The organism is Janthinobacterium sp. 64, from assembly GCF_002813325.1.
Taxonomy (GTDB): domain Bacteria; phylum Pseudomonadota; class Gammaproteobacteria; order Burkholderiales; family Burkholderiaceae_D; genus Janthinobacterium.
On record NZ_PHUG01000001.1, the window covers coordinates 4,914,466 to 4,972,136 of the forward strand.

At 61.6% G+C, this 57,671-nt stretch carries 38 protein-coding genes (1 of these 38 running past the window's edge); 28 read left to right on the forward strand and 10 right to left on the reverse strand.

What is annotated here, in order from left to right:
- From CLU91_RS21685 to gap, 3 genes are all read left to right on the forward strand, one after another.
- Positions 1–1,740 carry the 3' portion of a TonB-dependent receptor gene (locus tag CLU91_RS21685; protein WP_100875776.1) on the forward strand. 999 nt of this gene lie to the left of the window's left edge, so the window shows 1,740 of its 2,739 coding nt (coding positions 1,000–2,739); its start codon lies off the left edge, out of view; its stop codon occupies positions 1,738–1,740.
- 243 nt (positions 1,741–1,983) lie between these two features.
- Positions 1,984–3,981 carry a transketolase gene (tkt, locus tag CLU91_RS21690; protein WP_100875777.1) on the forward strand — a complete coding sequence of 666 codons (1,998 nt, stop codon included), beginning with the start codon at positions 1,984–1,986 and terminating at the stop codon, positions 3,979–3,981.
- A gap of 76 nt (positions 3,982–4,057) precedes the next feature.
- Positions 4,058–5,068 (forward strand): type I glyceraldehyde-3-phosphate dehydrogenase, encoded by a 1,011-nt coding sequence (gap, locus tag CLU91_RS21695; protein ID WP_071079192.1) that lies wholly within the window; start codon positions 4,058–4,060, stop codon positions 5,066–5,068.
- Positions 5,069–5,131: 63 nt separating this feature from the next.
- On the opposite strand, the gene CLU91_RS21700 is transcribed toward gap, so the two are convergent.
- The 3 genes from CLU91_RS21700 to glnE form a co-directional block, all read right to left on the reverse strand.
- Positions 5,132–5,896, reverse strand: a complete 765-nt coding sequence (locus CLU91_RS21700) for a YoaK family protein (protein ID WP_100875778.1) — start codon at positions 5,894–5,896, stop codon at positions 5,132–5,134.
- A 27-nt stretch (positions 5,897–5,923) separates the two neighbouring features.
- On the reverse strand, positions 5,924–6,400 hold the full coding sequence (locus CLU91_RS21705; protein ID WP_099760460.1) for a cache domain-containing protein: 477 nt from the start codon (positions 6,398–6,400) through the stop codon (positions 5,924–5,926).
- 99 nt (positions 6,401–6,499) lie between these two features.
- Positions 6,500–9,256 carry a bifunctional [glutamate--ammonia ligase]-adenylyl-L-tyrosine phosphorylase/[glutamate--ammonia-ligase] adenylyltransferase gene (glnE, locus tag CLU91_RS21710; protein WP_100875779.1) on the reverse strand — a complete coding sequence of 919 codons (2,757 nt, stop codon included), beginning with the start codon at positions 9,254–9,256 and terminating at the stop codon, positions 6,500–6,502.
- Between the two features lie 237 nt (positions 9,257–9,493).
- Here glnE and CLU91_RS21715 point away from each other — a divergent pair, with 237 nt between their 5' ends.
- From CLU91_RS21715 to tldD, 3 genes are read left to right on the forward strand one after another with little or no spacing between them, the layout of a single operon-like run.
- The gene (locus CLU91_RS21715) at positions 9,494–13,696 is read left to right on the forward strand and encodes a YhdP family protein (RefSeq protein WP_198521379.1); all 4,203 of its coding nucleotides are present in this window, start codon (positions 9,494–9,496) and stop codon (positions 13,694–13,696) included.
- Between the two features lie 30 nt (positions 13,697–13,726).
- Positions 13,727–14,527: a carbon-nitrogen hydrolase family protein gene (locus tag CLU91_RS21720; protein WP_100875780.1), complete on the forward strand. Its 801-nt coding sequence runs from the start codon at positions 13,727–13,729 to the stop codon at positions 14,525–14,527.
- Positions 14,528–14,548: 21 nt separating this feature from the next.
- Positions 14,549–16,009 (forward strand): metalloprotease TldD, encoded by a 1,461-nt coding sequence (gene tldD, locus CLU91_RS21725; protein ID WP_100875781.1) that lies wholly within the window; start codon positions 14,549–14,551, stop codon positions 16,007–16,009.
- Positions 16,010–16,062: 53 nt separating this feature from the next.
- Here the strand turns inward: tldD and CLU91_RS21730 are convergent, their stop codons facing one another.
- The gene (locus tag CLU91_RS21730; protein ID WP_100875782.1) at positions 16,063–18,918 is read right to left on the reverse strand and encodes a TonB-dependent receptor; all 2,856 of its coding nucleotides are present in this window, start codon (positions 18,916–18,918) and stop codon (positions 16,063–16,065) included.
- 504 nt (positions 18,919–19,422) lie between these two features.
- On the opposite strand from CLU91_RS21730, the gene aroG reads away from it, so the two are divergent.
- A complete protein-coding gene (gene aroG, locus CLU91_RS21735; protein ID WP_100876856.1) occupies positions 19,423–20,487 on the forward strand; it encodes a 3-deoxy-7-phosphoheptulonate synthase AroG in 1,065 nt (354 codons plus the stop codon).
- An 80-nt stretch (positions 20,488–20,567) separates the two neighbouring features.
- On the opposite strand, the gene CLU91_RS21740 is transcribed toward aroG, so the two are convergent.
- The 3 genes from CLU91_RS21740 to CLU91_RS21750 form a co-directional block, all read right to left on the reverse strand.
- Positions 20,568–23,414 (reverse strand): TonB-dependent receptor, encoded by a 2,847-nt coding sequence (locus CLU91_RS21740; RefSeq protein ID WP_100875783.1) that lies wholly within the window; start codon positions 23,412–23,414, stop codon positions 20,568–20,570.
- Between the two features lie 357 nt (positions 23,415–23,771).
- A complete protein-coding gene (locus CLU91_RS21745; protein ID WP_232730832.1) occupies positions 23,772–26,447 on the reverse strand; it encodes a TonB-dependent receptor in 2,676 nt (891 codons plus the stop codon).
- A 176-nt stretch (positions 26,448–26,623) separates the two neighbouring features.
- Positions 26,624–29,350 (reverse strand): TonB-dependent receptor, encoded by a 2,727-nt coding sequence (locus CLU91_RS21750; protein WP_232730833.1) that lies wholly within the window; start codon positions 29,348–29,350, stop codon positions 26,624–26,626.
- Between the two features lie 680 nt (positions 29,351–30,030).
- On the opposite strand from CLU91_RS21750, the gene CLU91_RS21755 reads away from it, so the two are divergent.
- The 21 genes from CLU91_RS21755 (at position 30,031) to CLU91_RS21855 (ending at position 55,983) form a co-directional block, all read left to right on the forward strand.
- Positions 30,031–31,860: an ABC transporter substrate-binding protein gene (locus tag CLU91_RS21755; RefSeq protein WP_232730834.1), complete on the forward strand. Its 1,830-nt coding sequence runs from the start codon at positions 30,031–30,033 to the stop codon at positions 31,858–31,860.
- Positions 31,861–31,888: 28 nt separating this feature from the next.
- Positions 31,889–32,827 carry an ABC transporter permease gene (locus tag CLU91_RS21760; RefSeq protein WP_100875785.1) on the forward strand — a complete coding sequence of 313 codons (939 nt, stop codon included), beginning with the start codon at positions 31,889–31,891 and terminating at the stop codon, positions 32,825–32,827.
- Positions 32,828–32,836: 9 nt separating this feature from the next.
- Positions 32,837–33,952, forward strand: a complete 1,116-nt coding sequence (locus tag CLU91_RS21765; protein ID WP_100875786.1) for an ABC transporter permease — start codon at positions 32,837–32,839, stop codon at positions 33,950–33,952.
- 9 nt (positions 33,953–33,961) lie between these two features.
- Positions 33,962–35,653, forward strand: coding sequence for an ABC transporter ATP-binding protein (locus CLU91_RS21770; RefSeq protein WP_100875787.1), 1,692 nt, complete (start codon positions 33,962–33,964; stop codon positions 35,651–35,653).
- 27 nt (positions 35,654–35,680) lie between these two features.
- On the forward strand, positions 35,681–36,643 hold the full coding sequence (locus CLU91_RS21775; protein ID WP_100875788.1) for a VTT domain-containing protein: 963 nt from the start codon (positions 35,681–35,683) through the stop codon (positions 36,641–36,643).
- A gap of 349 nt (positions 36,644–36,992) precedes the next feature.
- A complete protein-coding gene (locus tag CLU91_RS21780) occupies positions 36,993–38,012 on the forward strand; it encodes a glucokinase (RefSeq protein WP_100875789.1) in 1,020 nt (339 codons plus the stop codon).
- A gap of 411 nt (positions 38,013–38,423) precedes the next feature.
- Positions 38,424–39,218, forward strand: coding sequence for an SMC-Scp complex subunit ScpB (gene scpB, locus CLU91_RS21785; RefSeq protein WP_100875790.1), 795 nt, complete (start codon positions 38,424–38,426; stop codon positions 39,216–39,218).
- Complete coding sequence (gene rluB, locus CLU91_RS21790; protein WP_100875791.1) at positions 39,211–41,319, forward strand: 23S rRNA pseudouridine(2605) synthase RluB; 2,109 nt, start codon at positions 39,211–39,213, stop codon at positions 41,317–41,319. The genes scpB and rluB overlap by 8 nt, the downstream gene beginning before the upstream one ends.
- 342 nt (positions 41,320–41,661) lie before the next feature.
- Positions 41,662–42,150 carry a ribosome maturation factor RimP gene (rimP, locus tag CLU91_RS21795; RefSeq protein WP_071079329.1) on the forward strand — a complete coding sequence of 163 codons (489 nt, stop codon included), beginning with the start codon at positions 41,662–41,664 and terminating at the stop codon, positions 42,148–42,150.
- Complete coding sequence (gene nusA / locus CLU91_RS21800) at positions 42,147–43,712, forward strand: transcription termination factor NusA (RefSeq protein ID WP_100875792.1); 1,566 nt, start codon at positions 42,147–42,149, stop codon at positions 43,710–43,712. The genes rimP and nusA overlap by 4 nt, the downstream gene beginning before the upstream one ends.
- Before the next feature lie 46 nt (positions 43,713–43,758).
- The gene (gene infB, locus CLU91_RS21805; protein ID WP_100875793.1) at positions 43,759–46,617 is read left to right on the forward strand and encodes a translation initiation factor IF-2; all 2,859 of its coding nucleotides are present in this window, start codon (positions 43,759–43,761) and stop codon (positions 46,615–46,617) included.
- 114 nt (positions 46,618–46,731) lie between these two features.
- A complete protein-coding gene (rbfA, locus tag CLU91_RS21810) occupies positions 46,732–47,154 on the forward strand; it encodes a 30S ribosome-binding factor RbfA (protein ID WP_034782531.1) in 423 nt (140 codons plus the stop codon).
- A 2-nt stretch (positions 47,155–47,156) separates the two neighbouring features.
- Positions 47,157–48,092, forward strand: a complete 936-nt coding sequence (truB, locus tag CLU91_RS21815; RefSeq protein ID WP_100875794.1) for a tRNA pseudouridine(55) synthase TruB — start codon at positions 47,157–47,159, stop codon at positions 48,090–48,092.
- Positions 48,093–48,299: 207 nt separating this feature from the next.
- Positions 48,300–50,132, forward strand: coding sequence for a translational GTPase TypA (gene typA / locus CLU91_RS21820; RefSeq protein ID WP_100875795.1), 1,833 nt, complete (start codon positions 48,300–48,302; stop codon positions 50,130–50,132).
- Between the two features lie 119 nt (positions 50,133–50,251).
- Positions 50,252–51,247: a tRNA dihydrouridine(20/20a) synthase DusA gene (dusA, locus tag CLU91_RS21825; protein ID WP_100875796.1), complete on the forward strand. Its 996-nt coding sequence runs from the start codon at positions 50,252–50,254 to the stop codon at positions 51,245–51,247.
- Positions 51,247–51,711, forward strand: coding sequence for a hypothetical protein (locus CLU91_RS21830; protein WP_100875797.1), 465 nt, complete (start codon positions 51,247–51,249; stop codon positions 51,709–51,711). The genes dusA and CLU91_RS21830 overlap by 1 nt, the downstream gene beginning before the upstream one ends.
- A 518-nt stretch (positions 51,712–52,229) precedes the next feature.
- Entirely contained in the window at positions 52,230–53,987 is a 1,758-nt protein-coding gene (locus CLU91_RS21835; protein WP_232730835.1) for a methyl-accepting chemotaxis protein, read from the forward strand.
- The gene (locus CLU91_RS21840; protein ID WP_232730836.1) at positions 53,984–54,334 is read left to right on the forward strand and encodes an energy transducer TonB; all 351 of its coding nucleotides are present in this window, start codon (positions 53,984–53,986) and stop codon (positions 54,332–54,334) included. Before CLU91_RS21835 ends, CLU91_RS21840 begins: the two co-directional genes overlap by 4 nt.
- A 54-nt stretch (positions 54,335–54,388) precedes the next feature.
- Positions 54,389–54,715, forward strand: a complete 327-nt coding sequence (locus tag CLU91_RS21845; protein WP_096238310.1) for an energy transducer TonB — start codon at positions 54,389–54,391, stop codon at positions 54,713–54,715.
- A gap of 168 nt (positions 54,716–54,883) precedes the next feature.
- A complete protein-coding gene (locus tag CLU91_RS21850; protein WP_100875799.1) occupies positions 54,884–55,456 on the forward strand; it encodes a hypothetical protein in 573 nt (190 codons plus the stop codon).
- 143 nt (positions 55,457–55,599) lie between these two features.
- The gene (locus CLU91_RS21855) at positions 55,600–55,983 is read left to right on the forward strand and encodes a hypothetical protein (protein WP_100875800.1); all 384 of its coding nucleotides are present in this window, start codon (positions 55,600–55,602) and stop codon (positions 55,981–55,983) included.
- Positions 55,984–56,027: 44 nt separating this feature from the next.
- Here the strand turns inward: CLU91_RS21855 and CLU91_RS21860 are convergent, their stop codons facing one another.
- The 3 genes from CLU91_RS21860 to CLU91_RS21870 all read right to left on the reverse strand — a co-directional run bounded on the left by CLU91_RS21860 (position 56,028) and on the right by CLU91_RS21870 (position 57,657).
- Positions 56,028–56,234 (reverse strand): hypothetical protein, encoded by a 207-nt coding sequence (locus CLU91_RS21860; protein WP_157814757.1) that lies wholly within the window; start codon positions 56,232–56,234, stop codon positions 56,028–56,030.
- Positions 56,235–56,290: 56 nt separating this feature from the next.
- Positions 56,291–56,740, reverse strand: a complete 450-nt coding sequence (locus CLU91_RS21865) for a hypothetical protein (protein ID WP_100875802.1) — start codon at positions 56,738–56,740, stop codon at positions 56,291–56,293.
- A 257-nt stretch (positions 56,741–56,997) separates the two neighbouring features.
- Positions 56,998–57,657 (reverse strand): FxDxF family PEP-CTERM protein, encoded by a 660-nt coding sequence (locus CLU91_RS21870; protein WP_100876860.1) that lies wholly within the window; start codon positions 57,655–57,657, stop codon positions 56,998–57,000.
- Positions 57,658–57,671: the final 14 nt, after the last annotated feature.

Below are 57,671 nucleotides of genomic sequence, written 5' to 3' on the forward strand. Positions count from 1 at the left end.
TTCGCCAATCTGTTTTACAACCACTTCGACACGCGCATCCAAGGTTCGCCGGCCTGGATCCAAAATGCCGACCGCTCCAACGTGCTGCGTGTGGCGGCGGACAACCCCTTCAATACCTACGGCGTGCCGGTCACGATCCGTCGCCTCTTCCCTGCCGCCGAGGGCGGTACGGGCACCAATGTTGACACCACCTGGCTGGTCGGCGGCGCCACCGGCCGCGCTGCCAACTGGGATTGGACCGTGTCTGTGGGCCACAGCCAGGAGAAGGGCGAAACGCGCGTTTACGGCTCCTTCATGCACGATAAATTGCAGAGTTACCTGGAGCAGGGCAAGTTCAACCCCTTCGGCGGCAACCATAATTCGGAGCAGGTCATCAACGAACTGACGGCCGACCAGTACACCAAGACCAAGTCCTCGACGGACTTTGCCAAGGTGACTGCTTCCAGCGAATTTGGCCAACTGCCCGGCGGCAAGATCGGTGTGGCCGTCGGTGCCGAGTACAAACGCGAGAAGCTCAGCTACGATCCGTCGCAGGCTTGGCGCGATGGCGCGATCGGCATCTATTCGACCCTGCGCGGCATCGACGGCTCTGAGTCGCTCGGCGCCGTGTTCGGCGAGTTGGCCCTGCCGCTGCTGAAAAACCTGGAAGCGCAAGCGGCCGTCCGCTATGATCGCTACCAGTTGGCTGGCGGTACCACCAACCCGAAGATTGGCCTGCGCTGGACCGCCTTGCCGACCTTGATGTTCCGCACCAGCTACAGCACAGGTTTCCGCGCGCCGACGCTGTCGCAACGCTTTAACGAAGGCCGCGGCGGTTTCGTCGAGACCAAGGATCCGAAGCGTTGCATCGTGGGTGATGCGTATTTTGACACCGCTTGCAGCGGTTCGGCGCTGTCCCTGCTGTCCGGCACGAAGGACTTGAAGCCCGAAAAATCGAAGCAGTTCAACCTGGGCGTGGTCGCCGAACCGATCAAGAATCTGACGCTGGGTTTAACCTACTGGAATATCAAATGGAACGACCGGGTCGAGAATCTTGACAACGAAACCGTGTTGGCGGGCGAGGATGGTCAGTACAAGGACGCCGTCACGCGCTACGCCGTGACGGCGGAAGACCAGGAAAAGTATAACGCGCTGAGCGCCGCCCAGCGCGCGACGCTGGGTCCGTTGGTGGGTCGCCTGAAGCAGCTGCAGGTTGGCCTGATCAACCGCAGCAAGGTTGTCACCGATGGTTTGGATGTCGAAGCATCCTATACGCTGCGCACGGCCGGGATGGGGCGTTTCAAAGTGTTCGGCGAGGCGAGCTACACGCTGTCCTACAACCGCGTGCTGCTGCCTGACGATCCGGCGATCAATTGCGCCAACAACACGGCGTGCGAGGCCGGTGAATATGGCTATCCCAAGCTGCTGGCCAAGCTGGGTGTCAACTGGGACCGCGGTGCTTGGGCGGCGACGACGAGCGCCAACTTCACCTCGCATTACCACGTGGACCGGACACCGTCGGAGACGATCAACCTCTACTACGACGAATACGCGAGCGGCCTGATGATCCCGAGCGCGACCCTGGTCGACGCCTCGCTGTCCTACAGCGGCTTCAAGAACCTGGTGCTGCGCGGTGGCGTCAATAACGTGTTCGATCGTGCGCCAGCGTTCGATCCATCGTCGAACATCGGCTACGACATCGCCTACGGCAATCCGCGTGGCCGCTACATCTACATGTCGGCGTCGTACTCCTTCAAATGACGTGAGGGTAGACTGACGGGTGGGGCGGGCCGATTTGCGGCGCGCTCCGCAGCGGCGTACGTCGCGAAAAACCGGGCCTGGCCCGGTTTTTTTTCGCCCCTGCCGGGCGCAAGGGGCACAAGCTGCAGCGGCGGCGTTGCGCGGTTTGATTTTTCCCCTTGCTGGTCTGGTAAAATACATAGCTCTGACTGCGCCCAGCTGCGCTGCAAACGAATTCCAAACTCGCGACTGACCCACACCATCATGACAACTACGCTCCCGACTACCAAAATGGCCAATGCGATCCGCGCACTGGCAATGGACGCTGTACAAAAGGCCAACTCCGGCCATCCAGGCATGCCAATGGGCATGGCCGAGATCGCAGTTGCCCTGTGGAGTGGTCACTATCGCCACAATCCAGCGAATCCAAAATGGCAGAACCGCGACCGTTTCCTGTTGTCGAACGGCCACGGCTCCATGCTGCACTACGCACTGCTGCACCTGACCGGCTACGAGCTGTCGATGGACGATATCAAGGCCTTCCGCCAGATGCATTCGAAAACCCCGGGCCACCCGGAAGTCGATGTCACGCCAGGCGTGGAAACGACCACCGGCCCGCTGGGCCAGGGCATCGCCAACGCCGTCGGCATGGCCCTGTCGGAGCAATTGCTGGCCGCTGAATTCAATCAGCCTGGCCACGACATCGTCAACCACTATACCTACGCCTTCGTCGGTGATGGTTGCCTGATGGAAGGTATTTCGCACGAAGTGTGCGCGCTGGCCGGCACCCTGGGCCTGAATAAACTGATCGCACTGTACGACGACAACGGCATTTCCATCGACGGCAAAGTCGAAGGCTGGTTCACGGACGACACCCCGGCCCGCTTCGAAGCGTACGGCTGGAACGTCATCCGCGCCGTCGACGGTCACGATGTTGCCGCCGTGGCTGCCGCCATCGCCGCCGCCAAGACCGCCAGCAAGCCAACCCTGATCTGCTGCAAGACCATTATCGGCAAGGGTTCGCCTAACCTGCAAGGCGGCGACAAGGTCCACGGCGCCGCGCTGGGCGACAAGGAAATCGCTGCCGTGCGTGAATACATCGGCTGGGATGCCGCACCGTTCGAGATGCCGGCCGACGTGTACGCCGCCTGGGATGCGAAAGAGCAGGGCGCCCTGCTGGAAGCGGACTGGAACGAGCGCTTCGCCGCGTATGGCCGCGAATTCCCGCAGCAAGCTGCTGAACTGAGCCGCCGCATGCAGGGCGACTTGCCACAGGCATTCGAAGCGGCCCTGAGCGCCGCCATCGCTTCCTGCGTCGAGAAAAAAGAAAACATCGCCACCCGCAAGGCCAGCCAGAACGCCATCCAGGCGCTGGCGTCGTCGCTGCCGGAATTCCTCGGCGGCTCGGCCGACCTGACCGGTTCGAACCTGACCAACTGGAAAGAGTGCGTGGCCGTGCGTTCGGGCCAGCCTGGCAACCACATCAACTACGGCGTGCGCGAATTCGGCATGAGCGCCATCATGAACGGCATCACCTTGCACGGCGGCTACATTCCGTTCGGCGCCACGTTCCTGACGTTCTCCGACTACAGCCGCAATGCGCTGCGCATGGCCGCGCTGATGAAACTGCGTTCGATCTTCGTGTTTACCCACGATTCGATCGGTCTGGGCGAAGACGGCCCGACGCACCAATCGGTCGAGCACGTCTCGTCGATGCGTTTGATCCCGAACCTGGACAACTGGCGTCCATGCGATACCGTCGAGTCGGCTGCTGCCTGGGGTGCCGCCGTGCGCCGCAAGGATGGCCCGTCGACCCTGATCTTCTCGCGCCAGAACCTGCCATATCAAGAACGTAGCGCCGAGCAGATCGAGAACATCTACCGCGGCGGCTATGTGCTGAACGACGTGGCCGACGCCAAGGCGATCCTGATCGCCACCGGTTCCGAAGTGGAACTGGCCGTCGCCGCCGCCGGCGCGCTGGCGGCCGAAGGCATCAATGTGCGCGTGGTATCGATGCCGTCGACCGACGTGTATGACCGCCAGGACGCTGCCTACAAGGCCAGCGTATTGACCCGCGGCGTGCCGCGCGTGGCCATCGAAGCGGGCGTGACCAGCTTCTGGTACAAATACGTGGGCCTGGAAGGCGCCGTGGTCGGTATCGACACGTTTGGCGAATCGGCTCCGGCTGGCGTGCTGTTCAAGCACTTCGGCTTCACGGTCGAGAACGTCGTCGCCAAGGTCAAGGCCGTTATCGCCGGCTAATATTGATTTTTAACGGTCCTGGCGATGTGCTCGCCGGGGGCGTGCATGTACCTTCTTTTTTAATCAGGAGCAGAGTATGACGATCAAAGTTGCAATCAATGGCTACGGCCGCATCGGCCGTAATGTGTTGCGCGCTTTCTACGAAGGCGGCAAGAAACAGGACATCCAGATCGTTGCCATCAACGACCTGGGCGATGCCAAATCGAACGCCCACCTGACCCGCTACGACACCGCGCACGGCAAGTTCCCGGGCACGGTTACCGTCGAAGGCGACAACATGATCGTCAATGGCGATCCGATCCGCGTCTTCGCACAGCGCAATCCGGCTGAAATCCCATGGGGCGAGCTGGGCGTGGACGTGGTGCTGGAATGCACGGGCTTCTTCACCACCAAAGAGAAAGCTTCGGCGCACTTGAAGGGCGGCGCGAAAAAAGTCATCATCTCGGCACCAGGCGGCAAGGACGTCGATGCGACCGTCGTGTTCGGCGTGAACCACTCGGTCCTGAAATCGACGGATACCGTCATTTCGAACGCTTCGTGCACCACCAACTGCCTGGCACCGCTGGTCAAGCCGCTCAACGACGCCATCGGCATCGAAACGGGCCTGATGACCACCGTGCACGCCTACACCAACGATCAGGTGCTGTCCGACGTGATGCATGAAGACCTGCGCCGCGCCCGTTCGGCCACCATGAGCATGATCCCGACCAAGACGGGCGCTGCTGCCGCCGTTGGCCTGGTGCTGCCTGAGCTGAATGGCAAGCTGGACGGCTTCGCCATCCGCGTGCCGACCATCAACGTATCGCTGGTCGACCTGACCTTCATCGCCAAGCGCGACACCACCGTGGAAGAAGTCAACGCGCTGATGAAAACCGCGTCGGAAGGCGCCCTGGAAGGCATCCTGACGTACCAGACCGAACCGCTGGTATCGATCGACTTCAACCATAACCCGGCTTCGTCGAACTTCGATTCGACCCTGACCAAGGTCTCGGGCCGTCTGGTGAAAGTATCGTCGTGGTACGACAACGAGTGGGGTTTCTCGAACCGCATGCTCGACACCACCGTCGCACTGATGTCGGCCAAGTAATTCCTGGCTAGCCTGCAAAAAACGCCCTTCGGGGCGTTTTTTTTATTCATGGCCGTACGACACCTACAGGCGGCGCCGGTAGAAACGCCATAGAAGGCGCAAGTCGCGCAGCACGGGCACGCCGGACAGCAGGCTCAGCACGCCGGCGAGGAGGATGGTGGCCGCCGGAAAGCCGATGTGCTTGAAGGCCAGGGCGCCGCTGACGCCGCCGATGAAAAAACAGGCGATCAGCAGGCTGTGCGTTCTCAGCTTGCCGCGGTTGACCTTCACCATCCGGTCCGGCAGGTGGCGCCGGTTGTAATACGCCATCTTGCCCAGTTCGATGCCGATATCGGTGGACAGGCCCGTCACGTGGGTGGTGCGGATGACGGCGCCCGAAATCTTGGTGATGATGGCGTTCTGCAAACCCATGACAAAGCACAACAGCAAGATGGTGACGGGACCCAGCACGTCGGGCATGGTGGCCAGATAACTGCCCGTCAGGCCGAACAGCAGCAGCAAGGCCGCTTCCAGCAGCAGGCTGGCGGCAAACTGGCTGTGCAGCCGGCGCCGCTTGCCCCAGTTCACCATGATGGCCGTCACGGCCGCGCCGCTGACAAAGGCCAGCCAGGCGCCCAGCGCAGCCAGGGCCAGCGTGATATTGCCCAACGCCAGGTCATCGGCCATGCCCGAGACGATGCCCGTCATGTGCGAGGTATAGCCGCCGATGGCGAGAAAACCGCCCGCATTCACGGCGCCGGCCACCAGCGCCAGCACGCAACCGAGCTGCAGGTTGGCTTGCGTATCGCGTGCCGATCCGCTCAGGCGGGACAGGTAATGGAGCGGCATGCGGGTGCGGTTTCCTCTTGCCGTGGCTTATTTATAGATGCCGGAACCGACGATCATATTGTCGACCCGTTCGATGTAGCCGGATTTTTGCTCGACCACCTTGGTCAGCGGATTGGGCCACTTGAAGTCTACCCAGCCGCGTCCGGCCGGCGTATTGGCCGTGGTGATCAGCGACTTGACGATGGCCTTGCCCTCATTGTCCTTCAGGTCGATCAGGTTCTTGCCGACCATCTTGGGATTGTTGCCGTGCGCCAGGGTGACACCATTCATGTCGTACACATAAATGTACAGGTCGCGGTCATGGAAGCTGGTGTTGGCGGGATCGGCAATGGCGGCAAAGGCCTTTTCCTTGCCATCGGCCTTGATCATGGCCACGGCGCGCTTGGTCATGGCGATGGCTTCGTCCGCGCTGCCCTTGGGGGCGGCCCATGCCGCTGCCGGCATGGCGCAGAGGATGAAACTGGCAACGAGGGCGTGGATGCCCGTTTTTACACTCGTCTTCATACGCTGTCTCCTGGGATGATAGGCAACCCCGGCGCGGCCTGTTGTACGGCACTACTGGGAAGTGGAGTTGCCTGTACGTATCATACGCCGCCGCCGGGCTTATGCAATCGTTGCGGGAAAGATCGTGTGCCACAGGCGCATCACGTTGTCCGCATGCACGCGCACTCTTTCCGGCTCCACCCGGGCCAGGTCGTGGCCTTGCAGGCGCAACTGGTGCTGCAGCTTGCGCAGCGCGCGGTAGGCGTCGGCCACCAGGGCGGCCAGCTGCGCGTCGATCAGCCCCAGTTCGCCGCACAGGCGCAGCAGGGCGATATTGCCCGAGTTGGCCGTCAGCTGCGGATACTGCGCCGCATGCTGCAGCACCAGGTATTGCACCATGAATTCGATGTCGATCATGCCGCCCGGATCCTGTTTCAAATCAAAGCTGCCGGGGCGGGGCGGGTGGGCGTCCAGCATTTTCTTGCGCATGGCCACCACTTCGCCTTTGAGCGGGCCGTTTTCCGGGCGCTCCTTGCGCAAGATCGTGTCGCGGATGCGTTCGAAATGCTTGCCGATGGTGGTATCGCCGGCGCAGAAGCGCGCGCGCGTGAGCGCCTGGTGCTCCCACACCCAGGCCGCGCTGCCCTGGTAGCGCTCGAATGCCTGCACGCTGGATACCAGCATGCCCGAGGCGCCATCGGGGCGCAGGGCGATATCGATGTCGAACAGGATGCCGGCCGAGGTGTGCGAGGTCATCCAGGTGATGAAGCGCTGCGCCAGCTTGGCATACAGGCCGGGCGCTTCCTGGTCGTCGTCGTCGAACAGGAAAATGACGTCGAGATCCGAGACATAGCCGAGTTCCTTGCCGCCCAGCTTGCCGTACGCGATGACGGCGAATTTCGGCACTTCGCGGTGGCGCGTAGGTAAGGTTTGCCACACGGCTTGCACGGTGGCGGCAACGATGATGTCGGCCAGCTGCGACAGGTAGTCGGCCAGCTTTTCCACGCTCAGGTCGCCCGCCAGGTCTTGCGCCAGGCACTGGAACAGTTGCGCATGGTGCGTTTCGCGCAAGATATCCATCTGCCGCTCCGTGTCGCCGGGCGCGTCGTCGAGCTGGCGCTGCAGGTCCAGCGCCAGCGCGTTTGGATCCGGCACCGTGTTGCGGATGCGTTCGTCCAGCAGTTCATCGAGCAGGATAGGATGTTGCGTGAGGAAGGTGGCGGCCCAGCCGCTGGCGCACACCATGCGTACGACGCGTTCCAGCGTGTGTGGATACTCTGTCAATAATGACAGATAGGCCGAGCGGCGCGCAATCGCTTCCAGAAAGTCGAGCAGGCGGCCCAGGGTGGCCAGCTGGCTGGCGTTACCGTTGGACACGGAGCAATCGGTGATCAGGGGCAGGGCGGAATTGACGAGGGCCACCAAACGCGTGCGGCTCGCCTCGGGCAAGGATTGCAGCCGCGGCGCCTGCCAGGTGGCCAGCAAACGGCGCGCGCAGGCGGCGGGCTCGTGGAAACCCAGGGCGGCAAAGCGCGCCTCGATGGCTTCCTGCTGGTCCGAGGCGGCGCAGTCGTTCGACGTTTGCGGGTCGATGCCCGTGTCGGCAGGCGGCGTGCCGCTGCTCTTGTCGCTGAACATTTCGTCGAACTGGCCGGCGACAAACACGCGGTGTGCTTCGAGCTGGGCCAGCAGGGTGGGCGTGTCGGGTAAACCCATCATCTGCGCCACCACCAGGCGGTCGGCCTCGTTGGCGGGCAGGGTGTGGGTTTGCGCATCGTCCAGGTATTGTAGCCGGTGTTCCAGGTTGCGCAAGAACGTGTAGGAGCCGAGCAACTGTTCCACGATGGCCGGCTCCAGCAAACCCTTGTCGGCCACCGTGTGCAGGGTGGCGCGCGTGGAGCGTTCGCGCAGTTCGGCATCGCGCCCGCCGCGTATCAATTGAAACACTTGCGCGAGGAATTCGATTTCGCGGATGCCGCCACGGCCCAGCTTGACGTTGTTGCTGCGGTCGGGATGCAGCCGCTCCTGGCGGTTGACCTCGGCGCGGATCTGGCCGTGCATGGTGCGGATGGCGTCGATGACGCCGAAATCGAGGTAGCGGCGAAAGACGAACGGACGCACGATGGCGTCGAGCGAGGCGATATCTTCCGGCTTGCCCGTCACGGCGCGCGCCTTGACCCAGGCGTAGCGCTCCCATTCACGGCCTTGCACGATCAGGTACTGTTCCACCATGCCCAGGCTGGCGGCCAGCGGACCCGAGTTGCCGTTCGGGCGCAAGGCCATATCCACGCGGAAAGTAAAACCATCTTGCGTGATCTCGGCCAGGGCGGCGATCAGCTTCTTGCCCATGCGAATGAAAAACTCGTGATTCGACAGGCTGCGCTGGCCCGGCAAGGTCGCTTGCGTGTCGCCATCTTCCGGATACACAAAGATCAGGTCGATATCCGACGAGACATTGAGTTCGCCGCCGCCCTGCTTGCCCATCGCCAACACCATCAAGGCCTGTTCCTCGCCCGATTCCTCGCCGACGGGCATGCCGTGCAAGGCCACCATCTCGGCCATGATGGCGTCCACATGCGTGCGGATGGCGAAATCGGCAAAGCCCGTCATGGCCGTGACGACTTCGTTCAGGTCCGCCTGGCCTTCCAGATCGCGCGCGATCAGGCCGCACACGAGCAGGTTGCGCAGGCGGCGCATGGCCCGCTCGGCCGGCAGTGGCGGCGTGGCGGCGTTCGCCTGGTCGGCCAGCGCGGCGGCAAAATCGAGCCCGTCGAGCGGCGCGCGCACCAGCTGCGCTATCTGCGCGGCGCGCTCGGGGGCGGCACCCAGCCAGCGCTGGTAGAAACGGGAGGCGGAGATCAAAGGCTGTGTGCTCATGGTGTCGGTAAGGGTCTCGTGAATGCTGCTTGCATGGTTCTTGTTTAACTTGGCTGCGAACGGCGGGGGATGCGGTAAAATTGTGCCGCTGGCGCGAGTACCGCCGGCAGTGCGTGCTCTTCCGGACGATGGTAAGGGAGGCTTTGCTCAGAAGCAAGCGCAAGGATGCAGGTGCGCACCACGAATGCAGACGATTTTTGCCATTATTTGACGCCGGGCCAGTTTATTAGCTTATTGATGCAAAAACCGCCAGAAGCAAGCGTGACAGAACATGTGCCATTGGCCCTGCGCTGGCAGCGGCTGCGTGCCGCCTATCGCATGGCCAATCTGGCCACCCATCATGTATTGGGTTTTACCATCAAACTGGTGCTGCTGGCGTATTTCGCCTTCGCCGTGCTGTTTTTGTTCCTGCGCTACGCCATTTTGCCGAATATCGATTACTACAAGGGCGATATCGAGCGGGCGGCCAGCCGCGCGCTGGGCAACCCCGTCAGCATCGCGCGTGTTTATGCCTCCTGGCATGGCGTGCGGCCGAATCTCTTCCTCGGCGACGTGAGCCTGCGCGACCCGGCGGGGCGCCAGGTGCTCAGCCTGCCGAGCGTCTCGGCCACCGTGTCGTGGTGGAGCGTGCTCGGTTCCGTGCGCTTCGAGGCACTGGAAATCACGCGGCCCGACCTGGACGTACGGCGCAGCAAGGATGGCAAGCTGTATGTGGCGGGCGTACTGGTCGACAGCACGCAAGGCAGCGATGGCAAGGGCGCCGACTGGCTGCTGTCGCAGCATGAGATCATCATTCGCGACGGCAAGGTGCGCTGGACGGACGAAGCGCGCGGCACGCCGGAGCTGGCTTTAAGCCAGGTCAACTTGCTGCTGCGCAACCACTGGCGCAGCCACCGGCTGGGCTTGCAGGCCACGCCGCCTGCCAGTCTGGCCGCGCCCATCGATGTGCGCGCTCACTTCACGCATCCCCCTTTCAGCACGCGCATCTCGGATGTGTCGATGTGGAAGGGCGAGTTGTACGCCGACCTGAAAAACGCCGACCTGGCCGCCTGGCGCCGTTATCTCGACTACCCGTTTGAATTAAGCCAGGGCAAGGGCGCCCTGCGCGCCTGGCTGAGTCTGGATCACGCGCGCCTGGCCGGCTTTACGGCCGATGTGGGTCTGACGGATGTGCAGGCGCAGCTGGGCGAGCATATCGCGCCGCTCGACTTGCTGTCGGTCAGCGGGCGCATTTCGGCCAAGGAAGAGCTGTCGGCGCAGGTGCCGGACGGCAAACCCACCTTTGGCGCGCATGGGCACCAGATCGAGCTGACGAACTTCGCGGTGGAAACACGCGATGGCCTCAGCTTGCCGCCCACGACCCTGTCCGAGCGCTACATTGCTGCAAGCAAACGCAAGCCTGCGCGCACGGAAATCACGGCCAGGTCGCTCGATTTGCACACCCTGGCCGCGCTGGCCGACAAGCTGCCGCTGGGCGAGCAGCAGCGCCAGCGTCTCGATGCCCTGGCGCCGCGCGGGCGTTTGCAGGATTTTTCAGCGCAATGGGAAGGCGACATGGCCACGCCCGCCAGCTACCGCCTGCGCGGCAAGCTCATCGATCTTGGCCTGAATGCGCAGCCGGCGCGCCTGGCCGTGGCGAAGACGGCGACCAGCCCTGCACAGGCGGCCGCACCGGCCATTCCCGGCTTTGACCACCTGACCGGCAGCATCGACGCCAATGACAAGGGCGGCAGCATTGCCATCGACGCGCAAGACTTGGTGTTGCAGTTCCCCACCTACCTGAGCGAGCCGGCCTTGCCGTTCGAACAATTCGCCATGCAGGCGCGCTGGACCTTTGAAGCGGGCAATATGCTGCAAGTCGGGCTGGACAAGCTTGACTTCGATCAGCAAGGCTTGCGCGTCGCCCTGCAAGGCACCCACCGCATGCCGCTCGACGGCAAGAACCTGGGCCAGGTCGACTTGACGGGCACGATCGATAATTTCCAGATCAACACCATCGGCCGTTATCTGCCGCTGCAGACGCCCGAGCACCTGCGCCACTGGCTGACGGGCGCGCTGGAAGGCGGCGTGGCGCGCGATGTCAGCCTGCGCCTGCGCGGCGAACTCGAACATTTTCCGTTCAAGGCCGACACGCCCGCCCAGCGGAATGCCGCCCAGCGCAACCGTGGCGATTTCCGCGTGGCCGGCAAGCTCGAGAATGGCAAGCTGAACTATGCGCCCGGCGAATTTGCGGAAAGCGGCCCGCTGGCGGGCAAGGCGCCGTTGTGGCCGCAGGCGGAAAAAATCAAGGGCAGCTTTGTTTTCGAGCGGGCGCGCATGGAAATTCGCGGCGACACGGCCACCACGGGCGGCGTGGCTCTGACGAATGTCAAAGCCGTGATTCCCGATCTGACCGTATTCGACACCTTGCTCGATATCGAGGGCAATGCAGCCGGCCCGATGCAGGAATTTCTCAAGTACGTGACGGCCAGCCCCGTGCTCGGCTGGATCGAGCATTTCACGGATGAAACGACGGCGACGGGCAACGCCAGGCTGGCCCTCAAATTGCACTTGCCGATCGAGCGCATGCCCGAGGCGACGGTGCAGGGCAGCTTGCAACTGGCGGGCAATGACGTGGTGCTGTTCCGCGATATGCCGCCCGTGCTGGGCACGCAGGGCAAGATCGAATTCAACGAAAAGGGCGTCAACCTGAATGGCTTGAACGGCAGCCTGCTGGGCGGGCCGCTGGCCATCTCGGGCGGCTCGCAGCCTGACAATTCCATCCAGGTCAAGATTGCCGGCAACATGACCATCGACGGCTTGCGCAAGACGTATCCGGCGCCCGTGTTGCAGCGCCTGGCGAAACATTTGAACGGCGGCGCGCGCTACAGCGGCCTGATCACGGCGCGCGACCAGCAGGTGGTGGTCAATGTCGAGTCGCCGCTGACGGGACTGGGCCTCGATTTTCCCGCGCCCCTGAAAAAGGCGGCCGGCGACAGCCTGCCCGTGAAATTCACCCTGACGGGCAATGCGGCCAACGGCGCCGGCCTGCGCACGGACGATATCCGCATCGCGCTGGGCTCCGGCATCGCCGCCCGCTACCAGCGCCAGAAGCAGGGCAAGGATACCTGGCGCCTGGTGCGCGGCGGCATCGGCGTGAACGTGCCGGCGCCGGAACCGGACAGCGGCATGATGCTCAACGTGAACATGAAAACCCTGGACGTGGACAGCTGGGTCGCCGTCGGCAGCGAGATCGCCGGCAGCGCCACGGCGCCAGCCGATGCCGGTGGCAACGCCGACGACGCACCCGATATCGCGCAATATGTGGTGCCGGACATGATGGCGGCGCGCGCCAGCGAACTGATGCTGGGCGAGCGCAAGCTGGAAAACGTGGTGGTGGGCGCCACCCACCAGAAGGATGTGTGGCAAGCCAATATCGACGCGAAACAAGTGTCGGGCTATGTGACGTGGCTGGAAACGCCGTCCGGCCTGGGCAAGATGACGGCGCGCCTGTCGTCGCTGATCATTCCGGAATCGGCCGCCAACGACGTGAAAAATCTGCTGGAAGGCAAGAGCGGCGCCCAGTCGATTCCGTCGCTCGATATCATCGCCGAGCAATTTGAGCTGTTCAACAAGAAGATCGGCCGGCTGGAGTTACAGGCCTATAACACCATGGCGGCGGGCGGGCGCGAGTGGCGCGTGGGCAAGCTGCAACTGTCGAACGCCGATGGTGCGCTGAGCGGCAATGGCAAATGGGTCATCAAGGATGGGCAAAGCACGACCAGCCTGCGTTTCGGCCTCGATATCGTCGATGCGGGCAAGTTGCTTGACCGCTTCGGCTTTGCCGATACGGTGCGCCGCGGCAAGGGGCGCCTGAGCGGCGACATCGCTTGGAACGGCTTGCCGTATTCGCTGGACATTCCCACCCTGTCGGGGCAGATCGAGATGAATGTGGAGTCGGGCCAGTTCCTCAAGCAAGATCCTGGCGCGGCCAAGCTGTTGGGCGTGCTCAGCCTGCAAGCCTTGCCCCGTTTGCTGAAACTCGATTTCCACGATGTGTTTTCCGAAGGGCTGGCCTTCGACGGCATCACGGCCAACGCCAGCATCAAGCGCGGTGTCGTGACCACCGACAACCTCAAGATGCACGGCGTGGCGGCCACGGTGCTGATGGATGGCAAGGCCGACATCGCCAATGAAACGACGAATCTGCATGTGGTGGTGATCCCGGAATTTAACCTGGGCACGGGGCCGCTCGTGTATGCGCTGGCCGTCAACCCCGTCATCGGCCTGGGTAGTTTCCTGGCGCAATTGTTCCTGCGCGCCCCCGTGATGAAGGCGCTCACCTATCACATGCAGATTGCCGGCCCGTGGAAGTCGCCCGTCGTGACCAAGCTCGATGGTGGTAAATTGGAACCTGTCGCCGTGCCTGCCGCTGCAGCCGTGGAGGCGGTGGCGAAATAGGCGAGGCGTTCGAATGGATAAAAGGTGGCAATGATGCATACAGTTGCAGCAGTACAAATGATTTCTTCGCCGTCCGTGGCAGACAACCTGGCCACGGCGCGGCGCCTGGTGGCGCAGGCCGCCGCCGCTGGCGCGCAACTGGTGGTGTTGCCCGAATACTGGGCCATCATGGGCCAGCAGGAAACGGACAAGCTGGCCCATGCGGAACAGCCCGGCAGCGGACCGATCCAGGATGGCATGGCGCAAATGGCGCGCCAGCACGGTATCTGGCTGATCGGCGGCACCTTGCCCCTGATCTCCGGCGAGGAAGGCAAGGTTTTGAATACCACGCTGGTGTACGACCCGCAGGGCGAGCCGGCCGGCCGCTACGACAAGATCCACCTGTTCGGTTTTACGCGCGGCAGCGAGTCGTACAATGAATCGCGCACCATCGTGCCCGGCGCGCAAGTGCGCGCGATCGAGACGCCGTTCGGCCGGGTCGGCCTGTCCATCTGCTATGACTTGCGCTTTCCCGAGCTGTACCGCGCCATGGGCGATTGCGCGCTGATCGTCGTGCCGGCCGCATTTACCCATACGACGGGCAGCGCCCACTGGGAAGTGCTGCTGCGCGCGCGCGCCATCGAAAACCAGTGCTATGTGCTGGCCTCGGCGCAGGGCGGCTTGCATCCGAACGGCCGGCGCACCTGGGGCCACAGCATGCTGATCGACCCGTGGGGCGAAGTGAAAGCCGTGTTACCCGAAGGCGAGGGTGTGGTCAGCGGCGCGATCGACCTGCTGTTTCTGGCCGGCGTGCGCGAGTCGCTGCCTGCCCTCGCGCATCGGACGATGTGAATTGAATTGTGAGAAAGAGCCATGATCCCATTTGAACCCAATCTGTCCAGCCTGGCCGTGGCACGCGATATCCTGCTCACGCCGTTTGGCCTCGATGAAGACAAGCTGCTCAAAGCCCTGGGCACGATGTTTACGCACAAGGTCGACTATGCCGACCTGTATTTCCAGTCGACCAAGAGCGAAGGCTGGAGTCTGGAAGAGGGCATCGTCAAGACGGGCAGCTTTTCCATCGACCAGGGCGTGGGCGTGCGCGCCGTGTCCGGCGACAAGACGGCCTTTGCGTATTCCGACGACATTTCCGAGCGGGCCCTGCTGGAAGCGGCGGCGGCCACGCGCACCATCGCGCGCGCCGGTGCAGGCAGAGTCAAGATCGCGGGCCAGATGCTTGCGCAGGGTGGGCGTTCGCTGTACCTGCCCAACGATCCGCTCGCCTCGCTGGACGCCACGGCCAAGGTGCAATTGCTGGAGCGCGTGGAAAAGATGGCGCGGGCGAAAGACCCCAGAGTCGTGCAAGTGATGGCGGGCCTGGCCGGCGAATACGACGTGGTGCTGGTGCTGCGCAGCGACGGCGTGCTGGCGGCCGACATCCGCCCGCTGGTGCGCGTCTCGCTCACCGTCATCGCGGAACAGAATGGCCGCCGCGAAACGGGCTCGGCCGGTGGCGGCGGGCGTTTCAGCTATGACTATTTCAGCGATGCCGTGCTGGAACAATACGCGACGGATGCCGTCAATTCGGCCCTCGTGAATCTGGAAGCGCGCCCCGCGCCCGCCGGCCCCATGACCATCGTGCTGGGACCGGGCTGGCCCGGCATCCTGCTGCACGAAGCGATCGGCCATGGCCTGGAAGGCGATTTCAACCGCAAGGGCTCGTCCGCGTTTTCCGGGTGCATCGGCGAGCGCGTGGCGGCCAAGGGCGTCACGGTGGTCGATGACGGCACCCTGGCTGGCCGCCGCGGTTCGCTCAATATCGATGACGAAGGCAATCCGACGCAGTGCACGACCCTGATCGAGGACGGCATCCTCAAGGGTTACATTCAGGACACCATGAATGCGCGCCTGATGAAGATGCCCGTGACGGGCAATGCGCGCCGCGAGTCGTTCGCCCACCTGCCCATGCCGCGCATGACGAACACGTATATGCTCGGTGGCGACAAGGACCCGGGTGAAATTCTCGCTTCCGTGAAAAATGGTTTGTATGCCGTCAACTTCGGCGGCGGCCAGGTCGACATTACCAACGGCAAGTTCGTCTTCTCGGCCAGCGAAGCGTACATGATCGAAAACGGCAAGCTCAGCTATCCGGTCAAAGGGGCGACCCTGATCGGCAATGGTCCGGACGTGCTCAACCGCGTTTCCATGATCGGCAACGACATGCGCCTGGACTCGGGCGTGGGCGTGTGCGGCAAGGAGGGGCAAAGCGTGCCCGTGGGCGTGGGCCAACCGACCTTGCGTCTCGATGGCATTACCGTCGGTGGCACGGCCTGATTGCCGAGGTCTGCCCCTATTTCAGACCCCGGCATTTGCTGTTGGCTTAATCCTCAGAATTTGTACTTCAGCCCGGCACTGAAGAAACGTCCCGCCGCACCCGCATAGTCGAGCGGGTTGTAGCCCGTGGCGCCATACGTGAGCGGATCGAGCGGGGCGATCTTGTCGAACAGATTTTGCACCGTTGCAAACACTTCCAGTTTGGGCGTGGCCAGCCAGCGGGCCGTCAGGTCCACCGTCGTGAACGAGGCGATGCGGCAGCCGCGCGGCGCATCGGTGCCATCGGCGAAATGCGTGGCGCAGCCATCCGGATCGTTCTTGAAGCTGATATTGTCGAGCGGCGCGCGGTAGTTGACATTGGCCGAGACGCGCCAGTTCTGACGCTCCCAGGTCGCGCTCAGGTTGACCCTGTCAGCGGGCGTGCCCATGCAGTTGGAGACATCGCAATTGCCGTGCGTGCCGGCGAAATCGCGCTGCGTGCCGTCCTGCTCCGTGCGCAGCCATTTGTACAGATGCGTCCACTTCAGGTCGAACACCAGGTTGCCATAGTCGCCGCCCAGGTTGAAGCGCTGGCGCGCGTCGATATCGATGCCGCGCACCGTCGTTTGCGCGGAATTGACATAGCTGGCCAGCACGGCCGTGATGGCACCCGGATCGCCGGGCTGGTTGCTGGCCGTGGACGGGTCGCGCGCCACGTGGCCCTGCGCAATCGCCGTGTCCGTCTGTTCCTGGTTGATCTCATTCTTGCGGCGGATTTGCCACAGATCGACGGAAATGCTGCTGCGCGGCAGCGGGTCCCACACGGCACCCACGGAATAGCTGCGCGAACGCTCTGGCGACAGCTGGGGATTGGGCGAGGTGATGACGGCGATGGAGGCCGGGTCGCACGCGACCTCTACACCCAGCGCGCAGCGCAGCGGGTCGCTGGCGGTAGAAAACGCGGCCAGGCCACCGACGCCGTTTTCCGCCGCGCTGGGCGCGCGGAAGCCCTTGGCAAAGGTGCCGCGCAGGGCCAGTTCGCGCACGGGAGTCCATTTTATGCCCACTTTCGGCGTGTAGGAATTGCCCACGTCGGTGAAATGGTCGGCGCGCAGGGCACCCGATAGTTCCACGCTTTTCAGCACGGGCGCCAGCACTTCGGCATAGATGGCCGAGGCGTTGCGGCTGCCCTTGTAGGCGGAATAACCGAGGCCGATGATATTGCCCCGCTCCGTGCCCGTGGTGGGCTTGAGTTCCGTCGCTTCGTGGCGGAATTCGGCACCCACGGCCACGTCCAGGCCGCCGCCATCGAGCTTGCCTATCTCGCGGCTGGCCTTGAAGTCGATCTGCGCGATATGTGTTTTGGCGTTGCTGGAAATGCGCGGCGACAGGGCCGCGTACAGTGCGGGCGAGTTGAGGCCCGCGTTTTCCGCGATGCGCCACAGGCTGCCCGCCGGCAGGGCCGCATAGGCCGGGTTCAGGCTGGCCGCCGCCACATTGGCGGCAGTGGGGTTGAGCAGGGCAAAGGCCACGTCGCGCTGCAGGTAGCCGTTCAGGTCATTCGACACCTTGTTTTGCGAGTACAGCAAGGCGCTGTCGATATCCCAGCCTGCCACGCTGCCCTTGATGCCAGCCACGAAGCGCGTAAAGGTGGAGCGCACTTCCGACAGGCGGGGGCCGACATCGGCCGCCAGGTAGCGCAGCCTTGCTGCCGTGCCGAAATACGGGTTGTCCGGATGGTCGGCACCCAGCGCCACGCCCGCATTACTGACGGGACCGCCAGGGTAGCCGACCGAGCCGCTGATGGTCGAGGGCGTGGTGGCCGAGTTCGATTCGCTGTGATACAGATTCAATTCGGCATATGTTTGCAACGCTGGCGTCAGCTGCCAGGCGCCCCGGCCGAAGAAATTGATGTTCTTTTGCCTGGGCTGGATCTGGCCATATTGCTGCGCCGCATCGGTCAGGCAGCCGCCGCCCGGATCGCCCTGCGGGTGGTTTGTGAAGTTGCCGCAGGCGGCGCCGGGGAAGGTGCGCGTAAAGCCCTCGCCGCCCAGGTTGCCGCGGTTGTAGTAGTCGAGCGTATCAGGGTTGCGCACATTGCCGTTGACGGCGCTGCCGGCCGCGTTGTTGGTGGTGATGGCGCCCGCGCCGCTGAGGGTTTCCTGTGCGCTGAAGCCCAGGTCGCGCAAGTCGCTGCGGCCGACGGCGCCCCGTCCGCCCCGGTCGCGGTTCCAGATCGCCCCTTTTTCGCTGTATTCCAGGTTCAGCAGCACGTTGTAGCGGTCCGTGTCGATGTCGCCGAAACCGTGCGTGATGGACGCGCGCGCCTCGCGCCCGTCCCAGTCTTTCGTCTTGCCGTAATTGCCCTTTACGGCCGTGCCCTGGTAATCGCGCCGCAGGATGACGTTGACGACGCCGGCGATGGCGTCCGAGCCGTAGATGGCCGAGGCGCCATCCTTGAGGATTTCCACCCGTTCCACCGCTTCCAGGGGGATGATGTTCAGGTCGGCAAACACCTTCTGGCCGTCATCGGCCAGGCCGTAAGGCGCCACGCGGCGCCCGTTCAGCAAGACCAGGGTCGACGCGGTGCCCAGGCCGCGCAGCGAAATGCCCGACGCGCCGGCGGCAAAGCCGCCGCTGAAGCTGGTAGGAACCGAGCCCTGGTTGTCGACGGCCAGGGTTTGCAGCAGTTCGGCCACGCTGGCCTTGCCCGATTTCTCGATATCGGCTGCATTCAGGGTTTGCACGGCTGAGGCTGTTTCAGCCTGGGCGCGGCGGATGTTCGAACCGGTGATTTCCACGCGCTGCAGGGGCGCGGGTGCGGCATTGTCCTGTGCCAGGACGGGTAGACTCAGCAGTGCACTGGCCAGTGCCAGGCCCAGGCGTGGTGGCGAAAATACAGCGGGCTGAAACAAGGGTGTAGGGCTCATTTTGTTCTCCGGAAAGGTCAGGCAATCAAAGGTCGTCGATGCGTCCTTGAGTCTTGTCCGTCCGGTCTGCCCGGGATTAGATCTTGATCAGTAGTGTGTCGCTTGCCGTCGCCGCAATGGGCGTTGTGTGGTGTGCGCGCCACGACGGGCTCAGCACTGGACGGGACTGACCATGCCGGTCTGACGGTGCGCAACTTTTTATGCTTTTTTACGCGCTTTGCCGTCTAAAACGGCAGCGGCATGCGGCTTTGCCAACAAATATGCTTGCCAACCCCTGCAATTTAGGTTTATAGTCGTTCATCACTTACGGATGACTCGCATGTTCGCTCGCCACTTTTTTACCGCTTATTTTTACTTTAGCAATTCCAACCCAAAGGCGGTGGAGTAGCGGTCGGTTCACGTAGCAGCAACAAACGAGATCCCAGCAAATTCTAAAAAACCGCCACTGATGGCGGTTTTTTTTTACCCAGATGTTTTACTCATCCTTAAATTTTGGAGAAAATGATGCCCCGCACCGATGATTTGCGCATTCGCGAAATGAAGGAATTGACTCCGCCGTCCCACCTGATCCGCGAATTTGCCTGCTCGGAGCTGGCCGGTCAGACCGCCGCCGACTCCCGTGTCGCCTTGCACCGTATCCTGCACGGCCAGGATGACCGCCTGATGGTGGTGATCGGGCCTTGCTCCATCCACGATACCAAGGCGGCGATGGAATATGCGCGCCTGCTGGTCAAGGAGCGTGCGCGTTTCGCCGGTGAACTGGAAATCGTCATGCGCGTCTACTTCGAGAAGCCACGCACCACGGTGGGCTGGAAGGGGCTGATCAACGACCCGTACATGGACAACAGCTTCCGCATCAACGACGGCTTGCGCATGGCGCGCGAACTGTTGCGTGATATCAATGAGCTGGGCTTGCCGGCTGGCACGGAATTCCTCGACGTCATCAGCCCGCAATACATCGCCGACCTGATCAGTTGGGGCGCCATCGGCGCGCGCACCACGGAGTCGCAGGTGCACCGCGAGCTGGCCTCGGGACTGTCGTGCCCGGTCGGCTTCAAGAATGGCACGGACGGCAATGTGAAAATCGCCGTGGAAGCCATCAAGGCCGCCTCGCAGCCGCACCATTTCCTTTCCGTCACGAAGGGTGGCCACTCGGCCATCGTCTCGACCAACGGCAACGAGGATTGCCACATCATTCTGCGCGGTGGCAAGACGCCAAACTATGACGCGGCCAGCGTGGACGAGGCCTGCAAGGCCATCGCCGCGCAAGGCCTGGCGGCGCGCCTGATGATCGACGCCTCGCATGCGAACAGCTCAAAAAAACCGGAAAACCAGATCCCCGTGTGCGCCGACATCGCCAGCCAGGTGGCCGGCGGCGACAGCCGCATCGTTGGCGTGATGGTGGAATCGCATCTGGTGGCGGGGCGCCAGGATCTGATCCCGGGCAAGGAATTGATCTATGGCCAATCCGTCACGGATGGCTGCATCGACTGGAGCGCCAGCGTGGCCGTGCTGGAAAACCTGGCGCAAGCCGTCAAGCAGCGCCGCCTGCAGGGCGACAAGGAATGAAATGACGTGGCGCGCAGCATGAAAAAAAGCCCGGAAAGCTAAGCTTTCCGGGCTTTTTCAGTTTTCAGCTCACGCTGAGCTTAGAACTTGTAGGAACCGCTCAGGTAGAACTGGCGGCCCAGGGCGCTCGAGTACGATGGGTTGTAGCCCACTTGATGCGAACCCGTGTTACGCAGGGTGAACGGCGGATCGCGGTCGAACAGGTTCAGGATGCCGCCCGTGATTTCCACGTTCTTCAGCGGACGATAAGCCGTCTGGAAGTCGAAGGTGGTGTAGCTCGGCACTTCCAGCTGGATGCCATAGCATTCGCCAGGGCTGCCGGCGACGATCACGGCGCAATCATCGGCCGTCTGTTCCTTGTCCGTGTAGCCATTGCGGTAGCTGGCGCTCAGCGTATGCGTGAACTTGGCCGTCTCATACGTGCTGGTGGCGCGGATGATGTTGCGGAAGCTGACCTTGTCGTTCGAGCCGTAGCGATTCAAGCTGGTTTCCCATTGATCATTGGTGCCTGGCGTCGTGTAGCGCGAGCGCAGCAGGTAGGTACCCATCAGGCGGGTCGTCAGGCGGCCGTCCAGCAGCTTCATCTTGTGGGTGAAGTCGTAGTCGATACCGCGGTTTTCCACCTTGCCGATGTTGATAGGCAGCAGTTTGATGGCCAGCACGTCTTTGCCCGTCGAGCCGATGTGCTTGAGGGTGTAGCGGTCGGCGTACTTGGCCGGATTGTTGAAGATCAAGCCTTCGGGAACGACAGTCGCCTGGTCGTTGATCTGCACGTTCCACAGGTCGAACGACATCGACAGGCTGTCGATCGGTTCGAAGACGGTGCCGATGCTCCATTGCTTCGACGTTTCCGGCTTCAGCTCAGGATTGCCAATTTGAACGGCTTCGAACTGCTGGCGTCCCACGCCTTCGCAATAGCTGGCCAGCGGATGGCCGCCCATGCCGTTCGCTGCCGTCAGCGGGCATTGGTAGTTACCACCCGTGACGCCAAAGTCTTCCAGCGGGCCGGCGATTTCCTGCATGCTGGCGGCGCGGAAGCCCGTGCCGGCAGCGGCGCGGAACATCAGGCTCTTGGTCGCGGAATACTTGCCGCTGATTTTCCAGGTGGTGGCGTTTTCTTTCTTGCCTACCGTCTTGCCCGTCAGCTTGTTATCGATGGCGCCGATCTGGTCATAACGCAGCGAGCCGGTCATTTCCAGTTTTTTCGAAATTGGCAGCATCAGTTCGGCATAGGCGCCAGCGTTGTCGCGTGCGTATTCGCTGTCGACCTGTGCATTGTCAAACAGGATTTGCGCCTGCTTGGCCACGTCCGCCTGCTGCACCTTGTACGAAGTGTTGCGGTAGTCGGCGCCCACGCCCAGCATGGCGGTGCCGCCTGGCAGCGAGAACACGGGACGCGAAGCGCGGCCATCGATGCCCTTCATTTCCACGGTTTGCGTGTTGTAGGTGCCGCTGAAGCCCGTGCCCAGCAGTGCCTGGCGCATGGCGTCCGGCATGGAACCGACCGGGTAGGCGAACGGGTCGATATTGCCGGCGGCGATTTGCGCGTCGAACTTGTCGGCCAGCGGGAAACCGCTGACATAGGTCTGCGTTTGCTTGTTTTTCGAGTACGTTACAGCCGAGTTGATATCCCAGCCGAATGCATTGCCATCGACGCCGGCGACGATATGGGTGGCTTTGGTGCCATAGTCGTAGACGCGGTTGCCCATTTCCGACAGGCGGTACTTGGCGACGGCGCCCGTGGCGTTGGCCAATTGCGTTGGCGTCAGGTTCGGCGCCAGGTATTTGTTGAACAGCGGTGAGCCGACATCGACGGAGAAATCGGCCGGATACGGCGCAATGCTGGCGATGACGCGTGCTTCGGTGTAAGCAAGGTCATAGAAACCCTGGAAGCCGGTCTTGCCCAGTTTGACGGTACCTGAGCTGAAGATGGCGTCGCGCTTCGATTCGGGATTGATTTCGATGGTCGATGGCGAATCGAAATAGCAATTGCCGTCGCCATAGAAATCCATGTTGCTGGCGGCGCATTTGCCGCCATGGGCCAATGCGTACGGGTTCAGGTTGACGCTATCGACGAAGGGCGTGCCGGTCTTCGGATTGATGACCACGGCGCCCGTCAGCGGATCGGTACGGTTGTAATCGACAGCCGCATTGCCCGGGGCTGAACGCGAGGAACCGTTGATGAATTGCAGCGCCTTGCCGGTCTTCGGATCGTTGAAATTGATGATGCCGCTTTTCGCGAAGCTGCGCTGCGATGCTTTCAGCGATTTTTGTTCGTCATGGCTGGCCGACACGAAGATGCTATAGCCATCGTCGTCGATGTCGCCGAAGCCCTTGCTGATCGAAATCGAGTTGCTGGCGCCGCCTTTTTCTTCAGGACGCGAGTACTTGGCGTTGATTTCCAGCGGCGCCGCACCTTTTTTCAGGATGAAGTTGACCACGCCGGCGATGGCGTCGGCGCCATACAGGGCCGAGGCGCCGTCGGTCAGCACTTCCACGCGCTCGATGGCCGACAGGGGGATCGAGTTCAGGTCGATGGTGGTGCCGGAATTGGATGGCGCCACACGGCGGCCGTTCAGCAGCACCAGCGTGTAGGCTGCGCCGATATCGTGGATCGAGGCCGTGGTGACGCCGCCGCCGCCGCCGCCAACCGAATCGGCGGCCACGGAGAAGCCCTGCATCGCAGGAATTTGCTGAATGAAATCGGTCACCGTGGTGACGCCCGTTTTCTTGATGTCTTTCTGATTGAACGACTGCACCGGCAGCGATGCTTCGGAAGCGATGCGCTTGATGCTCGAACCCGTGACTTCCACGCGTTGCATGGTGCCATCTGTTGTTTCTTGCGCATACGCTGCATGCATGCCCAGGGCAATACTGCCAGCAAACATCAGGCGCAAGGAGCGCGACATTACATTTTCTATCATCATCTGAAATTCCTTGTTATTGTGATAAAGGCGGCAATTATTTTGAAATAACTTGTTGCTTACCAACAATTTATTTGCCTTTTTGAAAATCCACCAATGAAAATTCTGTAAATTTTCAGGGACCTCATCAAAACATTCACGATTCAGATTGTCAATTTCGCGCAGACTTTTTGGATGAAATGCAACATTTTCCTGTTTTTTTTATAATCCTTCAGTAATAAAGTATCGTGAACCCTTGTCAGGCGTGCTCAGATGGGTAAAATAAAACGGCGCACATCATCGCTGACGGCGCCGCTTTTTCTATTGCTGGCACGCTGTTGCCAGCGCTGCCTGTTTTATCTATCGCGCTGAAAATTCCCCTTAAAACGTATAGCTGCCACGCAGGTAATACGCGCGCCCTATCGGGTCCGTATAGCGCGGGTCATAGCCTTTCTGGAACATCGTGCCCTGGTTCGAAAACGGCGGTTCCTTGTCCAGCAGGTTTTTGACGCCAGCCGTGAGCAGCAAGCCCTTCCACGCATAACTGCCCGATATGCCAAGCAGGCTGTAGGACGGCACATCGTGCTTGTATTGATCGGCAACATTGTTCTGGTCCGTATAGCCGGACTTGAACGATTGCGACAGGGTGGCGCCCCAGTTGCCCTTGCGCCAGTTCAGCGCCGCCGTGTGTTTCCAGCGGAAGACGGGATTGTTGTCCGCATAGCGGCCCACGTTGGCAATGAATTTGCCGCCGCGCTCGTTCTGGTAGTCGTACTTGTGGGTCCAGGTGCCGTCCACCGACACGCTGAAATCGCCGTAGGCGCTGCGTCCCAGGCGCGCATTCAGGCTCACGTCGATGCCGTCGGTTTTCACTTCACCGAGGTTGTCGTTCAGGTCGAGAATGGCGAACGGCGAGCCATCGGGATTGCGCAGGAACAAGGCCTTGTATTTCTCGTAGTTGCCATAGATGGATTGCTCTGGCAACGAGGAAATTTTGTCTTTCAGGTGGATGTTCCAGTAGTCGACGGCGACCGTGATTTCCTTGACCGGTTCGAGCACCAGGCCAAAGGCAAACGTGGTGGATTTTTCCGGCTTCAGCTTTGCATTGCCGCCTTGCAGCTTGAATTGCTGCAAGTCGCAGTCGCGCAGCGGATTGGCACCCGGCTGGGCTACGCCGCCCGGGCACAGGATGGGGTCATTGTAGGAATCATTGGTGTCGTTTTTCGATGGCGGCGCGTTCTTTTCAAACAAGGTCGGTGCGCGGAAACCCGTGCTGGCCGAACCGCGCAGGACCAGCGTGCTGCTGGCCTGGTAGCGCAGGGCCAGCTTGGGATTGGTGGTGCTGCCCACGTCGCTGTAATGGTCGAAGCGGGCGGCCAGCTGCACTTCCAGGTCCTTGATCAGCGGCAAGTTGACTTCGCCGAAGACGGCCTGGATGGTGCGCGAGCCGCTTTTCGACAGCGAACCGGACAGGCCGGAACTGGTGGCCTGGCTGGCGATATCGCGGTTGACATTGAAGTCGGCTTTTTCACGCCGTAGTTCACCGCCGAGAGCGATGGCCAGCGGGCCGCCGGCCAGTTGCATCAGTTCGCGGCTGCCCTTGATGTCGAAGCCCGTCGTGGTGACCCTGGCGTTCTGCACTTCGCCGCGCAGGGCTGTGCTGTCGAGGTAAGCCTTGCCGGGGGCATCCTGCACGCCAAACGGGTTCAGGATGCCATTGAGCACGCCAGCGGCAAAGCCCGCATCCTGCACGTAGCCGTTGGTAAATTTCTCCGACGACTTGCTGATCGCATGGCTCAGCCCCGTCTTGTAATCCCAGCCCGCCAGCTCGCCTTCCAGCGCCAGCACCAGGCGGTCGGCTTTGCCGCTGGAGTCGATCTGCCGCTGACCCGCCTCGACGGGACGCCAGTTGACGCTCAGCGGCTGTCCCGACAGTCCCGGCTGGGCCGGCACGCCGCCCGCATTGCCCGGATAGTATTTGCTGGTATTGGGCAAGATCAAGCCAATTTGCGGCGGCGGCGCCGTGCGTGCCTTCACCTTGTTTTCCGAATGCAGGTATTCCACCGTGGCCAGGTGGCCGCCGCCCAGCTTGAAGGCGCCCTTGCCGAAGAAGGCCAGCTGTTCCTGCGCCGGCAGGTCGTCGATCTGGCGCGTGTAATCCTGGCGGCAAGTGCCGTTCGCCGGCACGGCCGGCACCGACAGCGGCGGCAGGCAGCCGCTGGCCGCGGAGGGATTGCCGGCCAGGCCCTTGCCGCCGTTGGCGGCCGCATCGAAGTAATTGCCGGGGAAGGTCGTGCCGCTGGTAATGGACAGGCCGCGCGAGGGGATGATGCCGGTGGCCGAGAAAGCGCGGTCCTGCGAGGTCAGCACTTCTTGCTTGTGATAGTCGAGCACGCCAAAAATATTGTAGCCATCCGTGTCGAGCTCGCCAAAGCCCGTCGACAGGTTGAGGCGGTGCTCGTCGCCGCCCTTGTGCTGGGGGGCGACGACCTCGGCGGTGATATTCGTGACGTTGACGGAGCGCTTCGTGATGAAATTGATGACGCCGCCGATGGCGTCCGTGCCGTAGATGGCCGAGGCGCCGTCGCGCAGCACTTCGACTCTTTCCAGGGCGGCGATGGGAATGATGTTCAGGTCGACGCTGGCGCCGTCATACGGATGGTTGGCGATGCGCCGGCCATTGAGCAGCACCAGGGTCTTGTCGCCGCCCAGTCCGCGCAAGTCGGCGCTGGCCTGGCCGCCCGTGGGCAAGCCGCTGGTATTGCCGCCGACGGCATTGCCGCTGCCCATGCTCGATGCGTTCGCGGGGATCCTGCCCAGCACTTCCTGGGCCGTCGTCAAGCCCTGTCTGGCGAAATCCTCGGCCTTGAAAATGGACAAGGGCGTCGCCGTTTCCGCGACGAGGCGCTTGATGGAGGAGCCGGTGACTTCGACTCTTTGCATGGCGGGCGTGCCGGCTGTGTCGGTGTCCTGCGCCATGGCCGCATGGCCATAAACACCGAGCAAGGCTGCGCACAGCAGGCGCAAGGCAGGGAAGGGACTGCGGGTTGGCATCATCTGACACTCCTGTGGCGTGGGTTTGGCCAAGTGGCCTGCAAGGGAGTTTTACAGGCGCGCGGGAGCTAAGGTTTGCGTTTGCGCAATAGGCATGTGGATGCGTGTCCGCGCGCCACAGTCGGAACAAAAAAAGGCGGTGATTGCTCACCGCCTCGCGTCAAAATGCCTGCGTCAGCTTAGAAGAACTTGTAGCTGGCGCCCAGTTTGAAGTAGCGGCCGATGGCGCCGCTGGCATCCATCGGGTTGTAGCTCATACCGCCATAGGTCAGCGGATCGAGCGGCGCGATCTTGTCGGTCACGTTGTTGATTGAGGCAAACAGTTGCAGCTGCTTGCTGACATTCCAGCGGCTCGACAGGTCGAGCGTGGTGAACGAGGCGAGCTTGCAACCGTTCGGCGCCGGTGTGCCGTCGGCCAGTTTGGAGGAGCAAGGAATGCCCTCGAACTTGATATTTTTCATGTCCGAACGATAGTTCAGCACGCCGCTGACGTTCCAGTTGCCCAGGTCCCACGAGCCGGTGAGATTGATCTTGTCCTTCGGCGTGCCGGCGCAGTTGGAGGTATCGCAATTGCCATGCGTGCCGGCAAACTGGTAGCGCACGGTGGACGACTCGGCCCGCACCCACGAGGCGATGTGGGTCCAGGTCAGGCCGAACGTGGCGCGGCCGTAGTCGCCCAGGCGCACGCGCTGCTTGACGTCCAGGTCGATACCCTTGATCTCCGTGAAGCTGGAGTTGCGGTACGGCGCCTTGGTGATCAGCAAGACGCCCGTGTTCGGCACCACCACGCCATTGATGGTCAGGTTGCTGTCGGAACGGATGGCGGTCGGCAGGGCGGCCGCTTCATTGTACGGCAGCGGATTGATCTCGTTTTCGCGCTTGATCTTCCAGCCATCGAGCGACAGGCTGGTATCGTTGAACGGATCCCACACGATACCCAGGGTGTAGCCCTTGGATTTTTCCGGCTTGAGGCTGGGGTCGCCAACCTTGACGGCCGCCACCTGCAGTTCGCAGTCGCTGGCATTGGCGCCCGGCAGGCGGTTGCCGCCCGGGCAGCGCACGGGATCGCTTACGGTCGCGGTGCCCGTCGATTGCGAATCGGCATTGCTTTCGGCCGGGCCCGGCGCGCGGAAGCCTTCCGAATACGTGCCGCGCACGGCGAAGGTTTTCAGCGGCGTCCACTTGGCGCCCAGTTTCGGCGTGGTCGACGAGAAACGGTCGTATTTGTCGTAACGCAAGGCACCCGACAGTTCCACCGTCTTGAAGACGGGCGCCAGCACTTCCAGGAATACGGCCGAGACCTTGCTGTCACCCTTGGCCGCCACGTAACTGGCGTTGATGGAGCCGTCTTCCGTGCCCGTCAGCGACGGATTGTCGAGCTTGTCGCGACGGTGTTCCGCGCCCACGGCCAGGCCCAGAGCGCCGCCCGGCAACTGCATCAGCTCGCGCGAGGCCTTGACGTCGATGATGTCGAGCTTGGTCGTCGAATCGGAGGTGGCGTTGGTGACCATGGCCGCGTACAGCGAGGCGGGATTCTTGCCCGCCTGCGCACCGATGTAGTAGGGGAAATGTTTGCTCTGTGGGCTGGAATCGCCCAGGGCATCCCTGACGACGGCCATGTTCAGCATGTTGCTGTAATCGAGGTGCAGCTTTGATTCCGAATGCGTGTAGCCGGCATCGTAGTCCCAGCCCATGGCATTACCCTTGACGCCGAGCACGATGCGGTTGAACTCGTTGTTGGCCTTGCGCGTGCTGGGGCCGACGTCGAAAGCCTGGTAGCGCACGCGCACCGGCACGCCGTACGGATTTTGCGGGTGCTTGGCCGCCAGCACGATGCTGGTGTCGGCGCCGCTGGCGTAGTTGATGACGCCGGCCTGGTTGCCGGCGTTCGGCGGGAAGGCAACCGTGGGTGTGACCGATGGCGGGATCATGGTAAAGGCCGTGTCGCGTTTCGAGTAGCCCGCTTCCGCGTACACCTGGGTGTCGGCATTGACTTGCCAGGTGCCGCGCGTGTACAGGTTGACCGATTCGATCTTCGGCTGCATCGCGCGGAACTGGTCGTGGTGCCACACGCAGCCGCCTTTCGGATCTTGCGGTGAAGACGCGGACAAGGTGGCGCAGCCGGGCAGGGAGACATAGTTGTTGGTGACGGGGTCGCGGATCAGCCCTGTCGGCGAGGGATTCGCATCGTTGTTGCTGTTGATGTAGCCGCCGGCGAACTGGGTGTTGATCGCATAGCCATACGGGCGCAGGTCGCCCTTGCCTATCCATTTGCGCCCGGCGCGGTCGCTGTTCATCAGCATGTCCGATTTGCTGTATTCGGCATTGACGACGACATTGAATTTATCCGTGTCGAGGTTGCCCTTGCCGAAGGTCAGCGAGGCGCGGTGCTGCTTGGCGTCGCTGTCGCCGGAGATGCCCGTGTCGGCCTTCAGGGTCAGGCCTTCGAAGTCCTTGCGCAGGATGATGTTGACGACGCCGGCGATGGCGTCCGCGCCATACGTCGACGAGGCGCCGTCCTTGAGGATTTCGATGCGCTCGACGATTTGCATCGGCACGGTGGACAGGTCGGTAAAGCTCTTCTGACCGTCGTCGGCGCGCGCGAACGGCGCCATCCGGCGGCCATTGAGCAAGACCAGGGTCGAGGTGGCGCCCAGGCCGCGCAGCGAGATGGCCGTGGAACCGGCGGCAAAACCGTTGCCGAAGCCCGTCGGCAGGGAGCCGGCGCCATCGGCGGTCAGGGTTTGCAGGTATTCGGCGACGGTGGCCTTGCCCGATTTCATCAAGTCATCGCGGGTGATGAGCTGTACCGGCGATGCGGTCTCGGCCGTGGCCCGTTTGATGCTCGAGCCTGTAATTTCCACCCGTTGGACATTGGCGTCTTGCGCCATTGCCGGCGCAGCCATGATGCCAAGGCTGAGCGCTGCCACGCTACCTGAAAAGATCAGGCGTACGGAGCGGGATATCACTGTTTCCATCATCATTCTCAGAACTCCGAAAGTGTGCTCGGCTGGCCTGTGTGCGGCACAGCTTTGCCAGGGTGATAAAGATTGCTGCGTCGGCAATCGCTGTGGGTCAAACGGCATATCGTGCATTGCCGTGATTGATAAGACCATTTGCCGGGAAACCCTGTCAACGCGCACACATGCTTTTTCAGCATGGAAACAACAGTGTTTTTTATAATGTTGATCAGTTTCAATATTTGCAATTATTTCAATGTTGCATTGCGCCGCATATTTTCCGTACTGCCATAAAAACAGCCGTCATTCGGGGCCGTAAGAGTTACTACCAGGTATTTTTTCATGGTGGCGGGCGGCTTTTGTTGCGCTGCGGAAGATTTCCCCCGTGATCGGGCGGCCGTGGCTGCGTGCCACGCCAGCACTGCGGCTTTTCGCCCGGCGGACAAAATATGCGTTATCGTTACGCCTTTTTCCAGCTCGCCGGCATGCGGTCTGGGCTGGCGATGAGCAAGGCATAGATCTTGCGAGGATGGACTGGTTTTGGCGGTGGACTCCTGTATCCCAGGGGGAAGCCAGTACAAGCGCACCAATACGGTGCGACGGATAATCGAGATGAAGGGTATTACATGAAGTCACCATGGATGCGGCGCGTGGCGCTGCTCGCCTGCCTGGCCACCCTGCCGCTGGCGGCCGTGGCCGTTGACGCTGCCCCCGCGGCCGCGCCGGTCAAAACCTTGCGCTATATCCTGCCGGCCGCCGAGACGGGTTTTGATCCGGCTACCGCGCGCGACCTGTATTCGAACCACATTACGCAGGCCGTCTTCGACACCCTGTACACGTATGACTACCTGGCGCGCCCCGTCAAGGTGGTGCCCGGTGCGGCCGCCGCCATGCCGGAAGTGTCCGCCGACGGCAAGACCTACACCATCCGCCTGAAAAAAGGCATCCTGTTCACGCCCGACGCCGCGTTCGGCGGCAAGCGCCGCGAACTGACGATGGCCGATTACGTGTATTCGTGGAAACGCTTGTTCGACCCGCGCCTGGCATCGCCGCACAGCTGGCTGTTCGAAGGCAAGGTGGTGGGCCTGGACGACCTGGCCAAGGATGCCGCCAAGGCGAACAAGCTCGATTTCAGCAAGAAGGTGGCGGGCCTGGAAATTCTCGACCCGTACACCTTGCGCATCACGCTGACCAAGACCGATTTCAATTTCCCCATGATTCTCGCCTATGTGCCGACGGCCGCCGTGGCGCGCGAAGTGGTGGAAAAATATGGCGACGTGAAGGGCGAAGTGGGTTCGAATCCCGTCGGCACCGGCTATTACACCCTCGGTGAATGGACGCGCGGCAACCGCATCGTCCTGAACCGCAATCCGCAGCACTTGCCCGAGACGTGGAATTTCCTGGCTGGCGACGATCCGGACGACCAGCGCATCGTGCGCCAGATGCAGGGTAAACGCATTCCCGCCATCGACCGTATTGAAATTTCCGTGATGATCGAAGACCAGTCGCGCTGGCTGTCGTTCCAGAGCGGCGGCACGGACGTGTTCTGGCTCGATGGCCCGCTGGCGCCGAAAGCATTGCTCAATGGCAAGCTGCGTCCCGAACTGGCGGAGAAGGGCGTGCAACTGTCGCGTTTGCTGGACCCGGAAATCAGCTATTACTACTGGAATATGGAAGATCCGACCCTCGGTGGCTTCAGCAAGGAAAAGATCGCCCTGCGACGCGCCATCGCCATGGCACACAATATCGACGAAGAAATCCGCATCATCTGGAATGGCCAGGCCAAGCGTCTCGACTATCCGATACCGCCGGGCGTGGTCGGCTACGATCCCCACTACAAATCGCTGCTGCAATACGATCCCGTGCTGGCAAACAAATTGCTCGATAAATTCGGCTACAAGAAGGGCGCCGATGGCTGGCGTACTTTGCCGGACGGCAAGCCGCTGCTGATCCGCTACGCTTCGCGCAATGAGGCGAACGGCGTGCTGCAGGCGGAAATGTGGCGCAAGACGTACAACTCGCTGGGCATCCGCATGGAAAACGACCGCATGATCTTTTCCGACATTTTAAAGACGGAAAAGCAGTGCAAGATGCAGACGCGCACGGCGCCGTGGCTGGCCGACTATCCGGATGGCGACAACTTCATGCAGCTGTTCTACGGCCCCAACACGCACCAGAATAACAATGGCTGCTACCAGGATCCCGAGTACGATAAATGGTACGCGGCCAGCCAGGCCATGCCGGCCAGCCCCGAGCGCGACGAGCTGTTCCACAAGATGGCGCGCCGCCTGGAAGTCAATGCGGGCGCCCTGATCGGCTATGCGCGCTACCGCAACATGCTGGCGCAAAAGTCGGTGCAAGGCTACAAGAAGCACCCGATCCTGTTCCAGGAATGGGCCTTCATGGACATCGACAGCACTGGCGCGCCAGCCCCAGCGGCACCGGCCAACAAATAAGCAGCGCTTATAACAACAAGGAATCATTATGTTCGCTTATATCCTGCGCCGCCTGTGGCAGATGCTGCCCACCATGCTGGGCGTCGTCCTGCTGGTGTTTATCCTGTTCAACTGGGTCGGCGGCGACCCGGCCTACATTTTGGCCGGCAAAATGTCGAGTGCCGAAAGCATTGCCAACATCCGCCGCCAGCTCGGCGTCGACCAGCCGTATTACGTGCAGCTGTGGATCTTCATCAAGCAGATCGTCACGTTCGACTTCGGCCAGAGCTGGGCCACGGGCGAATCCGTCTCGCACATCATCACCTCGCGCCTGGGCCCGTCGATGATGGTCTTGATTCCGCTGACCGTGCTGGAAACGTTTTTCGGCGTGGCGCTGGCGCTGGCCATCGCCTTCGTGCGCGGTTCGCTGACGGACCGCGTGGTGATGATCGCCTGCACCGTGGGCATGTCGATTTCCATCCTCGTCTACATCATCGTCTTCCAGTACGGCTTCGCCTACAAGCTGGGCCTGTTCCCCGTGCAGGGCTGGGGCGACAGTTTCTGGGAAAACCTGCTGCGCTATTCGACCCTGCCGATTCTGATCGGCCTGGCCGTGTCGATTGCGCCGACCCTGCGCCTGTTCCGCACCTTTGTGCTGGACGAGGCGAACCAGGATTACGTGCGCACGGCGCGCGCCAAGGGTCTCAAGGAAGGCCGCATCATGTGGGTGCACGTGCTGCGCAACGCCGGCATCCCCATCATTACCTATGTGATGTCGAACTTGCCGGCCCTGCTGATCGGCGCTTTCCTGCTGGAACGCTTTTTCGGCATCCCCGGCATCGGGCGTGAAGTGATTCTGGCGGTCGAGCGCAGCGACTTTCCGGTGATCAAGGCGATCACCGTGTATGTTGCCGCCGCCACCATGCTCTTCAACCTGCTCACCGACCTGCTGTACCAGGCGGTCGATCCTCGCGTACAACTGAAGTAGAAAGAGACGATGTCGAAACCTCATACATCGCCCGGCCTGTGGGCCCTGGCGTGGCGCCGTTTGCGCGGCGACAAGATTGCAATGGTATCGCTGGCCGTGGTCGGCGCTTTTTTCCTGCTGGTGCTGGCGTCGGCCAGCGGCCTGGTGGCCTCGAACTGGGAAGACGAAGTGGCTGTCAGCTATGCGCCGCCCACGTTCGTGGGCGCCGACAAGGACGTGGCCGCTGCCAGTGATGGCGCCATTCCCCATACCGACGAGCGCAGCACGCCGACACCCGTCAACGTGCTCGACCCGCTGGCCGACGACATCGCCGAACTGCGCGCCCAGATGGGCAGTAATCCATCGGCAGGCGTGGAAATGTACGGCGTCACCGACCCGCTGGCCGACGACTTGACGGCCTTGCGCGCCGGCATGGGCAAGGCCAAGAAACTCGTCACGCACAAGGCGGCAACCCTGCCGTTCGGCGCCGACAAGTGGGGCCACGACATCGTGCAGAAAACCATCAAGGGCGGCGAAACGTCGATCGTCGTGGGCCTGGTGGCAGCCTTGCTGGCCGTGGTGCTGGGCACGATTTTTGGCGCCGTGTCCGGCTACTTCGGCGGCATCGTCGATGATTTCTTCAACTGGTTCTACAGCATTTTTACCTCGATTCCATCGATCCTGATGATTTTGACGGTGGCGGCCGTGCTGCAACAGAAAGGCGTGCTGACCATCGTGCTGATCCTGGGGCTGACGGGCTGGACGGGGCCGTACCGGCTGATACGCGCCGAATACATCAAGCACAAGGCGCGCGAATACGTGATGGCGGCTGACGCGATTGGCGCTTCGCACTGGCGCAAGATGTTTTCGCACATCTTCCCCAACGTGAGCCACGTGGCGCTGGTGCAAATGTCGATTCTGGTGGTGGGCTTCATCAAGGCGGAAGTGATTTTGAGCTTCCTCGGCTTTGGCGTGCCGGTGGGTACCGTGTCGTGGGGCAGCATGCTCAACGAGGCACAAAATGAACTGATCCTGGGCAAATGGTGGCAGCTGACCGCCGCCGCCACGGCGATGGCCGTGCTGGTGACGGCGTTCTCGCTGTTTACCGATGCCTTGCGCGATGCGCTCGACCCCAAAGTGAAATAGGAGTTGCTCATGGACCAGAATAACCTGTTGGAAGTGCGCGACCTGCGCGTCACCTTCCGCCTGGACAAGAAGACCACGTTCGAAGCCGTCAAGGGCATCTCGTTCAACGTGCCGCGCAACAGCACCGTGGCCCTGGTGGGCGAATCGGGCAGCGGCAAGTCCGTCAGTTCGCTGGCCGTCATGGGCTTGTTGCCACCGGATAACACCATCATAGCTCCCGCCTCGAGCATCCACTTCGGCGGGCGCGACTTGCTCAAATTGTCGATCGCCGAGCGGCGCACCATGTGCGGCAAGGATATCTCGATGATCTTCCAGGAGCCGATGTCGTCGCTGAATCCCGTCTTCACGGTTGGTTTCCAGATCGCCGAAGTGTTGCGCCAGCACATGGGCATGAACCGCAAGCAGGCGCGCGCCCGCACCTTGGAGTTGCTGGAAGAAGTGGGCATCCCCGATCCCGCCACCAAGATCGACGCCTACCCGAGCCAGATGTCGGGCGGCCAGCAGCAGCGTGTGATGATCGCCATGGCGATCGCCTGCGAACCGAAACTCTTGATCGCCGACGAACCGACGACGGCGCTCGACGTGACGATCCAGAAGCAGATCATGGACCTGATCGCGGCGCTGCAAAAGAAGCACCAGATGTCCGTGCTCTTCATTACCCACGATCTGGGCCTGGTGGGGGAGATCGCCGACCAGGTGATCGTCATGCGCCATGGCGAAGTGCGCGAGACGGGCGAGGTGCGGCAAGTGTTCGAAGCGCCGGCCGACGCTTACACCAAAGCCCTGCTGCATTGCCGCCCCTCGCTCGATGAGCGCCCGTGGCGCCTGCCCGTGATTGCCGATTATATGGAGGGCAAGGCCGGCCCCGGTGTCGAGGTAAAACAGCGCACGCGCGGCTACACGCCGGGCGACGAGCCCGTGCTGGTGGTGAATAATCTCAGTAAAAGTTTTTATACGCGTGTCGGCCTGTTTGGCAAGCGCGAATTCCAGGCCGTCAAGGATGTGTCGTTCACTTTGCCGCGTGGCAAGACCTTGGGCGTGGTGGGCGAGTCCGGTTCCGGCAAGACGACGGTGGGCCTGACCCTGCTGCGCCTGCACCAGGCAACGAGCGGCACGGCCATGTTCCACGGCAAGGATCTCATTGCCATGCCGAACAGCGAGTATTTGCCGTATAAACGCCGCATCCAGATCATCTTCCAGAATCCGTATGCCTCCCTGAACCCGCGCTTTACGGTGGGGCAGATTTTGCTCGAACCGATGCGCATCCACAAGATCGGCGCGAACGACCAGGAGCGCATCGCCAAGGCTTACTGGCTGCTCGACAAAGTCGGCTTGCCGGAACAGGCTTTCCACCGCTATCCGCACGAGTTCTCGGGCGGACAACGCCAGCGCATCGCCATTGCCCGCTGCCTGACCATGCAGCCGGAAATTCTGGTGTGCGACGAATCCGTGTCGGCGCTGGACGTGTCGGTACAGGCGCAGGTGCTCAATCTGCTGCAGGACTTGCAGGATGAATTCGGCCTCAGTTACATCTTCATCTCGCACGATTTGTCCGTCGTCAAATACATCGCCGACCAGGTGATGGTGATGCACAAGGGGCAGGTGGTGGAGCTGGCCGATTCGGACGAGCTGTACCGTAATCCCGTGCATCCGTACACGCGCACCTTATTGAGTGCCATCCCGAAAGGCGTCCAGGTGTAAGGGGCTTTTTACGGTAAGATAGCGGCCATGCCCAACCTCATTTACCTGCTCGAACATTACGGTGTCCTGATTGTCTTTGGCATCGTGCTGGTGGAGCAGCTCGGCTTGCCGATTCCCGCCTTTCCCATTCTCGTGGTGGCGGGGGCGCTGGCCGTCGATGGCGACATGAATGGGGGGCTGGTGCTGGCCGCCGCGCTGGGCGCCTGCCTGATCAGCGACTTCACGTGGTTCCGCGCGGGCCGCCATTTCGGCAAGCGTATTCTGCGCCTGCTGTGCCGTATCTCGCTGTCGCCCGATTACTGCGTCAGCCAGACGGAAGACAAATTCAAGCGCTGGGGCCCGAAAGCCTTGATCGTTTCCAAGTTCGTGCCGGGATTCAATACCGTGGCCGCGCCGATGTCGGGCGCGCTGGGTACGCCGCCGGGCCTGTTCTTTTTGTACGCGGGCCTGGGCGCCTTGCTGTGGAGCGGCACGGGCATCGTCGTCGGCGTGATTTTCCATGCCAGCGTGCAGCAGGTGCTCGATTTGCTCAGCACCATGGGCAGCACGGCCTTGCTGATGCTGGCCACCTTGCTTGGCTTGTTCCTGCTGTACAAATTCCTCGAACGCCGGCGTTTCCGCCAGGCCTTGCAGATCGAGCGCATCGGCATCGATGAATTGCTCGAACTCATAGAGCAGGGCGAAGAGCCGCTGATGGTCGACGCGCGCAGCGCCACGGCGCAAGCGCTGGAACCGGCCGTGCCGGGCGCCTTGTTCTTCAATGGCAAGGAACCTGTGCCCGCCATGATCGCCATGGACAAGGACCGCCACATCATCGTGTATTGCAGTTGTCCCAACGACGTGACGGCCGCGCAAGTGGCCAAGCTGCTGCACCAGCACGGCTTTCACCGGGCCAAGCCCCTGCACGGCGGCCTGGACGCCTGGAATGCCGCTTACCGCTCGGACCAGCCGGCGCCCGCCAGCCTGCTGGGCGAAGGCTTGCCCTCCTGATCAGTAAAAACCGGTAGTAATAATACGAAACCAGCCGTGCGTTGCCGCCCGGACGCCAGCGCCGCATCAGCGCCGCCGCGTACAAAGCGGCTTTGCGCAAACTCCGGCATACTGTGTTTTCACGGTGATTTCTGCTGCTGTGCAGCATGCTTTTAACGCGCTTGCCGAGTGCAAGCACTTACTCTAAATCATTGTTTCCAAGCAATTTTGGTGCTGCCTGTTGCATTTGGAGTGGAACTACCAATAAAGGCTGGTTTTGATGTACTTAAACTACAAACTTTGCTTGCCTCCGGGCGCATTCATCCTTTAAGCTTGGCGTCCCATGCGTCCCACTTCATCATTTAAAATCATGAGCGCTTCGTCTTCACCCGTATTGCCGACTTCCGCCTTCGCCGATGGACCGCGCCTGCTGGCCGACGTGGGCGGCACGAATGCCCGTTTCGCCCTGGAAGTGGCCGCTGGCCACATCACCCTGGTCGAAGTGCTGCCCTGTGCCGATTACCCGAGCCTGTCCGCCGCCCTGCAAGCCTACCTGGCCCTGCCGCACATCGCTGCCGCCGGCGGGCAAGCCGTGCGCCATGCCGTGATCGCCATCGCCAACCCCGTCGACGGCGATTTCCTCAGCATGACGAACCACCACTGGTCGTTCTCGATTCGCGCCATGCGCGAAGAGTGCGGTTTCACGACCCTGGACGTGGTCAACGATTTCACGGCCCTCGCGCGCTCCCTGCCGCAGCTGTCGAACGAGCAAAAGCACCAGGTGGGCGCGGGCACGGCCCGTCCGAACACGGCCATTGGCCTGATCGGCGCCGGCACGGGCCTGGGCGTGTCGGGCTTGATTCCCTCGCACGGCGGCTGGATAGCCCTGCAAAGCGAAGGCGGCCACGTCAGCTTCGCACCGTTCAATGAAACGGAAGTGAGCATCCTGCAATTTGCCTGGCGCGAATACGAGCACGTCTCGGCCGAGCGCCTGATTTCCGGCGATGGCCTGGAACTGATCTACCGCGCCCTGGCCGACCGCGCGGGCGTGCCGGCGGAAGCCTTGCCGGCGGCGGAAATCACGCGCCGGGCGCTCGCTGGCGAATCGCAGCTGTGCGACGACGTCATCGAAGCGTTCTGCTGCATGCTGGGCACCGTGGCGGGCAACGTCGCCGTCACCCTGGGCGCGCTGGGCGGCATTTATATCGGCGGCGGCATCGTGCCACGCCTGGGGGCGCGCTTCGACCGCTCCGGTTTCCGCGCCCGTTTCGAACGCAAGGGCCGTTTTGCCAATTATGTCTCGCAAGTGCCGACCTTCGTCATCACGGCGCAGTACCCGGCTTTCCTGGGTGCATCGGCCATTCTCTCGGAGAAACTCGCCTCGCTGTGATGCAGGCAGCGGGCGATGTGTCGCGCCAGGGCCGGGTAAAACGCGTGTTTTGCCCGGTTTTGCGCTTTTCCGCTTTTTATCAGGTACAATTGGCATCGTTGGATGAAACGACGACTGTCGCTTTCCCGTCTGGCTGGTTCGCCGCCACAGGAAAGCAGCTGCTCCGGAGATCGTTTCATTGCTGGTTACTTAGTGAAGGTTAATTAAGGCCAGCACCATGGATGGCAGGACTTTCACTGCATCCGCTTTAATCCCGCTTTGCGCGCATCGGCCAAGGCGTCGGAAAAACAGCCTCAACTTGTAACCCAGCACGGCGTCATCATCGATGTCTGCCCTCTGTTACGTTGAAATGAACGTTTTTGATTTCTTTCTCTGCCTACGAATTGCAATACACATCCGCACAGAATTGCTATGAATACAATTGAGGCTAAAAAAGTCCTCGAAACCGCGTTGCTGTGCGCTCGTGAATCGCTGACGATCCACAGCCTGAAAAAGCTGTTCGTCGATGCGGACGAGAATGGTCGCGTGCGCGGCGTCGGCGTCGGCGCCGACACGATCAAGCAATTGCTGGAAGAGTTGCGGCAAGAGTGGGAAGGGCGCGGCATCGAGATCGTCAGTCTGGCGTCGGGCTGGCGCTTTCAAAGCCGGCCGGAAATGAAGATGTATCTTGACCGCATGACGCCCGAGCGGCCGCCCAAGTATTCGCGGGCGACCCTGGAAACCCTGGCCATCATCGCCTACCGCCAGCCGGTGACGCGCGGCGATATCGAGGAAATCCGCGGCGTTGCCGTCAATTCGCAGACGATCAAGATGCTGGAAGACCGTGGCTGGGTTGACGCCATCGGTTACCGCGACGTGGTGGGACGGCCGGCCTTGCTGGCCACCACCAAGCAGTTTTTGGATGACCTGGGTTTGCATTCGCTGTCCCAGCTGCCGCCTTTGCAGCAAATCAGTGAAATGCAGGGCAATGGGCTCGAAGCCCTGGAAGCGGCCCTGCAAGAAAATTTTGACAAGGCAAGCAATGAGCTTGTCCCCAAGCTTGGTGCAGGTAGCAATACGGCTGTGACAGATGTAGATGTGACAGCAAGCCTTGATGCCGGCCCCGATGCTTCGCCCACGGACGAAGCCTACACTCACGACCCTGCGCCAGAACTAACGGTTGACGCTGCGCCAGGTCAGCACAGCCAAGAAACGAAGAATGAATAATCCGAACACACCCGAGACAGTAACCGCCAGCGACGAAGCCATCGTTGCCAAGCCCAAGCGCCGCACCAAGGCCCAGATCGAAGCTGATACGGCCGCTGCCGCCGCCGGCGATACCGCCGCTGCCAAGCCGAAGCGCCGCACCAAAGCCGACGTGGCCGCCGACGCAGTTGCTGCACCCGCCGTCGCCGCTGCTGAAACTGAAGCTGCCCCAGTCGCCAAGAAAACCCGCGCCAAGCCAGCCCTGAAAGCCGTCGCCGACGCCGCCGAAGCCGCTGCCGAAGCCGTCGCCGAAGTTGCCAGCACCCCGGCGCCGCGTCCGCCGCGCGCCCGCGCCGCCGCCAAGGCCGCTGCCGCTGAGGCGGAAGCCGCGCCGGAAGTCGTCGCCGACAAGCCGGCCGAAGCACGCCCGACCCGTGGTCCGCGCCAGATGCGTGGCGTGCAGGCGGAACGCGCACTGCGCCAGCCGCCGCGCGCCGAAGCGCCACAGGCGGCCGACGCCGTTGCGGCAGTGCCTGTCGTCGAGCAAGCCGCTGCACCTGTCGCCGACGTGTTCGATGCCGAAGGCAACCTCGTTTCCGGTCCGCGCCTGCCGCGCGGTCCGCGCAACGACGTGCCGGGCGCCGGCAAGAATGCCGGCAAGAGCCGTAAAAAGGGCAAGGGCCGCCAGGCTGCGCCAGGCAAACTCAGCGACGCTGATGCTGTCTTCTCGTTCGTCACCTCCGACGCGTTCGACAGCGAAGAAGGCGGCACGGGCCGCGTGCAAAAAGTGGCCGTGCGCCGCGACCTGACGTCCGACGACGATGCGCCGAAACTGCACAAGGTGCTGGCCGAAGCCGGTCTCGGTTCGCGCCGCGACATGGAAGACCTGATCATTTCGGGCCGCGTGTCCGTCAATGGCGAGCCGGCCCACATCGGCCAGCGCATCCTGCCGAGCGACCACGTGCGCATCAACGGCAAGTTGATCCAGCGCCGCGTCAGCAAGAAGCCGCCAAGAGTGCTGGTGTACCACAAGCCGGCCGGCGAAATCGTCAGCCACAACGACCCGGACGGCCGTCCCTCCGTGTTTGACCGCCTGCCGACCATGAAAGCCGGCAAATGGCTGGCCGTTGGCCGCCTCGACTTCAACACGGAAGGCTTGCTGCTGTTTACCACCTCCGGTGACCTGGCTAACCGCCTGATGCACCCGCGCTACGGCATCGACCGCGAGTACGCCGTGCGTACCTTGGGCGAGCTGGAAGAGGGCATGCGCCAGAAGCTGCTGGCCGGCGTCGAGCTGGAAGACGGCCTGGCGCAGTTTTCGAAGATCGCCGATGGCGGCGGCGAAGGCATCAACAAGTGGTACCGCGTGGTGATCGGCGAAGGCCGTAACCGCGAAGTACGCCGCATGTTCGAAGCGATCGGCCTGACCGTTTCGCGCCTGATCCGTACCCGCTACGGCGCCATGACCCTGCCGAGCGGCCTGAAGCGCGGCCGTTGGGAAGAGATGGAAGAAAATACCGTGCGCGACCTGCTGGCCGCCTACGGCATCGAAAAGAAAATGCCGGCATCGGGCGACCCCCGTGCCGCTGGCGCCGCCAAGGGCCGCGAAGCGCGCAAGGTCGAACGCAAGGACCGCGATGATGAGCCGAATGGCAACCGCATCGATGTCAGCAACCGCAACGCCGATCCTTTCCCCGTCGCGCCGCGCCGTGGTCAGCCGCAAGGCCAGTTTGCCCGTCCGCAAGGCCAGGGTCGCCCAGGCGGCGCCGGCCGTCCAGGCGAAGCGCGTGGTCCTGGCCGTGGCCAGCCGCAAGGTCCGTTCCAGGGTGGGCAGCCGCGCTCGTCGGCATCGTTCGACGGTGCGCAAGGCCAGGGCCAGGGTCGTGCGCCGCGTGCGCCAGGCCAGGGCCAGGGGCGTCCTGCCGGTGCTGAAGGCCGCGCGCCGCAGCGCGGTCCGCGCCAGCCCGATCCGCTGCAAACGACCTTCGGCTTTGCCAACACGGGTCCGCGCCGCAATGCGGGCGGTGGCGCCGGTGGTCAGGCGCGTTCCGCTGGTCAGCCGCGTGGCGGCATGGACCGTGGCGGCATGGATGGCATGCCGCGCCGCCGCAGCAAAGGTTAAATCAGAGGATTTCTTCTTGCGCGCCCGAGAATCAGCCGCGGGCGCGCGCTCTTGTAACTGTTGTAAGCCGGGCCTCTCCTTGTGTGCGGCATTGCGGCGAAGTTAATAAGAGGTTATAATCTGCAGCCTAATAAAAGTTCTCCGCAGGGTTGTTTGGCGGGGAGTGCTTGTCTGGTTGGGGAAATACAGGAAGATGGGCAGATGCCCATTTTTTTTTTGTTGAACCGTTTGTCATGGCGCCAATAAGGGGCCATATATGACTTGAATGCGTGTTTTTGCATGTTGTCGGCGCCCAATGTGGCGCTGTCATGCCGAAAACGGGCCTTATTTCTGGAGAATTTCTTGCAGCAGTTGGGATTAATTGAAAAGACAGTTACAGGTCTGGGCTATGAGCTCGTTGATGTCGAACGTGCCGAGCGCGGAATGCTGCGCGTCTTTATTGATTTCAGCGCCGCCGATGCCGCTGAAAAAGGTCCGATCACGGTCGAAGACTGTGCCACGGTGAGTCACCAGTTATCGCATGTGTTGACGGTAGAGAACGTTCCTTACGAGCGTCTCGAGATTTCTTCCCCGGGTCTCGATCGTCCGGTGCGCAAGCTGGAAGACTTTGTCCGTTTCGCAGGCCAGGAAATCATCGTCAAGCTGAATGTGGCGATGCCGGGTACGAACAACCGGAAATCGTTCCAGGGGATCTTGCAAGAACCCGTGGGCGATAAATTGTCGTTGGAATTTGAAGGTAAGGATGGTCCGGCGATGTTGGAGTTTACGCTCGCGGATGTGGATAAGGCACGCTTGGTGCCGCAGGTGGTTTTTAAGGGACGCAAAGCATGAGCCGCGAAGTTTTATTATTGGTTGACGCGCTGGCGCGCGAAAAAAACGTCGATAAAGATGTCGTCTTCGGCGCCCTCGAATTCGCGTTGGCGCAAGCCACGAAGAAACGGTATGAGGGTGAGGTAGACATCCGCGTTTCGATCGACCGCGAAACGGGCGAATTCGAATCGTTCCGCCGCTGGCACGTCGTGCCTGATGAAGCGGGCCTGCAATTGCCGGATCAGGAGATCCTGCATTTCGAAGCAAAAGAACAGATTCCCGATATCGAAGTCGATGACCACATCGAAGAGCCGATCGAATCCGTTGAATTCGGCCGCCGTTTTGCCCAAGATACCAAACAGGTCGTCCTGCAGCGCGTGCGTGACGCCGAACGTGAACAGATCCTGGTCGACTTCCTGGAACGTGGCGATTCGCTCGTCACCGGCACCATCAAGCGCATGGAACGCGGCGACGCCATCGTCGAATCGGGCAAGATCGAAGCGCGTCTGCCACGCGACCAGATGATCCCGAAAGAAAATCTGCGTATCGGCGACCGTGTGCGTGCTTTCATCTTGCGCATCGACCGCAATATGCGCGGCCCGCAAGTGATCCTGTCGCGCACCGCGCCAGAATTCATCATGAAGCTGTTCGAATTGGAAGTGCCGGAAATCGAGCAAGGCATGCTGGAAATTAAATCCGCAGCCCGCGATGCCGGCGTGCGCGCCAAGATCGCCGTCTACACGGCCGACAAGCGCATCGACCCGATCGGTACCTGCGTCGGCATGCGCGGTTCGCGCGTGCAGGCTGTTACCGGCGAGCTCGGTGGCGAACGCGTCGACATCGTGCTGTGGTCGGAAGATCCGGCGCAGTTCGTCATCGGCGCCCTGGCGCCGGCGAACGTGTCGTCGATCATGGTCGATGAAGAAAAACACGCGATGGATGTCGTCGTGGACGAAGAAAACCTGGCAATCGCGATCGGCCGTTCCGGCCAGAACGTGCGCCTGGCCTCGGACCTGACCGGCTGGAAGATCAACATCATGACGGCCGAAGAATCGGCTGACAAAGCTGCCCAGGAAACGGCTGCCGTGCGCATCCTGTTCATGGAAAAGCTCGATGTCGACCAGGAAGTGGCCGATATTCTGGTGGAAGAAGGTTTCGCCAGTCTGGAAGAAATCGCTTACGTGCCAATTTCCGAAATGCTGGAAATCGAATCGTTTGACGAAGATACCGTCAATGAACTCCGTACCCGTGCGCGTGATGCGCTCGTTACCGAAGCGATTGCTTCGGAAGAGGGTCTGGAAGGCATGGACGAGGCGTTGGTGGGTCTGGAAGGCATGGACCGCATTACCGCCGGCAAGCTGGGTCTGGCTGGTATCAAGACCGTTGAAGCATTTGCAGCACTGGCATACGACGAATTTGGCGCAATCCTGGCCTTGTCTGCGGACCGTGCGCGTGAACTGATTACAAGTGAATTTAAAGATGTGACCGACGATGAGATGAAGTTGGTTGACTCGAAATATGACGATCGTGCCAAGGCGTTGCAAGCCACGGCATGGAGTCTGGCCGAATCCGCAAAGGCTTAATTTGAGTATCTTTATCATCTCCGCGACACATAGAAAAGAGGACTGAATGGCGAGTAACAACGTAGCCCAATTTGCCACCGAACTGAAGATGCCTGCAGATTTGCTGCTGACGCAGCTGCGTTCTGCCGGCGTCGAGAAAAGTTCGACGTCAGATCCATTGTCGAAAGATGATAAGGACAAGCTTTTGGATCATCTGCGCCGCACACACGGCGCAGCGGCTGACACAGAAAAGAAAAAAATCACCGTGACCCGCAAGGAAACGACTGAAATCAAGCAAGCTGACGCCACCGGCAAGTCGCGCACCATCCAGGTGGAAGTGCGCAAGAAACGCACGTTCGTCCAGCGTGACGAAGTTGCGCCGGTCGCAGCAGAACCGGTCGCGCCTGCCGCACCGGTGATCGATCCCGCCGACGTGGCGCGCCGTGAAGAAGATGCCCGTAAACAGGCTGAGCTGATCGCCCGCCAGGAAGCCGATCTGCGCGAAAAGCAAGAACGTCTGGCCAAGCTCGACGCGGAAAAAGAAGCCCAGGCGAAAGCCACGCAACAGGCTGAATTGGCTGCGAAGAAAGAAGCAGAAGCGGAAGCGAAGAAAGCGGCTGCCAAGGCTGCTGCTGCGCCTGCCGTCAGCGCCGCTGCGCCTGTTGTTGACGACGCCGCCGCCGAAGCGAAAAAAGCTGCTGCCGCTGAAGAAGCGAAGAAGAAAGCCGCCGCCGCTGCTGTTGCCGCCAAGGAAGCCGCTGACAAAGCGGAAGCCACTGACCGTGCACGCAAGGCCGTTGCCGACGAAGTTGCCCAGATCAAGGCCATGATGAACGCGCCACGCCGCGCCATCAAGGCACCGGAACCCGTACCGGTTCCCGTCAAGCCGAAGGCGCCGGAAGGCACCCTGCACAAGCCTGCTGACAAGAAACCTGGCGACAAGCCGGGCGACAAGAAGCCTGCTGTTGCAGACAAGAAATCCATCAAGTCGGCCAATGTGTCGTCCACCTGGTCCGATGACGCGAAAAAACGCGGCACCACCGGTGGTCCCAAACCACGCGGCAATAGCGGCCCAGGCGGCCGTGACAGCTGGCGCGGTGGCGCGAAGGGCCGTCGCCCGACGCACCATGACGACCGTGAATCGAACTTCCAGGCTCCTACGGAAGCCGTCGTTAAAGACGTGCACGTACCGGAAACGATCACCGTGGCCGAACTGGCGCACAAAATGTCCGTCAAGGCATCCGAAGTCATCAAGCATTTGATGAAATTGGGCCAGATGTGCACGATCAACCAGGTGCTGGACCAGGAAACCGCCATGATTCTGGTGGAAGAAATGGGCCACAAGGCGTTCGCCGCCGAACTGGACGATCCGGAAGCGCTGCTGGCCGATGTGGGCGAACACGCGCACTTCGAAACCAAGCCACGCGCACCGGTGGTCACCGTCATGGGTCACGTCGACCACGGCAAGACCTCGCTGCTCGATTACATCCGTCGCGCCAAGGTTGCCTCCGGCGAAGCGGGCGGCATTACGCAGCATATCGGCGCTTACCACGTCGATACGCCACGCGGCATGATCACCTTCCTCGACACCCCGGGCCACGAAGCGTTTACCGCCATGCGTGCCCGTGGCGCCAAGGCAACCGACATCGTCATTCTGGTGGTTGCCGCCGACGATGGCGTGATGCCGCAAACGAAAGAAGCGATTGCCCATGCGAAAGCAGCCGGCGTACCGCTGGTGGTGGCGATCAATAAAGTCGACAAACCGGGCGGCAACGTGGACCGCGTGACGCAGGAACTGGTCGCCGAGCAAGTCGTGCCGGAAGAATACGGTGGCGAATCGCCATTCGTGCCGGTCTCGGCCAAAACGGGTCAAGGTATCGACGACCTGCTGGAACAAGTGCTGTTGCAAGCCGAAGTGCTGGAACTGACGGCACCGGTCGATGCGCCTGCGCGCGGCCTGGTTGTCGAGGCGCGTCTGGACAAGGGCCGTGGTCCTGTCGCGACGATCCTGGTGCAGTCCGGTACTTTGAAGCGCGGCGACGTGATTCTGGCTGGCTCTTCGTATGGCCGTGTTCGCGCCATGCTGGATGAGAACGGCAAGTCCATCGCTGAAGCCGGTCCTTCGATCCCGGTCGAAATCCAGGGCTTGACGGAAGTGCCGGTTGCCGGTGAAGAAGTCGTCGTCATGGCTGACGAGCGCAAAGCGCGTGAAATCGGTCTGTTCCGTCAAGGTAAATTCCGCGACGTGAAACTGGCGAAACAGCAAGCTGCGAAACTGGAAAACATGTTCGACCAGATGGCCGAAGGCGAAGTGAAAAACTTGCCATTGATCATCAAAACCGACGTGCAAGGTTCGCAAGAAGCGCTGGTCGGTTCACTGCAGAAACTGTCGACCTCCGAAGTGCGCGTACAAGTTGTGCACGCGGCAGTCGGCGGCATCACGGAATCGGACGTCAACCTGGCAGTCGCCTCGAAAGCGGTCATCATCGGCTTTAACGCCCGTGCTGATGCCCAGGCACGCAAGCTGGCCGAGTCGAATGGCGTGGACATTCGCTACTACAACATCATTTACGATGCGATCGACGAGATCAGGTCGGCGTTGTCGGGCATGTTGGCACCAGAGAAACGCGAAACCGTTATCGGCCAGGTCGAGATCCGCCAGGTTATCCTGGTCTCGAAAGTGGGCGCGATTGCCGGTTGCCTGGTCACCGATGGCGTGGTCAAGCGTGCTTCTTCCGTCCGCCTGTTGCGCAACAACATCGTGGTGTGGAGCGGCGAGATCGATTCCCTGAAACGCTTCAAGGACGATGCGAAAGAAGTTCGCGCCGGTCTGGAGTGCGGCCTGTCGCTGCGCAACTACAACGACATTCAGGTTGGCGACACCCTGGAAGTGTTCGAAGTCCAGGAAATCGCTCGTACCCTGTAATCACAGCAGTATTGGCGCGGACATAGTGATGTCCGCGCAAACACGTGGGGCGCATTGGTCAACGGGCAACCGTTTGACCCATGCGCCCTGCGGCACTTAGGACAGCATAAAATCATGGCTAAACATAGCAAAACCATGCCAGCGCGCGGCTTGCGCGTGGCCGACCAGATCCAGCGCGATCTGGCAGAAATCGTCGCCTACGAATTGAAAGACCCGCGCGTGGGCACGATGATCACCATCACCGAAGTGCAGATCACGCCCGATTACGCGCATGCCAAGGTGTTTTTCACGATGTTGAAAGACAGCAAGGAAGCCATCAAGAACACCACCGAAGGCCTGATGGCCGCGTCTGGCTTCATCCGTGGCTTGCTGGGCAAGCGCCTGCACATCCACACCCTGCCGATGCTGCATTTCGTGCACGACAGCTCGACTTCGCGCGGCATGGAAATGTCCTTGTTGATCGATAAGGCCAACGCCACGCGCGCGGCCGACGCCGAGCCGGACGAAAAGCCAGCAGACAAAGCGGACGAGCAATAACAGTGGCAGGTCCGAAGAAACCACCGGGCATCAAACGGGTGCGCGACCTGGTCGATGGCGTCTTGCTGCTCGATAAGCCCGTGGGCTGGTCCAGCAACGATGCCCTGATCAAGGCCAAGCGTGTGCTGAACGCGAAAAAGGCGGGCCATACGGGCACGCTGGATCCGTTCGCCACGGGCTTGCTGCCGCTGTGCTTTGGCGAGGCCACGAAGTTCTCGCAGGACTTGCTGGAAGCCGACAAAACCTACGAAACCCTGGTGCACCTGGGGCAGACGACGGATACGGGCGATACCGAGGGCGAGGTGCTGGAAACGCGCGACGTCAACGTCACCGAAGAGCAGATCGAAGCCGTGCTGGCACAGTTCCGCGGGCCGATTTTGCAGACGCCGCCCATGTACTCGGCCTTGAAACGCGACGGCAAGCCCTTATATGAGTATGCAAGGGCAGGCATCACGCTGGAGCGCGAAGCGCGCCCGGTGACCATCCATAAGCTCGAGTTCCTCGGCTATGAAGCCCCGTTCCTGAAATTGTCCGTGATGTGCAGCAAGGGCACGTATATCCGCGTGCTGGGCGAAGACATCGGCCACGCGCTCGGTTGCGGCGGCCATCTGAACGCCTTGCGCCGCACGCAGGTGGGCAGCCTGACCCTCGATGGCGTCGTTACGCTCGACGAGCTGACGGCGCATGCCGCGCCGCTGAGCTTGCTCGCGCCCGTCGATGCCTTGCTGTCGAGTTTCCCCGCCGTCCAGCTGACGCAAGAATTGGCCAAGCGTTTCCTGCACGGCCAGCGCATCGCGCTGGGCAAGGAAGAGGTCGCCGTGCCAGCCGAACCGGGCAGGGTGCGTGTGTATCACGACAGCAAGCTGCTGGGCACGGGCCAGTTGCAGGAATACAGCATCCTGGCGCCGGAACGCTTGATCGCCACAGCGCACCAGTAAGTCACAGCAACGTCATATTACCCAGCGACACTCGTTAAACAGTGTCGCTTTTTTAAACAAATCGTCCCCGACTGTGGGAGCCGCCAGCATTTTTAGATAGCGTTGCAACGCAACATGCTATACTACGCGGTTCCGGAAATAGATTAGCATTCGGGTATCTCGTACATCTTGTACGCACTCCGCAGTTTTTCAGTAACTACTACGACCATGTCAAATACAAAACGCGCAATTCGTAATATCGCCATTATCGCCCACGTTGACCACGGCAAAACCACGCTGGTGGATCAGCTGCTGCGCCAGTCCGGCACCTTCCGTGAAAACCAAGCGGTCGACACCCGAGTCATGGACTCGAACGACCTGGAAAAGGAGCGCGGCATTACGATTCTGTCGAAGAACTGCGCTGTTGAGTACGAAGGCACCCACATCAATATCGTCGACACCCCAGGCCACGCCGACTTCGGCGGCGAAGTGGAACGTGTTCTGTCGATGGTGGACTCGGTTCTGCTGCTGGTCGATGCACAAGAAGGCCCGATGCCGCAAACCCGTTTCGTCACGCGCAAAGCGCTGGCACTGGGTCTGAAGCCTATCGTTATCGTCAACAAGGTCGACCGTCCAGGCGCGCGCCCGGACTGGGCCATCAACCAGACGTTCGAACTGTTCGACAAGCTGGGCGCTACCGACGAACAACTGGATTTCCCTATCATTTACGCTTCGGGCCTGAACGGCTATGCCGGCCTGACCGAAGACGTGCGCAGCGGCGACATGAAGCCGATGTTTGACGCCATCCTGGAACACGTTCCAGTGCGCGACGACAATCCTGAAGGCCCGCTGCAAATGCAGATCACCTCGCTGGATTACTCGTCGTACGTCGGCAAGATCGGCATTGGCCGCGTCAACCGCGGTACCGTCAAAGTTGGTCAAGACGTGCTGGTCATCAATGGTCCAGGCGCTACGCCAATCAAGGGCCGCATCAACCAGGTGCTGAACTTCAAGGGCCTGGAGCGCGTGCTGGTGGACGAAGCTGTTGCTGGCGACATCTGCCTGATCAACGGTATCGACGAAATCGGCATCGGTTCGACCCTGTGCGCAGTCGACACCCCGGACGCGTTGCCAATGCTGACCGTCGACGAGCCGACCCTGACCATGAACTTCATGGTCAACAACTCGCCACTGGCTGGCCGCGAAGGCAAATTCGTGACATCGCGCCAACTGCGTGACCGTCTGGACCGCGAACTGAAAGCCAACGTTGCTCTGCGCGTTTCGCCAACCGACGACGACACGATCTTTGAAGTCTCGGGCCGCGGCGAGCTGCACCTGACGATTCTGATCGAAAACATGCGTCGCGAAGGCTTCGAGCTGGCCGTATCGCGTCCACGCGTGGTCTTCAAAATGGTCGATGGCGTGCGCCACGAGCCGTTTGAAAACCTGTCCGTTGACGTGGAAGAAGTCAACCAGGGCGGCGTCATGGAAGAGCTGGGCCGTCGTCGTGGCGACCTGCAAAACATGGAATCGGATGGCAAGGGCCGCGTGCGTCTCGAGTACCTGATCCCGGCGCGTGGCCTGATCGGCTTCCAGGGTGAATTCATGACCCTGACCCGCGGCACCGGCCTGATGAGCCACGTATTCCATGAATACGCGCCAGTCGACAACACCCGTGGCGAAATGGCTGGCCGTCGCAACGGCGTGCTGATCTCGCAAGATGACGGCGCCGCTGTTGCCTACGCCATCTGGAAACTGCAAGACCGCGGCCGCATGTTCGTGTCGCACAATGACCCAGTCTACGAAGGCATGGTCATCGGTATCCACTCGCGTGACAACGACCTGGTCGTCAACCCGATCAAGGGCAAGCAGCTGACCAACGTGCGTTCGTCGGGTACCGACGAAGCGGTGCGCCTGGTACCACCAATTCAGATGTCGCTGGAATACGCAGTCGAATTCATCGAGGACGACGAACTGGTGGAAATCACGCCTAAATCGATCCGTCTGCGCAAGCGCTTCCTGAAAGAGCACGAGCGTAAAAAAGCGTCGCGCGATTCGTAATCTGTTGTAGCGCATGGCCTGCGGGCCATGCCACGCTCAAGCCCGTTGCTCCGCCTTTCCTTCACCGGTGAGGCGCGCAGCGGGTTTGTCATTTGCAGCTCCTGTTTTTTGTAGACACCATGACTTCCACTTCTTTGCCTTCCCGCCGCCTCTCCGTCGCCCCGATGATGGACTGGAGCGACCGCCATTGCCGCAAGTTCCACCGCGAAATCACGCGCCACACCTGGCTCTACACCGAGATGGTGACGACGGGCGCGCTGGTGTACGGCGACGTGGAACGCCATTTGCGCTTCAACGAAGAAGAGCATCCGGTGGCGCTGCAGCTGGGCGGCAGCGACCCGAAAGACCTGGCCACCAGCGCCAGGCTGGGCCAGCAGTGGGGCTATGACGAAATCAACCTGAACTGCGGCTGCCCGTCCGAGCGCGTGCAGAAGGGCGCGTTCGGCGCCTGCCTGATGGCCGAGCCGCAACTAGTGGCCGACTGCGTGAAAGCCATGCGCGACGTGGTCGACATCGACGTCACGGTGAAGCACCGCATCGGCATCGATGACAGCGAGTCGTACGACTTCGTGCGCGACTTCGTCGGCACCGTGGCCGACGCCGGCTGCAAGACGTTCATCGTGCATGCGCGCAACGCCATCCTGAAAGGCCTGAGCCCGAAGGAAAACCGCGAAGTGCCGCCCCTGAAATACGATTATGCGTATCGATTGAAACGCGATTTCCCCCAGTTCGAGTTCATCATCAACGGCGGCATCAAGACGCTCGACGAGATCGACCTGCACCTGCAGCACCTGGACGGCGTGATGCTGGGCCGCGAGGCGTATCACAACCCGTACGTGATGGCGCAGTTCGACCAGCGCTACTACGGCGACGACACGCCCGTGAAAACGCGCGAACAGGTGCTCGAAGCGATGATTCCGTATATCAGTGCGCAGCTGGAAAAGGAAGCGGGACGGCTGAAGCTCAACAGCATCACGCGCCACATGCTGGGCCTGATGCAAAACCTGCCCGGCGCGCGCGGTTTCCGCCAGACTTTGTCCGATTCCAAGAAGCTGGCCTCGGGCGACCCGCGCTTGCTGCTGGAAGCGGCGGCGCGCCTGTCTCTGCCCGCCTGATGCGCGGTGACTGCCACAGCCTTGCGCGCCTGATCGACGGCTACCTGCTGGCCGTCAGCGCGCTCAAGGATGATGGCAGCCTCTTCGCGTGTACCTATCTGGGCGCGCTGCCGCCGCAGGCGTCCTTTGACGCGCTGTGCCGCGCGCTGGAGATAGCGCCGGATGGCCTGCGCCTGCAGCCCAGCGAAACAGTCGTGTGCAGCGGCGCCTTGTGCACGCCGCGCCAGTGGCTGCTGGAACGTATCCGTCCCATGAGCGAGGCGGACCGCACGCCGCTCGATGCGCGTTTATTCGACGGTTTCGAGCGCGAACTGGCCGAACTGCTGGGCAGCGAGCCGCACTGGTATCAACTGGTATCATCGGGTCAGCGCAGCCTGGCCGGACAATTGGGCGCCATCTGGAGCGTCTTTGTCTTTGGCACAGAGTGCCACGCCTATGCGATGCATTGCAGCTGGGACAGCTGATCCAAGTTGTCTATACCGATGCCCCGGCGCAGTGGTATTGTCCGCACTCCCCCTTCCTCTGAGCACCTCTCCCCAAACGATGTCATATGGCTATGCCATGTGTTGTAAATGCGCTGTTTCGGCGCACGCGCGCACTGCCTTGGGGCATTTCTAAGGGGCAAGAATCGGCGTTGTTGCCATTTCCCCGAAGAAAGTTAATCAGCCATTTATTCGGGTACATATTGCTTGCTTTGAGGCAAAATTTACACCTATAATTGATTATAGACAAATATTTCTCATATGAATGTTTGATGTTGATCTCACATCAACGGTGTCAATTATTCAGCGTGCGGAACAAATTTGCATTCGCAGTCACTGGCGTTTTCAGGGCTGTTGTAGACCAGGAAGTACCCCAGGCTGCGTGCGGCCGGATACCGCCAGCATACCAATGGGTAAGGGCGGATACCGGTGTCTCGCGGCCTTCGTCTTGTCGTGCCGGGCAAAATTCTTATCAATAGTTTCATTTACGAAGAGCCGAAATGAATTTAGCAAAAATGAAGGTTGGTACCCGCCTGGGCCTGGGATTCGCCCTGGTACTGGTTCTGCTGGTGGCCGTGACCGTCCTCGGCATCGCGCGCATGGCGCAAATCCAGGAACGTCTCGATCACGTGATCAATGTCAACAACGTCGTCACCCGCCTGGTGATCGACATGCGTGGCAACGTCAGCGACCGCATCACCTCGCTGCGCATCCTCACCCTGATGACCGACGCGAGCGATATGGAGCCGGAAATGGCGCGTATCAAGACGCAGACCAGCGCCTATCAGGAAACGCAGAAAAAGCTCGAAGAGAAATTCGCCGTCGAGTCGACTGCCGAAGAAAAAACCTTGCTCGCTTCGATCAAGGAATATGAAGCGGCAGCCATGCCGGCCATCGCCAAGGCGTCGGCACTGTGGATGGCCAACGATGCGGAAGGCGCCACGCGCGTGATGATCAAGGAAATCCGCCCGGTACAGAAAAAATGGATGGAAGCACTGGAGCAGCTGGCCGTGCTGGAAGACAAGCTCAATGAGCAGATGCAATCGGATGCCCGCATGGCGTTCGACAGCGCGCGCCTGTTCATGATCATCCTCGGCGTACTGGCCGTGGCGATGGGCGTGGCGGCGGCACTGGTGATTACCCGCGGTCTGCTGAAACAGCTGGGCGGCGAGCCTGACTACACGGCATCGATCGCCGGCAGCATCGCCAATGGCGACCTGTCGATCGGCATCCACACCGAGCCGTCCGATACGTCCAGCCTGCTGGCGGAAATGAAGGAAATGCGCAACAGCCTGGTAGGCATCGTCGGCCAGGTACGCGTGGGCACGGAAACCATCGGCACGGCGTCGCGCGAGATCGCCGACGGCAATATCGACTTGTCGTCGCGCACGGAAATGCAGGCGAGTGCGCTGGAAAAAACGGCGTCGGCCATGGAAGAGCTGACCTCGACCGTGAAACAGAATGCGGACAATGCACGCGAAGCCAATAAACTGGCCGCCACCGCCTCGGACGTGGCCCTGAAGGGCGGCTCCGTGGTGTCGCAAGTGGTTGACACCATGAGCTCGATCAACGAATCGGCGAAGAAAATTGTCGACATCATCGGCGTCATCGATGGCATCGCCTTCCAGACCAACATCCTGGCGCTGAACGCGGCAGTGGAAGCGGCGCGTGCCGGCGAGCAAGGCCGCGGCTTTGCCGTGGTGGCCTCGGAAGTGCGCAACCTGGCCCAGCGCTCCGCTGGTGCGGCGAAAGAAATCAAGATCCTCATCGATGATTCGGCCGAGAAGACGGAACGCGGCACGCGCCTGGTGGGCCAGGCCGGCGTGACGATGGGCGAAGTGGTCGACAGCGTGCGCCGCGTGACCGACATCATGAGCGAGATCGCCAGTGCCAGCCAGGAGCAAAGCGCCGGCATCGAACAGGTCAACCTGTCGATCATCGAGATGGATGGCATGACGCAGCAAAATGCGGCCCTGGTGGAGCAGGCAGCCGCCGCGGCGCAAAGCTTGCAAGACCAGGCGGCCGAACTGGCCCATGTGGTCAGCATCTTCAAACTGGTCGAAGGCGAAGAGAAGCCGGCAGCGTATGTGCCGGCCCCGGTCGCCGCCGCGCCCGTCGCCGTGCGCAAGCCGGCGCCGGCATTGCGCCCGGTCAAGTCGCTGACCCGCAAGGTCGAAGCGGCCGCTCCCGCCGCGGCGGCGCCACGCAAGGCCGCTGCAGCGAACAGCACCAGCAATGACGAGTGGGAAGAGTTTTGAACGTTCTGTGTCAATGGCCTGGCGCGTTTCTGGTTGCCGCGCTGTTTTGCAGCGCGAGTGGCGCGGCCCTGGCGCAGGAGGTGCCACCAGTATTCGACGCGGAACAATGCAAGGTCGCCTATCCGGAGCGTGCCCGGCTGAACAAGGAAGAGGGCGACATCACCTTGTCCGTGCTGGTGACGGCGGAAGGCAAGGTCGCGGATGTGAAGATCGAAAAACGTAGCGGCTTCCGCGAGCTGGACAGGGCTGCGGTCATGACCGCAGCTCGCTGTCAATTTGTACCCGCGAGCAAAGATGGCCGCGCGGTGGAAAGCTGGACCACGGTTCACTATTCCTGGAAATTATAACTACCGTATTTGATAATAATCATGGGGAAGCATATGTTTGAGAATAAGCGTTTGATGAGTGTTGCAGCAGCCTTGCTGGTGTCCGTTTCTTCCGCCGCCTTCGCGGCCGAGGTGCCGGCGTCGTTCGATGCCAAGAACTGCAAGGCCGACTATCCAAAAGCCTCGCTGATGAACGAAGAGCAGGGCACCGTATCGATGTCCTTCCTGGTCAATGCCGATGGCAGCGTTGCCGATTCGAAACTCGACAAGAGCAGCGGCTTCAAGAACCTGGACAAGGCCGCCATCAAGGCCCTGACCGCATGCAAGTTCAAGCCGGGTACCAAGGACGGCGCCGCAGCGCAAACCTGGACCAAGGTCGATTACGCCTGGAAGCTGGACTGATCCACCTGTCGCCGGGCGCGGGTCTCCCGGCATGGCCGCATCCGCTACGGGCGGCACCTGCAACGGTGCCGCCCGTTCTGTTATGTGCGCCAGCCAACGGCACCGTCGCTGCCGATTCTGTTACCCTCGAAACATACCTTCGGGAAATCCCATCACAAGAGGCTTACCATGCAGCGCATCCTGACACTTTCCTCGCTGGCCGCCAGCGGCTTGCTGCTTTCCGCTTGCGTATCGCTGGGCACGCCTGTGGGCTTGCAGGCGGGGCAGACCGTGGCCGTCGTGAATAGCCTGAGCTGGGACAATCCCCTGACGGGCAAGCGCGACGGCGTGCGTACCAGCTGGCCCATCAAGGATGGCAAGATTGCCCCGGAGTATTTTCCGCTGGCGCAATTGAAGCAATGCGATGCGGACGGCAAGCCTTGCGCCTGGGGCGTGATGCGGGCGCAGCGCGGCGCGCCCACGCTGGCCTATGTGGACGGCGGGGTCGAGCTGGCCGTGAATGTGTCGATCGACGTGGCGCGGCGCCAGGATGCGCGCCAGGGCGAGACGCAAACGGCGATGGCGATTCCCCAGGATGTGGCTGCGCTGGCCGGCAGGCAGCGCGTGCAGCCCGGCTGGAAATTAAAGTATGGCAAGGTCGAGCAAGTCGAACTCGATTACGGCGTGCGCTACCAGGTGTGCGTGCAGCGCTACGATGCCGCAGGCAAGGCCATCGATAGCTGCGCGATTCCATTTATCTGAGGAAGCATGCCGCGCGGGCCGCTTGTAGCGGCATTGCCACATTTCATGTTGCGGCGTGCGTCGGGGTGTAACAATCGGTAAAAGCGCAGCAAAGCCCGGCGTAATTTCTTATAGTACTGGTAGTACACATTAGGAGAATTACGATGAAAACCCTGTTGGCAGTAATCTCGCTGGCCGCCTTGGGTGGCTGCGCCGTGGCGCCCCCCGGTCCCGCGTATTACGGTTCGCGCGCGCCGCAGGGAGCCTACAATCCTTATGAATGGCATACGGTCTCGTCCGAGCCGGTGCAGTCGGGCCGCGTGATGAGCGCGCCGCGCGTGGAATACACGAATGAACCCGTCTACGTGCAGCAGCAACCTGTGTACGTGCAGCAACCTGTGTATGTGCCGGCGCCCGTGTACGCGCCACAACCGTATTACTACAATCCACCCGTATCGATCGGGCTGGACTTCATGTTTGGTTTTGGACGCCATGGTGGACACCGTGGCGGCTGGGGCGGGCACGGCCGTTACTACGGCCGCCGCTAGCGCTCATTGGCGATGACGATGGCGGGCAGCGCCGCGAAGCTGAATCAGTGGAAATATACCGAACTCTGATGCAGCACATCCGCCGAGCACAGGATATACACCGCCGCCGCTGCCAGACCTATTTGCAAGGCGCCAAAGCTGATCGGGATGAGGCGGGACATGTCGTACTCCTGAGTAGTATGAGGTGTGGTCAGGCTTTCATCATAGGATGAATTGATGCCTGTGGGCATCAGATGAATGTCCGCCATCATGTAGGACAACACCTCGTGCCTGCCACCCCCGCCTCGCTCTCCCGCCTGAGGATTACTTAGCGGTTTTTCCAGCGCACCACGGGCTCTTCCGGCGCCGTGTCCGGCACGTTCGAGATCGCCAGCCAGTGCGTCAGGCGTTCCGGATGCTTGAGATTGATGCCCATGCCATCGATGATGCCGACCTGTTCCAGCATGCGCGCATCGATTTTCGCCTTCGACACGGTAGGCGCGCCCATGACCATGCGGTCATACGCCTTGCGCGCCTTGTGTTCCCACTTGTGCAGATTGCTTTCGTCGAAGCGGTTCGCTTCGAAATACACGGTCAGGGTGCCATCGAGGTTGCCGAAGCCGACGATGCCCGCGCCCTTGCGGATGGTGGTGGTGTTGTCGAGGTCAAATTCCGCCGTGGGCACGAAAATGCCGGCGCGGCCATCGATATCGGGACGTCCCACGGGCGTTTCTTTGCCGTAGGAACTCGTTTCGGTAATGGGTTTCTCTGCAGACATGGTCCGTGTGTGGTGGCCGTACCGGGAGCGCAATCGGGCCCGGCAGCGCCAGTCATCCTGTTCAAAAAATGCGTGCTGATATTCAGGGCGGGGTAGGGGCCCTGGCGGAGCGATGCTTGGCATTGCTTGATACTCCGCTATTGTAGCGCCAATTTAATTCTTCCCTGCAACATTTCCTGATGCAATGCACCCGTTTGCCCATGAAAAAAGCCGCCCGGCCAGGTGGCGGAGCGGCTGTTGCGTAACGACGGCTGGAATCAGGCGGCAGTCTTGCGGCGTGCGATGAAACCCAGCAAGCCCAGGCCCAGCAGCATCATGGCGTAGCTTTCCGGTTCCGGCACGGCGGCCATCACCGAGACATTGTCCAGGTAGGAGCCATAGGTTGGTGCGGAGACGGGACCGATCGATTCGAAGCGCAACAGGGTGGACGAACCGAGCGCGGACACGTTCTGGCTGTAGGTTTGCCACACGCCGCTCGTGGTGCCGATCAGGGACGTTGGCGTGAGCAGGGTGGAACCCCAGTAGACATTCATCAGGCTGCTCGCGCCGCCTGGCGTATCCGGGCGGCCCGAATAGGCAAACGACAGCGCATACGTGCCGCCGGCCGTGGTGGCGATCGATTGCGATACGGACGTCAGGCGCGCGGCGTTCAGTTCCAGGTATTGCGTGCCGGCGGCGGCGATGGGGTTGAAGCCGCCCTGGCCGCCTTGCGTGGCACCTTTCTGGATTTCAAAGGCCGAGTTGCCGCTGGCGGACGAGGTCCAGCCGGTCACGCTGCTGAGCGTAGCCCAGGATGAGGAGATGACATTGTTTTCAAAACTGCCATTGACCACCAGTTCGGTTGCTGCGTTGGCTGTGCCAGCGGTGGCCAGGGTGACCAAGGCGGCAATCTTCAGGAGGGTGGCTGGCATTTTCATGGTGTTCCAATTTA

Bases quoted from the DNA above. Each gene is read 5' to 3' on its own strand.
- tkt (WP_100875777.1), top strand. From the start codon at position 1,984: ATGACAACTACGCTCCCGACTACCAAAATGGCCAATGCGATCCGCGCA.
- gap (WP_071079192.1), top strand. From the start codon at position 4,058: ATGACGATCAAAGTTGCAATCAATGGCTACGGCCGCATCGGCCGTAAT.
- CLU91_RS21700 (WP_100875778.1), bottom strand. From the start codon at position 5,896: ATGCCGCTCCATTACCTGTCCCGCCTGAGCGGATCGGCACGCGATACG.
- CLU91_RS21705 (WP_099760460.1), bottom strand. From the start codon at position 6,400: ATGAAGACGAGTGTAAAAACGGGCATCCACGCCCTCGTTGCCAGTTTC.
- glnE (WP_100875779.1), bottom strand. From the start codon at position 9,256: ATGAGCACACAGCCTTTGATCTCCGCCTCCCGTTTCTACCAGCGCTGG.
- CLU91_RS21715 (WP_198521379.1), top strand. From the start codon at position 9,494: ATGCAAAAACCGCCAGAAGCAAGCGTGACAGAACATGTGCCATTGGCC.
- CLU91_RS21720 (WP_100875780.1), top strand. From the start codon at position 13,727: ATGATGCATACAGTTGCAGCAGTACAAATGATTTCTTCGCCGTCCGTG.
- tldD (WP_100875781.1), top strand. From the start codon at position 14,549: ATGATCCCATTTGAACCCAATCTGTCCAGCCTGGCCGTGGCACGCGAT.
- CLU91_RS21730 (WP_100875782.1), bottom strand. From the start codon at position 18,918: ATGAGCCCTACACCCTTGTTTCAGCCCGCTGTATTTTCGCCACCACGC.
- aroG (WP_100876856.1), top strand. From the start codon at position 19,423: ATGCCCCGCACCGATGATTTGCGCATTCGCGAAATGAAGGAATTGACT.
- CLU91_RS21740 (WP_100875783.1), bottom strand. From the start codon at position 23,414: ATGATGATAGAAAATGTAATGTCGCGCTCCTTGCGCCTGATGTTTGCT.
- CLU91_RS21745 (WP_232730832.1), bottom strand. From the start codon at position 26,447: ATGATGCCAACCCGCAGTCCCTTCCCTGCCTTGCGCCTGCTGTGCGCA.
- CLU91_RS21750 (WP_232730833.1), bottom strand. From the start codon at position 29,350: ATGGCTGCGCCGGCAATGGCGCAAGACGCCAATGTCCAACGGGTGGAA.
- CLU91_RS21755 (WP_232730834.1), top strand. From the start codon at position 30,031: ATGAAGTCACCATGGATGCGGCGCGTGGCGCTGCTCGCCTGCCTGGCC.
- CLU91_RS21760 (WP_100875785.1), top strand. From the start codon at position 31,889: ATGTTCGCTTATATCCTGCGCCGCCTGTGGCAGATGCTGCCCACCATG.
- CLU91_RS21765 (WP_100875786.1), top strand. From the start codon at position 32,837: ATGTCGAAACCTCATACATCGCCCGGCCTGTGGGCCCTGGCGTGGCGC.
- CLU91_RS21770 (WP_100875787.1), top strand. From the start codon at position 33,962: ATGGACCAGAATAACCTGTTGGAAGTGCGCGACCTGCGCGTCACCTTC.
- CLU91_RS21775 (WP_100875788.1), top strand. From the start codon at position 35,681: ATGCCCAACCTCATTTACCTGCTCGAACATTACGGTGTCCTGATTGTC.
- CLU91_RS21780 (WP_100875789.1), top strand. From the start codon at position 36,993: ATGAGCGCTTCGTCTTCACCCGTATTGCCGACTTCCGCCTTCGCCGAT.
- scpB (WP_100875790.1), top strand. From the start codon at position 38,424: ATGAATACAATTGAGGCTAAAAAAGTCCTCGAAACCGCGTTGCTGTGC.
- rluB (WP_100875791.1), top strand. From the start codon at position 39,211: ATGAATAATCCGAACACACCCGAGACAGTAACCGCCAGCGACGAAGCC.
- nusA (WP_100875792.1), top strand. From the start codon at position 42,147: ATGAGCCGCGAAGTTTTATTATTGGTTGACGCGCTGGCGCGCGAAAAA.
- infB (WP_100875793.1), top strand. From the start codon at position 43,759: ATGGCGAGTAACAACGTAGCCCAATTTGCCACCGAACTGAAGATGCCT.
- rbfA (WP_034782531.1), top strand. From the start codon at position 46,732: ATGGCTAAACATAGCAAAACCATGCCAGCGCGCGGCTTGCGCGTGGCC.
- typA (WP_100875795.1), top strand. From the start codon at position 48,300: ATGTCAAATACAAAACGCGCAATTCGTAATATCGCCATTATCGCCCAC.
- dusA (WP_100875796.1), top strand. From the start codon at position 50,252: ATGACTTCCACTTCTTTGCCTTCCCGCCGCCTCTCCGTCGCCCCGATG.
- CLU91_RS21830 (WP_100875797.1), top strand. From the start codon at position 51,247: ATGCGCGGTGACTGCCACAGCCTTGCGCGCCTGATCGACGGCTACCTG.
- CLU91_RS21835 (WP_232730835.1), top strand. From the start codon at position 52,230: ATGAATTTAGCAAAAATGAAGGTTGGTACCCGCCTGGGCCTGGGATTC.
- CLU91_RS21845 (WP_096238310.1), top strand. From the start codon at position 54,389: ATGAGTGTTGCAGCAGCCTTGCTGGTGTCCGTTTCTTCCGCCGCCTTC.
- CLU91_RS21850 (WP_100875799.1), top strand. From the start codon at position 54,884: ATGCAGCGCATCCTGACACTTTCCTCGCTGGCCGCCAGCGGCTTGCTG.
- CLU91_RS21855 (WP_100875800.1), top strand. From the start codon at position 55,600: ATGAAAACCCTGTTGGCAGTAATCTCGCTGGCCGCCTTGGGTGGCTGC.
- CLU91_RS21860 (WP_157814757.1), bottom strand. From the start codon at position 56,234: ATGATGGCGGACATTCATCTGATGCCCACAGGCATCAATTCATCCTAT.
- CLU91_RS21865 (WP_100875802.1), bottom strand. From the start codon at position 56,740: ATGTCTGCAGAGAAACCCATTACCGAAACGAGTTCCTACGGCAAAGAA.
- CLU91_RS21870 (WP_100876860.1), bottom strand. From the start codon at position 57,657: ATGAAAATGCCAGCCACCCTCCTGAAGATTGCCGCCTTGGTCACCCTG.